The organism is Streptomyces sp. NPDC016469 (genome assembly GCF_040632905.1).
Classification (GTDB): Bacteria; Actinomycetota; Actinomycetes; order Streptomycetales; family Streptomycetaceae; genus Streptomyces.
Genome location: NZ_JBEYCQ010000007.1, coordinates 117025 through 172829 on the forward strand (window position 1 = coordinate 117025; position 55805 = coordinate 172829).

General features: G+C 73.9%; 52 protein-coding genes and 2 pseudogenes (1 of these 54 running past the window's edge). 22 read left to right on the forward strand and 32 right to left on the reverse strand.

Annotated elements, in window-relative coordinates:
• From ABZ565_RS09995 to ABZ565_RS10020, 6 genes and pseudogenes are all read right to left on the reverse strand, one after another.
• Positions 1 to 1233: pseudogene (locus ABZ565_RS09995) on the reverse strand (hypothetical protein); the annotation flags it as partial.
• A 4-nt stretch (positions 1234 to 1237) separates the two neighbouring features.
• The gene (locus tag ABZ565_RS10000; RefSeq protein ID WP_018101391.1) at positions 1238 to 1396 is read right to left on the reverse strand and encodes a DUF6760 family protein; all 159 of its coding nucleotides are present in this window, start codon (positions 1394 to 1396) and stop codon (positions 1238 to 1240) included.
• Complete coding sequence (locus ABZ565_RS10005) at positions 1393 to 1887, reverse strand: hypothetical protein (protein WP_361022937.1); 495 nt, start codon at positions 1885 to 1887, stop codon at positions 1393 to 1395. Before ABZ565_RS10005 ends, ABZ565_RS10000 begins: the two co-directional genes overlap by 4 nt.
• A complete protein-coding gene (locus tag ABZ565_RS10010) occupies positions 1884 to 2324 on the reverse strand; it encodes a phage tail protein (protein ID WP_111337042.1) in 441 nt (146 codons plus the stop codon). Before ABZ565_RS10010 ends, ABZ565_RS10005 begins: the two co-directional genes overlap by 4 nt.
• 63 nt (positions 2325 to 2387) lie before the next feature.
• Positions 2388 to 3914, reverse strand: coding sequence for a phage tail sheath family protein (locus tag ABZ565_RS10015; protein ID WP_361022941.1), 1527 nt, complete (start codon positions 3912 to 3914; stop codon positions 2388 to 2390).
• Between the two features lie 470 nt (positions 3915 to 4384).
• Positions 4385 to 5692, reverse strand: coding sequence for a hydrolytic protein (locus ABZ565_RS10020; RefSeq protein ID WP_361023388.1), 1308 nt, complete (start codon positions 5690 to 5692; stop codon positions 4385 to 4387).
• Positions 5693 to 5907: 215 nt separating this feature from the next.
• Between ABZ565_RS10020 and ABZ565_RS10025 the strand changes: the two genes are divergently transcribed.
• From ABZ565_RS10025 to ABZ565_RS10050, 6 genes are all read left to right on the forward strand, one after another.
• Positions 5908 to 6630, forward strand: coding sequence for a LuxR C-terminal-related transcriptional regulator (locus ABZ565_RS10025; RefSeq protein WP_361022943.1), 723 nt, complete (start codon positions 5908 to 5910; stop codon positions 6628 to 6630).
• Positions 6631 to 6804: 174 nt separating this feature from the next.
• Positions 6805 to 8751 (forward strand): DUF4157 domain-containing protein, encoded by a 1947-nt coding sequence (locus ABZ565_RS10030; protein ID WP_361022946.1) that lies wholly within the window; start codon positions 6805 to 6807, stop codon positions 8749 to 8751.
• 121 nt (positions 8752 to 8872) lie between these two features.
• Entirely contained in the window at positions 8873 to 12061 is a 3189-nt protein-coding gene (locus tag ABZ565_RS10035) for a hypothetical protein (RefSeq protein WP_361022949.1), read from the forward strand.
• Complete coding sequence (locus ABZ565_RS10040) at positions 12058 to 12768, forward strand: DUF4255 domain-containing protein (RefSeq protein ID WP_361022952.1); 711 nt, start codon at positions 12058 to 12060, stop codon at positions 12766 to 12768. The genes ABZ565_RS10035 and ABZ565_RS10040 overlap by 4 nt, the downstream gene beginning before the upstream one ends.
• Positions 12765 to 14867, forward strand: a complete 2103-nt coding sequence (locus ABZ565_RS10045) for an ATP-binding protein (RefSeq protein WP_361022955.1) — start codon at positions 12765 to 12767, stop codon at positions 14865 to 14867. Before ABZ565_RS10040 ends, ABZ565_RS10045 begins: the two co-directional genes overlap by 4 nt.
• Before the next feature lie 29 nt (positions 14868 to 14896).
• Positions 14897 to 15478 carry a DUF1707 domain-containing protein gene (locus ABZ565_RS10050; RefSeq protein WP_361022958.1) on the forward strand — a complete coding sequence of 194 codons (582 nt, stop codon included), beginning with the start codon at positions 14897 to 14899 and terminating at the stop codon, positions 15476 to 15478.
• A gap of 6 nt (positions 15479 to 15484) precedes the next feature.
• Here the strand turns inward: ABZ565_RS10050 and ABZ565_RS10055 are convergent, their stop codons facing one another.
• Positions 15485 to 16267, reverse strand: a complete 783-nt coding sequence (locus tag ABZ565_RS10055; RefSeq protein WP_361022961.1) for a thioesterase family protein — start codon at positions 16265 to 16267, stop codon at positions 15485 to 15487.
• Positions 16268 to 16440: 173 nt separating this feature from the next.
• Here ABZ565_RS10055 and ABZ565_RS10060 point away from each other — a divergent pair, with 173 nt between their 5' ends.
• The 3 genes from ABZ565_RS10060 (at position 16441) to ABZ565_RS10070 (ending at position 19857) form a co-directional block, all read left to right on the forward strand.
• On the forward strand, positions 16441 to 17643 hold the full coding sequence (locus ABZ565_RS10060; protein WP_361022963.1) for an NAD(P)/FAD-dependent oxidoreductase: 1203 nt from the start codon (positions 16441 to 16443) through the stop codon (positions 17641 to 17643).
• A 64-nt stretch (positions 17644 to 17707) separates the two neighbouring features.
• Positions 17708 to 19150: a histidine kinase gene (locus tag ABZ565_RS10065; protein ID WP_361022966.1), complete on the forward strand. Its 1443-nt coding sequence runs from the start codon at positions 17708 to 17710 to the stop codon at positions 19148 to 19150.
• Positions 19151 to 19152: 2 nt separating this feature from the next.
• Positions 19153 to 19857: a response regulator transcription factor gene (locus tag ABZ565_RS10070; RefSeq protein ID WP_361022969.1), complete on the forward strand. Its 705-nt coding sequence runs from the start codon at positions 19153 to 19155 to the stop codon at positions 19855 to 19857.
• A gap of 93 nt (positions 19858 to 19950) precedes the next feature.
• Here the strand turns inward: ABZ565_RS10070 and ABZ565_RS10075 are convergent.
• From ABZ565_RS10075 to ABZ565_RS10085, 3 genes and pseudogenes are all read right to left on the reverse strand, one after another.
• Positions 19951 to 20544 (reverse strand): annotated as a pseudogene (locus ABZ565_RS10075) (phosphatase PAP2 family protein); the annotation flags it as partial.
• Between the two features lie 91 nt (positions 20545 to 20635).
• Entirely contained in the window at positions 20636 to 21613 is a 978-nt protein-coding gene (locus ABZ565_RS10080) for a hypothetical protein (protein ID WP_361022972.1), read from the reverse strand.
• A gap of 29 nt (positions 21614 to 21642) precedes the next feature.
• Entirely contained in the window at positions 21643 to 22962 is a 1320-nt protein-coding gene (locus ABZ565_RS10085) for an MFS transporter (RefSeq protein ID WP_361022974.1), read from the reverse strand.
• Positions 22963 to 23129: 167 nt separating this feature from the next.
• Between ABZ565_RS10085 and ABZ565_RS10090 the strand changes: the two genes are divergently transcribed.
• Positions 23130 to 23462: a hypothetical protein gene (locus ABZ565_RS10090; protein ID WP_361022976.1), complete on the forward strand. Its 333-nt coding sequence runs from the start codon at positions 23130 to 23132 to the stop codon at positions 23460 to 23462.
• A 15-nt stretch (positions 23463 to 23477) separates the two neighbouring features.
• On the opposite strand, the gene ABZ565_RS10095 is transcribed toward ABZ565_RS10090, so the two are convergent.
• A complete protein-coding gene (locus ABZ565_RS10095; RefSeq protein ID WP_361022979.1) occupies positions 23478 to 24755 on the reverse strand; it encodes an MFS transporter in 1278 nt (425 codons plus the stop codon).
• Positions 24756 to 24859: 104 nt separating this feature from the next.
• On the opposite strand from ABZ565_RS10095, the gene ABZ565_RS10100 reads away from it, so the two are divergent.
• Positions 24860 to 25852, forward strand: a complete 993-nt coding sequence (locus ABZ565_RS10100; protein WP_361022982.1) for a helix-turn-helix domain-containing protein — start codon at positions 24860 to 24862, stop codon at positions 25850 to 25852.
• Here ABZ565_RS10100 and ABZ565_RS10105 read toward each other — a convergent pair.
• The 3 genes from ABZ565_RS10105 to ABZ565_RS10115 all read right to left on the reverse strand — a co-directional run bounded on the left by ABZ565_RS10105 (position 25849) and on the right by ABZ565_RS10115 (position 27714).
• The gene (locus tag ABZ565_RS10105; protein WP_361022985.1) at positions 25849 to 26322 is read right to left on the reverse strand and encodes an ATP-binding protein; all 474 of its coding nucleotides are present in this window, start codon (positions 26320 to 26322) and stop codon (positions 25849 to 25851) included. The genes ABZ565_RS10100 and ABZ565_RS10105 overlap by 4 nt on opposite strands.
• Before the next feature lie 402 nt (positions 26323 to 26724).
• Positions 26725 to 27246 carry an EF-hand domain-containing protein gene (locus ABZ565_RS10110; RefSeq protein ID WP_361022988.1) on the reverse strand — a complete coding sequence of 174 codons (522 nt, stop codon included), beginning with the start codon at positions 27244 to 27246 and terminating at the stop codon, positions 26725 to 26727.
• A gap of 93 nt (positions 27247 to 27339) precedes the next feature.
• Positions 27340 to 27714, reverse strand: coding sequence for an STAS domain-containing protein (locus tag ABZ565_RS10115; RefSeq protein WP_361022991.1), 375 nt, complete (start codon positions 27712 to 27714; stop codon positions 27340 to 27342).
• 237 nt (positions 27715 to 27951) lie between these two features.
• Here ABZ565_RS10115 and ABZ565_RS10120 point away from each other — a divergent pair, with 237 nt between their 5' ends.
• Both ABZ565_RS10120 and ABZ565_RS10125 read left to right on the forward strand, forming a co-directional pair.
• Complete coding sequence (locus tag ABZ565_RS10120) at positions 27952 to 28530, forward strand: sigma-70 family RNA polymerase sigma factor (RefSeq protein ID WP_361022994.1); 579 nt, start codon at positions 27952 to 27954, stop codon at positions 28528 to 28530.
• Positions 28527 to 29765, forward strand: a complete 1239-nt coding sequence (locus ABZ565_RS10125) for a zf-HC2 domain-containing protein (protein ID WP_361022997.1) — start codon at positions 28527 to 28529, stop codon at positions 29763 to 29765. The genes ABZ565_RS10120 and ABZ565_RS10125 overlap by 4 nt, the downstream gene beginning before the upstream one ends.
• Before the next feature lie 9 nt (positions 29766 to 29774).
• On the opposite strand, the gene purU is transcribed toward ABZ565_RS10125, so the two are convergent.
• Both purU and ABZ565_RS10135 read right to left on the reverse strand, forming a co-directional pair.
• Positions 29775 to 30644 carry a formyltetrahydrofolate deformylase gene (gene purU, locus ABZ565_RS10130; RefSeq protein WP_361023000.1) on the reverse strand — a complete coding sequence of 290 codons (870 nt, stop codon included), beginning with the start codon at positions 30642 to 30644 and terminating at the stop codon, positions 29775 to 29777.
• A 28-nt stretch (positions 30645 to 30672) separates the two neighbouring features.
• A complete protein-coding gene (locus tag ABZ565_RS10135; protein ID WP_361023003.1) occupies positions 30673 to 31110 on the reverse strand; it encodes a hypothetical protein in 438 nt (145 codons plus the stop codon).
• Positions 31111 to 31293: 183 nt separating this feature from the next.
• Between ABZ565_RS10135 and ABZ565_RS10140 the strand changes: the two genes are divergently transcribed.
• Positions 31294 to 32574, forward strand: a complete 1281-nt coding sequence (locus ABZ565_RS10140; RefSeq protein ID WP_361023006.1) for an ABC transporter substrate-binding protein — start codon at positions 31294 to 31296, stop codon at positions 32572 to 32574.
• A gap of 42 nt (positions 32575 to 32616) precedes the next feature.
• On the opposite strand, the gene ABZ565_RS10145 is transcribed toward ABZ565_RS10140, so the two are convergent.
• On the reverse strand, positions 32617 to 34083 hold the full coding sequence (locus tag ABZ565_RS10145; protein ID WP_361023009.1) for a hypothetical protein: 1467 nt from the start codon (positions 34081 to 34083) through the stop codon (positions 32617 to 32619).
• A gap of 156 nt (positions 34084 to 34239) precedes the next feature.
• On the reverse strand, positions 34240 to 35622 hold the full coding sequence (locus ABZ565_RS10150) for a transcriptional regulator (RefSeq protein WP_361023012.1): 1383 nt from the start codon (positions 35620 to 35622) through the stop codon (positions 34240 to 34242).
• A gap of 312 nt (positions 35623 to 35934) precedes the next feature.
• On the opposite strand from ABZ565_RS10150, the gene ABZ565_RS10155 reads away from it, so the two are divergent.
• Genes ABZ565_RS10155 through ABZ565_RS10165 form a run of 3 tightly spaced genes read left to right on the forward strand, consistent with a single transcriptional unit; the run spans position 35935 to position 39155 of the window.
• The gene (locus ABZ565_RS10155; protein WP_361023392.1) at positions 35935 to 36633 is read left to right on the forward strand and encodes a bifunctional DNA primase/polymerase; all 699 of its coding nucleotides are present in this window, start codon (positions 35935 to 35937) and stop codon (positions 36631 to 36633) included.
• 51 nt (positions 36634 to 36684) lie between these two features.
• Positions 36685 to 37506 (forward strand): ABC transporter ATP-binding protein, encoded by an 822-nt coding sequence (locus tag ABZ565_RS10160; protein ID WP_361023015.1) that lies wholly within the window; start codon positions 36685 to 36687, stop codon positions 37504 to 37506.
• Complete coding sequence (locus tag ABZ565_RS10165; protein WP_361023018.1) at positions 37503 to 39155, forward strand: transporter; 1653 nt, start codon at positions 37503 to 37505, stop codon at positions 39153 to 39155. Before ABZ565_RS10160 ends, ABZ565_RS10165 begins: the two co-directional genes overlap by 4 nt.
• A 12-nt stretch (positions 39156 to 39167) precedes the next feature.
• Here ABZ565_RS10165 and ABZ565_RS10170 read toward each other — a convergent pair whose 3' ends face one another.
• Both ABZ565_RS10170 and ABZ565_RS10175 read right to left on the reverse strand, forming a co-directional pair.
• Positions 39168 to 40061 (reverse strand): alpha/beta hydrolase, encoded by an 894-nt coding sequence (locus ABZ565_RS10170; protein ID WP_361023395.1) that lies wholly within the window; start codon positions 40059 to 40061, stop codon positions 39168 to 39170.
• Between the two features lie 479 nt (positions 40062 to 40540).
• Positions 40541 to 41233 carry a metal-dependent transcriptional regulator gene (locus ABZ565_RS10175; protein WP_164401747.1) on the reverse strand — a complete coding sequence of 231 codons (693 nt, stop codon included), beginning with the start codon at positions 41231 to 41233 and terminating at the stop codon, positions 40541 to 40543.
• 185 nt (positions 41234 to 41418) lie between these two features.
• Between ABZ565_RS10175 and ABZ565_RS10180 the strand changes: the two genes are divergently transcribed.
• Positions 41419 to 42174 carry an SIS domain-containing protein gene (locus ABZ565_RS10180; protein WP_361023022.1) on the forward strand — a complete coding sequence of 252 codons (756 nt, stop codon included), beginning with the start codon at positions 41419 to 41421 and terminating at the stop codon, positions 42172 to 42174.
• Between the two features lie 6 nt (positions 42175 to 42180).
• Here the strand turns inward: ABZ565_RS10180 and ABZ565_RS10185 are convergent, their stop codons facing one another.
• On the reverse strand, positions 42181 to 43503 hold the full coding sequence (locus tag ABZ565_RS10185; protein ID WP_361023025.1) for a PAS domain-containing protein: 1323 nt from the start codon (positions 43501 to 43503) through the stop codon (positions 42181 to 42183).
• A gap of 356 nt (positions 43504 to 43859) precedes the next feature.
• Positions 43860 to 44495, reverse strand: coding sequence for a pyridoxamine 5'-phosphate oxidase (pdxH, locus tag ABZ565_RS10190; RefSeq protein ID WP_361023398.1), 636 nt, complete (start codon positions 44493 to 44495; stop codon positions 43860 to 43862).
• A 123-nt stretch (positions 44496 to 44618) separates the two neighbouring features.
• Between pdxH and ABZ565_RS10195 the strand changes: the two genes are divergently transcribed.
• Positions 44619 to 45710: a citrate synthase 2 gene (locus ABZ565_RS10195; protein WP_361023028.1), complete on the forward strand. Its 1092-nt coding sequence runs from the start codon at positions 44619 to 44621 to the stop codon at positions 45708 to 45710.
• 65 nt (positions 45711 to 45775) lie between these two features.
• Here the strand turns inward: ABZ565_RS10195 and ABZ565_RS10200 are convergent, their stop codons facing one another.
• Positions 45776 to 46321, reverse strand: a complete 546-nt coding sequence (locus ABZ565_RS10200; RefSeq protein ID WP_361023031.1) for a GNAT family N-acetyltransferase — start codon at positions 46319 to 46321, stop codon at positions 45776 to 45778.
• Between the two features lie 110 nt (positions 46322 to 46431).
• Between ABZ565_RS10200 and ABZ565_RS10205 the strand changes: the two genes are divergently transcribed.
• A complete protein-coding gene (locus ABZ565_RS10205; RefSeq protein ID WP_361023034.1) occupies positions 46432 to 46989 on the forward strand; it encodes a hypothetical protein in 558 nt (185 codons plus the stop codon).
• Positions 46990 to 46998: 9 nt separating this feature from the next.
• Here the strand turns inward: ABZ565_RS10205 and ABZ565_RS10210 are convergent, their stop codons facing one another.
• The 7 genes from ABZ565_RS10210 to ABZ565_RS10240 all read right to left on the reverse strand — a co-directional run bounded on the left by ABZ565_RS10210 (position 46999) and on the right by ABZ565_RS10240 (position 53568).
• Entirely contained in the window at positions 46999 to 47595 is a 597-nt protein-coding gene (locus tag ABZ565_RS10210) for a TetR/AcrR family transcriptional regulator (protein WP_361023037.1), read from the reverse strand.
• Entirely contained in the window at positions 47583 to 48320 is a 738-nt protein-coding gene (locus tag ABZ565_RS10215) for an enoyl-CoA hydratase family protein (RefSeq protein WP_361023040.1), read from the reverse strand. Before ABZ565_RS10215 ends, ABZ565_RS10210 begins: the two co-directional genes overlap by 13 nt.
• Before the next feature lie 182 nt (positions 48321 to 48502).
• A complete protein-coding gene (locus ABZ565_RS10220) occupies positions 48503 to 49702 on the reverse strand; it encodes a hypothetical protein (RefSeq protein WP_361023401.1) in 1200 nt (399 codons plus the stop codon).
• Between the two features lie 5 nt (positions 49703 to 49707).
• The gene (locus tag ABZ565_RS10225; RefSeq protein WP_361023043.1) at positions 49708 to 50727 is read right to left on the reverse strand and encodes a protein kinase; all 1020 of its coding nucleotides are present in this window, start codon (positions 50725 to 50727) and stop codon (positions 49708 to 49710) included.
• A 156-nt stretch (positions 50728 to 50883) separates the two neighbouring features.
• On the reverse strand, positions 50884 to 51825 hold the full coding sequence (locus tag ABZ565_RS10230; protein ID WP_361023046.1) for a trypsin-like peptidase domain-containing protein: 942 nt from the start codon (positions 51823 to 51825) through the stop codon (positions 50884 to 50886).
• Between the two features lie 9 nt (positions 51826 to 51834).
• Positions 51835 to 52305, reverse strand: coding sequence for a hypothetical protein (locus ABZ565_RS10235; protein ID WP_361023049.1), 471 nt, complete (start codon positions 52303 to 52305; stop codon positions 51835 to 51837).
• 288 nt (positions 52306 to 52593) lie between these two features.
• On the reverse strand, positions 52594 to 53568 hold the full coding sequence (locus ABZ565_RS10240) for an SDR family NAD(P)-dependent oxidoreductase (protein ID WP_361023052.1): 975 nt from the start codon (positions 53566 to 53568) through the stop codon (positions 52594 to 52596).
• Positions 53569 to 53623: 55 nt separating this feature from the next.
• Here ABZ565_RS10240 and ABZ565_RS10245 point away from each other — a divergent pair, with 55 nt between their 5' ends.
• Positions 53624 to 54037, forward strand: a complete 414-nt coding sequence (locus ABZ565_RS10245; RefSeq protein WP_361023056.1) for a MerR family transcriptional regulator — start codon at positions 53624 to 53626, stop codon at positions 54035 to 54037.
• Between the two features lie 36 nt (positions 54038 to 54073).
• Here ABZ565_RS10245 and ABZ565_RS10250 read toward each other — a convergent pair whose 3' ends face one another.
• Together ABZ565_RS10250 and ABZ565_RS10255 are read right to left on the reverse strand one after the other, a co-directional pair.
• Complete coding sequence (locus ABZ565_RS10250) at positions 54074 to 54814, reverse strand: phosphotransferase (RefSeq protein WP_361023059.1); 741 nt, start codon at positions 54812 to 54814, stop codon at positions 54074 to 54076.
• A 47-nt stretch (positions 54815 to 54861) separates the two neighbouring features.
• Positions 54862 to 55407, reverse strand: coding sequence for a hypothetical protein (locus tag ABZ565_RS10255; protein ID WP_361023062.1), 546 nt, complete (start codon positions 55405 to 55407; stop codon positions 54862 to 54864).
• Positions 55408 to 55446: 39 nt separating this feature from the next.
• Here ABZ565_RS10255 and ABZ565_RS10260 point away from each other — a divergent pair, with 39 nt between their 5' ends.
• Positions 55447 to 55805 carry the 5' portion of a hypothetical protein gene (locus tag ABZ565_RS10260; RefSeq protein WP_361023065.1) on the forward strand. 226 nt of this gene lie beyond the right edge of the window, so only the first 359 of its 585 coding nucleotides appear in the window; it begins with the start codon at positions 55447 to 55449; the stop codon falls past the right edge of the window.

Here is a 55805-nt window from a genome sequence, read left to right on the forward strand (position 1 = left end):
CGCAGGCTGCTCCGAAGCGGCCGACACATCCGCCCGGCGCTGGAGGGCCGGCAGGGCAGGCCCGCCCGGAGCCGCTACGGGCGGCTGCCCGTCCAGGGTCGGGCGCACGGAAGAACCGGCCGCCGGACCGGTGGACGCGGGCGCATCCACCTGCCGCTGAACGACCGGCAGGGCAGGGACGCCCGACGCAGGCTGCTCCGAAGCGGCCGACGCATCCGCCTGCCGCTGAACCACCGGCAGGGCGGGCCCGGCGGGCGGGCCCGAAGGGCCGTCCACGGAGGGCAGTTCACCCAAGGACTCACCCAGTCCAGGGCGTACCGCAGGCACGGCCGGCGCATCCGCCCGGCGCTGGACCACCGGCGACTCCGGCGCGGCCAGGGTCGGCCGGGCTGCCCCGGACGGCAGTTCACCCAAGGACTCGCCCAGCCCTGGGCGTACCGCAGGCGCGGCGGGCGGGTCCGCCCGGCGCTGGACCACCGGCAGCTCCGGCCCGCCGTCGGAGGGCGGCTCGTCCGCCCGCCGCCGCGTCGCCGGGCCCGCCCCGGGCGGCAGCGTGCCCAGGGGGTCGCCGAGCCCACGACGTACCGGAGGCGTCGCACTCGGCGCGGGCACCGCCGTGGAGGCGACGGCGGACAGGGTGCGCGGGGGCGTCGCCGGGCGCCGGGCGACGGTCAGCGGAGGCGCGGTGCGGCGGGCGCGTACCGGTGCGGGGGCCGCCTGCGGGGGCGCGGGCGTCGCGCCGTCCCCGGACGGGCGGGACGCCGATCCGGCCACGGCAGGCACCACGCGCCTGGGCGCAGTCGCGCCCCGGCCCGCCGGGGCCTCCCCGTCAGCCGGTGCCGAAGGGGCCGGAGGCGCATCCGCCGCGCGCAGCACCAGCGGCGCCCCCGAGGGGCCGCTACGGGGCGTGCCGGGCGTCCGGGCCACCCCGTGGATCCGCCCCACCGGGGCGGACGGGAGCACCGCGTGGCCCAGTTCGCCGTCGCTGTAGGCCACGTTCTGCCAGGACGCGAGGCGGGACCGGAAGCGCAGGCCGTCGCTGACGCCGATCGATGACCGGGCGACGGTCACCGTCGGCGGCGCGACCCGGCGCCAGCCGCCGTCCCAGTCCGCGCCGGGACGCGGAGAGGCGGGCCCGGGCGCCGGGGCGTCCCCGGTCCCGGGCTCCGGAGCCCGGTCCGCCTCGGGTACGCCCGCCACCGGACGCTTCCGGAAGAAGCCCCTCAACTCCACGCCCTCACCCGCTCTCGTTCACGCGGGTGTTGATCCGCGCTATCTCCCTCACCCATTCCTGCCGCTCACCATGGGTGAGGTCGAGGATCTCCTCGCGCTGCCAGTGGAAGTGGTAGGCGATGTACGCGATCTCCTCCCGCAGCCGGGAAGGCGCGTACGTCACGATTCCCCCAGGCGCTCACCTGACAGGTCCACCTCGAACGAGCCCTGGCACAGCGGGCAGGTGACCGCGGCGTGGGTGTGGCCCTCGCTGTTGATGCGGCGGTAGAAGTCCTGGAGGAACGCCACGTCGGTCGCGTACATCCGCTCGACCACCCCGGCGTGCACGTCGGTGATCGTGCCGAGGCGGGTGATGACCTGGCTGAGGAGCACCACGCTCAGGTACGCGGGGTTCTCCTTGACCCGGAGGTCGATCTGCGGGCGCAGCTCGTCGCGGGCGGTGGCGAGCCGCATGGTGCCGGTCCGATGGGTCCGGCCCTCGTCGTCCACGTAGCCGCGCGGCAGCTCGAAGTCGAACTCGTCGGGCCGGCGGGCGGCCGGGGGCGGCGCGGGGGCGGGGGCGGGGGCCGGGGCCTCGGGCTGCGCCGGCGCGGCGGCGGCGAGGCTGTCGAGGACCTCCTCCAGACCGCCGCCGGAAACGGTCCTGCGCCTCATTCGACCACGATCTCCTCGAAGGTGATGGTGACCGTCTCGGTCGCCGCGCTGGACTCGCCGGCCTTCAGCGAGGGGCCCTCCCAGCGGCTGGCCCAGCCCTGCATCAGCTGGATGCGGCGGACGGTCTCACCCTTGGAGTCCTTGATCTCGATGGTGAGGTTCTGCCGCGCGGTGTCGACGGCGCCGTTGTTCAGCGTCTCCTTGATCCACTTGGTGAACTCGCTGCTCTTGTCGAGTCCCCGGGTGATCGTCACCTCGCCGGCCTGGCGCGCGCCGGGCTGCTTGCGGATGATCTGCTTGCCGGTGGAGGTCACCTGCCGGACCTCCACCACCTCTTCCTCGACGGTCAGGCCGCTGATCTCCTGGATGGACTCCACGAGATAGCCGCCGAGCTGCACGCCGAAGACGTGGGTGGAAAGAGCATCGCCCTCTGCCATGACTGTGTGTCACCTGTTCCGTTCGTTGTCGCCTGCTGGGTCACCGCGTAAGGGGAGCGGCCGTCACTCGTCCACGAGGCTGGTGCTGTCCGAGAACTGCGAGAGCCGGAAGACGACGAACTCGGCCGGCTTCACCGGCGCGACGCCGATCTCGCAGACGACCTGGCCGAGGTCGATGGACTCCTGCGGGTTGTTGTCCCGGTCGCACTTGACGTAGAACGCCTCCTCCGCCGTACGGCCGAAGAGCGCGCCCCGGCGCCACTCCTCGGAGAGGAACGCGGTGACGTTGCGCCGGATGCTCGACCAGAGGCGGTCGTCGTTCGGCTCGAAGACGACCCACTGGGTGCCCAGGAGGATCGACTCCTCCAGGTAGTTGAAGAGCCGGCGGACGTTGAGGTAGCGCCAGGCCGGGTCGGAGGAGAGGGTGCGGGCGCCCCAGATCCGGATGCCCCGGCCGGGGAACGCGCGCACGCAGTTGACGCCGATCGGGTTCAGCAGGTCCTGCTCGCCCCGGCTCAGGCGGAGTTCGAGGTCGAGCGCGCCCCGGATGACCTCGTTGGCGGGGGCCTTGTGCACACCGCGTTCGCCGTCGCTGCGGGCCCAGACGCCGGCCACGTGGCCGCTCGGCGGCATCAGGGTCTGGCGGCCGGTGGCCGGGTCGAGGACCTTGAGCCAGGGGTAGTAGACGGTCGCGTAGCGCGAGTCGTACCCGGCGTCGTCGTTGCGCCAGGTGCGGACGCGCTGGGCGTTCATGCCGGGCGGGGTGTCCAGGACGGCGACCCGGTCGCCCATCTGCTCGCAGTGCGCGATGAGGGCGAGCTGTACGGCGCGGACGCCCTCGTCGTCGATGTCGCCGCGCTGGTGGGCGCTCATCAGGTCGGGGACCGCGACCATGGTGATCTCGTCGATCGCCTCAAGGGCCGCGATGCCGGTGCGCGCCGACGCGTCGCCCACGTACTCGGTGGGGCCGGTCCGGCCGGTGGTGCTCGCGTCCGGGGTGGCGGGCGCGAGGGTGAGGCTCTGCTTCTCGGGGCGGGACTGCGCCGCGCCGGGCTGCTCGGTGACCTCGATGAGCTTGGACTGCCGGGCCTGGGTGACGAGGTAGCCCTTGACGTTCTTGCGTACGGAGGTGTCGAAGGTCTCGGCCACCTTGCCGCCCTGACGGACCAGCAGGCGGAAGCGGTCCTCCGGCGGGTTCTCGCCCTCGGCGTCGGCGACCTCGATGGAGATCCCGTCGCCGGCGCCCTGGCGGGCCGAGACCAGGAAGCCGCCGATGGCCACGGAGGGGGCCGTCGCGGGCGCGTCGTCCTGCGGCGCGTCGTCGGCGGGGCCGCCGATCCGCACGATGTACGCGGCGCCGCCGCCGTTGCTGAAGAACCCGTGGACGGCGAGCGTCAGATACGTGTCCGGGGTGAAGGTGCCGAACGTCGATACGTACTGGTCCCAGCTCGTCACCAGCGTCGGCCGGTGGAAGGGCCCGGTCTCCGCGAAGCCGACGAAGGCGGCGACCGCGGTGCCGACACCCTCGATGGGCCGTGCTCCGGACTGCACCTCCTCCACGTATACACCTGGGGTGAGGTACGACGGCATGCTCGCTCCTTCGGCTGGTCAGTCGTTCGCCCGCCCAGTCTTGCCGGGGCGTACGCACGGGCAGTAGGTCTCAAAGTCCTGGGCGGGGGGCAGGGCTACTGCCTTTCCGGGCCGGTGCGTCCGGCCACCGGGCACGAGGGTTTAGTTTCAGCCAGAAAGGACCGGGCCGGCCCGGTGAGATCGGCTGGTTTTCCCCGGCCGTTCGGGGAACCGGATGAGGCCCGATCCGCTCCGCCGAGCGCGGGGCTCCGTGGTCCAGTCCATTCACCGCACACGGAAATGCCCGGGAATCACCCGGGAAGCGCCGGAATTCGCTCGCCGCCCGCACTGCGCGCATTTACGCGTCCAGTCGTTGCGGGTGTGTCCGGGTGTGGGAAGGACCACACCCGGATGAACACTCGGTGGCGCATCCCCGCAGGTGGGAAACCCGTCTGTTCACGTAGCCGGAACAGAAGGACAGGAATCCGGCGCTATCGTTCCTCTCGCGAAACATCGCTCAGCACGCCGCTCACATTGAGCACTTGGTGACACCCGGAAGCCTGCTTACCGGTGGCCGGAGTCCCAGGCTTCGCGCAGGTCACGGAAACGGTGACCGCCGCCTTCTCCGGTATCTGAATGGGGGTGACCCAGTGATAGTCCTGGTTCCTGAACGTCTCCAGGGCAATGGTGGTGATCTTCCGCTGCCCGAAGGAGATGGTCAGCAGCCCCTCGTCGCCCTGGAAATTCGCCACGACGATGTCCGTGACACCGAAAGTCTTGCCTTCCGGGACCACATAGGTGCCGGTCTTCCGGCCCCCGGCGCCCGTCTGCACGTCGATGGTCTGGGAGCTCTGCTGGCCGTTGCCCCCGCCGGAGCCGCCCGCACCGCCCGTGGAACCGGCCGAGCCGGAGCCGCCCGTGGCGCCACCGGACCCGTCGGCGCCTCCCGAGCCCTGCCCCTTGCCCTGGGGTTCCTGCTGCCCGCCCCCGGAAGCCGAACCGCCCTTCCGGGGCTGCCGGTTCTCCTCCTGAGCGGCCTTGGCCCCCGCCTCCTTGGCGGTGCTGCGGACGGCCGGGCGCACCAGAGCGAACCAGGCGAGCAGCAGCGCGAGCACCGCCGCGAGCAGGATCAGCAACCACTTCGGGAACAGCGGGAGTTGGGCGAACTCGCCCTGGAGCGGCTCCGGCCGGCCCGCCCGGGCGTCCTCGGCCCCGGCGTCCTCCGGCTCGCCGGCCACGACCTCGAAGGGCCAGGCCGCCGGGGCGCCGAACCAGATCAGCTTCCGGGCCCGGACCCTGAGGGCCGCCTCGGCGGACTCGCCCGGCTCCAGCGTCCGGCGCTCCGGCGTGAACGCGAGGCGCAGTTCCTCGCCGGGCTGCCGGGCGGCCAGCGACACCTCCGTGGGAGCGTTCCCACGGTTCTGTACGACGGTACGGAAGCGGGCCTTCAGCCAGCCCCGGCGGCGTCCCGGTTCCAGGCGTGCGCGCAGCTCGTGGAACGGCTCGACCACCACCGTCATCTCGGGGACGGCCACCGACTCGGGGTGCTCGGTGGGCAGCACCCGTATCCCCAGGGGCTTCTCACCGGCCCGGACCTCGTGGGACCGGGGCGGGGCGAAGCGCACCGTGACGGTCTCGGAGGTGCCGGGGTAGAGGGAGACCCGGGCCGGTTCCACCGTGGTCCACGCCGCACAGTCGCCGACCACGTCGAGGGTGTACGCCTCGACGATGTCACCGTCGTTGCGCACGGTCAGCGTGGTCGTCGCTTCGGCGCCGGGCGACACCGTCACCGTGGGCATTGCGAGTTCGGCAGATGTGGTCACCCTGCGACGCTAGGCCGCGCGGTGCCCCCGGCAGCAGGGGCGCGAGGGCAATGTGCGGGCAGCCGCGGTGCCCCGGGGGCACACCCGCGCCGGGTGCCGGCACCGCACCCGCGCGCCAGGTCGCCCTGCGCGAGCGCGTACCCGACCCCACGCACCGGAAACCGGCGGAAGCGGCCCAGAAGGACGAGCACATGACCACGATCACGACAGACATGACGACGACGGGGGCGGCGGGCCCGCGCGGCCTGGCCCCGCCCGAGCAGCCCGCGCCCGGCATACCCGGCCCGGCGTCCGGCCGGGTCTCGGTGGCGGTGTACGCGGAGGACCTGATCCTCCGGACCGGGGTGGTGCAACAGCTGCGCCGGCGCCCGGAGATCGAGCTGATCCCGGACGAGGAGGCGGACCGGGCCCAGGTCTCCCTGGTGGTGGTGGACGTGGTGAACGAGCCCGCCGTCCAGCTCCTGCACCGCCTCCAGCGCAACACCGCCACCCGGACCGGCCTGGTCGTCGGCTACTTCGAGGCGGGCGCCCTCCAGACCCTGATCGAGTACGGGGTGGCCGCCGTGCTGCGGCGCGGGGAGGCCGACCAGGACCGGCTGGTCCACCTCGTGACGGCCATCGCGAAGGGCGAGGGGGTCCTTCCCGGGGACCTCCTCGGCAAGCTCATCGACCACGTCAGCAGCCTGCACCGCTCGGTCCTGGACCCGAGGGGCCTCTCGCTGTCCACGCTCACGACGCGGGAGGCGGAGATGATCCGGCTGGTGTCGGAGGGCTACGGCACGGCGGAGATCGCGCAGAAGACCTCGTACTCCGAACGCACCGTCAAGAACGTGCTGCACGAGGTGGCTACCCGGCTCAATCTGCGCAACCGGGCGCACGCGGTGGGGTACGCGATGCGGCACGGGCTCATCTGACGCGCACCGGTCCTGGGCACCCGGGCACCGGGAGGGCAGCCGTCGTTGCCCCCTCGGTGCCCCCGCGCGGCCGCCCGGCCGGGGCCCTCGTCCCGGGGCCTGCCCCGGCGCCTCTTGCCCCGGACCACGGCGGACCGGTCTGGTGGCATCGACCGCTCGTGGAAAGGCAGACCGTTGTCCCAGCGTGAGCACCGCACCGACCGGACCGTCGAGACCAGGTCCGCCCCCGCGCGCGGCCCGGCCCCCGCGGAACGGGCCGAACTCCTCGAAGTGCAGCGCACCTTGGGCAACGCGGCCGCCCTGCACCTGCTGCGGCGGGCGCGTGAGGAGCCCCCGGAGCAGCCCGCCGTGCAGCGCTCGGCCGTCCACGACGTGCTGAACGGCAGCGGCAGGCCGCTGGAGGCCTCGCTGCGCGCGGAGATGGAGTCGCGGCTCGGCGCGGACTTCTCCGACGTACGCGTCCACGACGACGCGGCGGCCCGCGCGTCCGCCACCGGGGTCGGGGCCCGCGCCTACACCAGCGGCCACCACGTCGTCATCGGCGAGGGCGGCGCCGACAAGCACACGCTGGCCCATGAACTGACCCACGTCATCCAGCAGCGGCAGGGCGCGGTCTCCGGGACGGACCGGGGCGACGGGCTGCGGATCTCCGACCCGTCGGACCGCTTCGAGCGGGCGGCCGAGGCGAACGCGCACCGGGTGATGCGGGGTGCGGCCCCGGCCGCGCACGAGTCCGGGGAGCCGGTCGCGGGTCCGGGACGCACGGGGGCGGACTCCGTGCAGCGGTTCATGGCGCCGACCGCGAGCGGCGACGCCGCCACCTGGCGGCAGAAGGCCCTGCTGTACTTCCAGTCCACCGAGGCGAGAAGCATCCTGAGGGATTACGCGGAGCTGGTGCTGGGGGAGCCGTTGCAGAACAAGCTTCTGGCGAAGCTGGTCGCGGACCTGGGCATCAAGGCCGAGTGGCGGACGGTGGTCCAGGCGACCGGCGGGGCAGCCGGCTCGGCGGGAGCGAACCTGGACGCGTCGCTGACCGCCGTCATGCGGAACCTGAACGTCATGGAGCAGGAGGTCCTGACCGCGCGCAGGGTCGGGGAGCCGTCCGACTACGACAAGCCGCTGCCGCGGGCCGTCGTGGGCACCGAGTTCACCTTCACGGACAACACCCTCAACGGGGTCGCCGGGGGCAATCCGCTGCGCGTGGACATCAGCGGACTGACCGGGCAGGCGGACGCCCGCGCCCGGTCCGCGATCACCTACGCCCGGAACAAGATGAACGACTGGGCCGGGCGGGTCCGGTCCGCCGATCTGCCGGGCGGCTTCGAGCTGGCCGTGAGCGACACCACCGTGAAGGGCCAGGAGGCGCGGAAGTTCACGTACACCAAGGGCGATACGAAGTGGTGGTGGGAGATCACCATGGACGACGCCTGCCTGGAGACCCGGTCCGACCCGACCCCGATCGCCGACCTGCACGCCGCCCATGTGCGCTACATCGTGGAACGCCACATCTTCCAGCTCGCCGAGAACTGCGGTCTGCGCGCGGACCAGAGCATCTTCGGGGGCGGCGGGCACATCTCCTTGGACAGCGGCTCCACGTTCGGCGGAAGCGTCGAACTCTTCGTCGAGTCCATGCGGCAGTGGGAGGATGAATGGAACAACTGGGTCGCACGGTTCGGCACCGCACCGCGTGCGAAGGACACGGTGAACGCCCCGTGGACCGGAGACCTCCCTCAGGGGCAGGCCCACCTGGACCAGGTGAAGACCCTGCTCGACGAGATCCTGGCGGACGCGCGCCGGGGCGATGTGGACCTGCCCGGCGCGGTCCAGCGCCTCCAGGCGCACATGATGACGCTGCCCCTGCACCAGGACGCGACGCCGCACCTGCGGGAGAAGGTGGACGACCATCCGGAGGACCGGCTGCACTACCAGGCGGTCAACCTTGAGCACATGAACGACCCGACCCCGGAGCACCGGCGGGTCGAGTTCCGCGACGTCCAGGCGCAGGCGAGTTACGAGGAGCTGCTGGACGACCTCCGGCACATCGGCTTCCTGCTCCAGGGCGTCCGGGACAACGTCGGGCCCGAGCAGACCGGCCGCCTCGCGGCCCGCCATCGGAGGTAGGCGCCCGCCCCCAAAGGGCACCCGGTCTTCCCCGTTCCGGGGTACTCCGGGCCCTGTCCGGAGGCCCCCTTCGGCGGGATGCTCGTCGTGGAGAACCATCGACCAGACTGTGAGGTGGACCGTGGGCGGTCCTGCTGGCCCGGCGAGGGGTGCCCGGTTGCGCCGGCTGTGCGGTGCGGTGGTGCTGCTGACGCCGCTGCTGGTGGCGGGTTCCATGTCCGCCCCGCAAGGCGTTCAGCCGGCCGCCGCCGCGTCGAAGACGGTCACCGACACCGGGCGGATCGCCTTCGCCGGTACGGGGCACCGCAGCCTCGGCCGGGTCACGTCGGGGACCGCCACCGAGGACCTGTTCGGGGATGACGTCCCGGCCCACTACGACCAGGACGCCTACGGGCGCGGCGACGCGCTCGTCTTCACCAGCCTCCGGGACGAGGTGCGCCCCCAGGTCTACCTGCGCCGCGCGGACGGCAGCGTGCTGCGGCTCACCAACGGCATGGACGCCGCGCATCCCGAACTCTCCCGCGACGGCAAGACCGTGGTCTTCGACTCGCCCGGGAAGGGCGGCCGCCGGGACCTGTGGTCCGTGGCCGTCGACAAGCCCGGGAAGGTGCGGCAGCTGACGGCCACCACGGACGAGGAGACGTCCCCGACGCTCTCCCCGGACGGCACCCGCATCGCGTACGCGAGCGACGGCGGCCCCGAGCCCGGCACGCAGATCTACGCACGCAACCTGAACGGCGGCACGGTGACGTGCCTGAGCAACAGCGCGGAGGGGGACGCGGACGAGCCCGAGTGGAATCCGGTGGGCGACCGCACCCACAGCTCCCGGGTCGCCTACACGCTGCACGTCGAGCCGGCCTCCGACACGGACACCGGGCACCGGCTGCGGGTCACCGACGGGCCCGGGACCGCCCGGCCCGTGCTCACCGGTCTCGGCAAGGACTGGGGCACCCGCTCCTCGGCCTGGCTGCCCGACGGCGAGGGCCTGCTCTTCCTCAGCCCCAACACGGACTGCGGCTGCTCCGTCTACGACCACGTCTACGAGGTCACCTCCATCGGTGGGCCGGCCCCGACGAAGGTGCTCGACGAGGACCGCGAGATCGGGCCCCCGGCGGTGCTCGTGATCGCCGGGGACCCGACCCCGGTCGTCACCCGCAGGACCACCAAGGACGCCGCCCTCGTCACGCTCCAGGACATGCGGCAGGACGGCTCCGACCCCCGCGACCTCCGGCTCGACGTCCTGCGCGAGGACCCCAGGGCCCGGACCAACACCAGCGACGACCCCGCCGCCGACCCGCTGTTCCACCCGGCCGAGGGCTACGACCCCTGGACCGAGCGGCAGACGTACACACCCGACGGCCTGCACATCGCCGTGACCCGCTTCGAGACGCTCGACGGGCAGCGGGTCCAGCGGATCTGGCGCACCGACACCAACGGGACGCATCCGGAGGTGATGAAGCTGGACGGGCGCGGCCCCCGGGACCGCGACACCGACCCCTCGTTCTCGCCGGACGGCACCCGGCTCGCCTTCACCCGGTCCACGCCCGGTACGGACGGCGCCTGGACCAGCCGGGTGCTCATCGCGGACGTGGCCTCCGGACACATCGACGGCGAGGTCGTGCCGCCCAAGGGCGAGGTCACCGGCGCCGACGCGCAGCCCGCCTGGTCGGCGGACGGCACCCTGCTCGCGTTCACCCGCGCCGAGGTCATCCGGGGCCTCGGCGGCATCAAGCACGTGTGGACCGCCCCGGTGAAGGCGCTGAAGCAGCAGCGGGACCTCAGCCGCACCGGGGGCTGCCCCGGCGAGTGCAAGGTCATCGACGACAGCCCCGCGTTCTCGCCCGACGGCAGGTCCGTCGCCTTCAACCGCAAGGACCGCGCGGACCGGATCAACCAGCGCGCCAGCGTCGTCGTCGTCTCGCCGGAAGGGAAGAACTGCCGGGTCGTCCTGCCGTCCGGCCGGAGCGGCGACGCCACCGCGTGCGCCGCCGAGATCCCGGACGTCGAGACGACCGGCCCGTACCAGCCGCGTGACGTGGCCTGGTCGCCGGACGCCTCCCGGCTGGTGCTCAGCCACCGCCGCGACCGGGCGCCCAACTCCCCGGAGCAGCTGTCCGAACTCAACCTGGCCACCGGCACCTTGACCCCGCTCACCGCGCAGCTGCCCGGCCGCCAGAAGGAGCCCGCGTTCCAGCAGAAGGTGGACCTGGCCGTCACCGCGCCGCCCACCACGCCCACTGTGGAGTCCGGCTCCTCGGTGTCCGTCACGGTCACCGTCACCAACAACGGCCCGGCCGCCTCCCCCGGCACCACGCTGATCGCCGACCTCCCCCCGGGCGTACGCCTGGACGGTATGACCACCCCCACCGGCCCGTGCGCCACCGATGAGCCGAGCTGCGCCCTCGGACTGCTGAAGCCCGGCGCCGAGGTGCCGGTCACCGTGCGGCTCATCGGCGTGACGAACGGACCCTGGCAGCTGGGCTGGTCGGTGACCGGTGCGGTCGTGGACCCGAACCCCACGGACAACGCCACCAACACCTCCGTACGCGTCCGCACCACGCCCGCCCCGCCCAGCCCGCCGCCCTCCGGACCGGCCACACCGCCCAAGCTGCCGACCCCGGCGGCGCAGCCGCCCGCACAGCCGCCCGCCCTGCCGCCCGCGCCGGAGGCCGGTCCCGGTGTCGTCGTCCGGGCGCAGCCCAGCCCCGGCTATGTCGGCGGCCGGGTCGTGGTGACGTACACCGTCCGCAACGGCGAGAACGCCCTGGCCACCGGCCTGCGGCTGCGGCTCGGGCTGCCCGCCCGCATCCCCGTGGCCACGCTCCCGGCGGGCTGCACCGGCGGGGTGTGCGCCCTGCCCGACCTGGAGCCGGGTGCCTCCTCGGTCCTGCGGGTGGTGCTCGCCCCGGACCACGCCCTGCGGACCCGGATCACCGGCACGCTGACGACCACCGGCACCGACGCGGACCGGGGCGACAACGTCTCGCGCATCCCGCTGCGCATCCTCCAGCCCCGGATCGTCTCGGTGCCGGAGATCGGCAAGCCCGGGTTCGTCACCTCGGTGCGCGGCAAGGACTTCCCGCCGGGCGTGCCCGTGAAACTGGCCTGGAAGCCCGGGATCACGGTCGCCGCCGCGCCCACCCGGCCCGGCCGGGACGGCACGTTCATCGCCCAGCTCCTGATCGTGGTCAAGGACCGGACCGGGCCGCGCACGATCACCGCGTCCGGCCCCGGCTTCTCCCCGGTGAAGACGGACTTCCTCGTGGTGACGGGCAACCTGGTGCCGCCGGACGAGATGGGGCGCCGGTGATCCACGAGGTGGACGAGGCGCTGCGGCTGTTGCTGGTGGACGCGGGCCTTGAGGACAGCGGCGTCGACCTGGTCTTCGACGCCCCGACGAAGGACTGGTCCGCCCGGCGCAACGCGCCCACGGTGAGCGTCTTCCTGTACGGCATCCGTGAGGACGCGACGCGCCGCCGCAGCGGCACGTCCGAGGAGTACGACGCCGAGGGCCTGGTCACCGGCCGCCGCACTCCCCCGCGCTGGTTCGAGCTGACCTACCTGGTCACGGCCTGGACCAACCGCCCCCAGGACGAACACCGCCTGCTCTCCGAGGTCCTGCGCTGCCTGATCCGCACCCGCGCGCTGCCCGCCCGCATGCTCACGGGCAGCCTCGCCGGCCTCGCCCTCACGGTCGAGCTGGAGGCCGCCTCGGCCGGCTCCGGCGACCGCCCGTCCACGGTGGACGTGTGGTCCGCGCTGGGCGGCGAGCTGAAGGCGGCGATCGACGTACGCGTATGGGCCCCGCTGTCCGGCGAGGTGGAGCCGGCCGGGCCGCCGGTCACGGAGGGGCTGCTCGTACGGACGGCCGCCGCCGTGGACGGCGGGGCGACGGAACCGGGCCGCCGGCTGCGGTACGAGGACGGCGGCACGGACCCGGCGGGCCAGGGCTTCGCGGCAGAGCGCGAACGCCGGCTGCCGCCGGGGCGGCGGAGGCGCGGGGGCGGGGCCCGGTGACCACGGCTCAGCGGCTCTCCGCCGCCGATACCGCCCTCGCCGAGCTCTGGGAACGGCTCGGGCACGTCGAGCGGCGCGTGCGGGCCGCCGTCGCGCTGCGGCACGAGGGCGATCCCGCGCCGGACGATCCGCTGCGGGGGCAGTACCTCACGCCCGCCGGCGTCGAGCGCGTCCTGGACTCGCGCGACGCGTTCCTCCCCGTACCGGACCTCGGCCCCGACGCGCCGCCCGAGCGCGGGCGGATCGCCGAGCTGGCCGAGCGGTTCGGGCTGACCGGGCCGGACGTCGACCTCCTGCTCGTCGCCATGGCGCCGGACATCGACGCACGGTTCGAGCCGCTGTACGGGTATCTCAACGACGACCTGACCCGGCGCCGCGCCACGATCGGCCTGGCGCTCGAACTGTGCGGGCTGCCCGGAGCGGGCCCCGGCCGGTTCAGGTTCGCGCCGTCCGCGCCGCTCGTCGCGGCCGGCCTGGTGGAGGTGCTGGAACCCGAACGCCCCCTGCTCTCCCGGGTGCTGCGGGTCCCCGACCGGATCACCGCGCACCTGCTCGGCGACGACGAGGTGGACGCCCGGGTGCACGGCCTGGTCCGGGTGGCGGTCCCGGACGAGGAGCCGGACGGCGGCCCGGTCACCCGGCGCGTCGCGGCGGCGGCCGGCGCCGGGAGCGGGTTCGTGCATCTGCTGGACCGGGGCGGCGACCCGGCCCGCCTCGCCGTCGGCGCGCTCGCCGCGTCCGGGCTGCGCCCGCTCGTCGTGGACCCGGCGGCCCTGGCGGCGGCGCCCGAACCGGAGCGGGCCGCCCGGACGTTGGCGACCGAGGCCCGGCTGAGCGGCGGCGGGCTCGTCCTCGGCCCGCTGGAGGCGCTGGCGCCGGAGCAGCCCAAGGGCGCCGCGCTCCTCGGGGCGCTGTGCGCGGCGGTCGGCGGCGGCTCCCCGTTGCTGGTGTACGGGCGGAAGCACTGGGACCCGTTGTGGGCCGGGGAGAGCCCGGTGACGGTCCCGGTCCCGCCGCCGGACCCGGCGGACGCGGTACGGCGGTGGCGCGGCGCGCTCACCCGGGCCGGTGCCGCCGCCGGGCTCGCCGCCGGGACGGAGGAGGCCGACGCCCGCCTCGCGGACGCCACCCGGGCCTACCGGCTGGACTCCGGCCAGATCCGCCGGGCCGCCGATGTGGCCGCCCGGCTGGCCGCGCAGGAGGGCCGCCCGGTGGAGGCCGCCGACCTGCGGACCGCCGTCCGGGCGCAGAACGGCGCGGGGCTCGCCCGGCTGGCCCGGCGCATCGAGCCGACCGTCGGCTGGGACGACCTCGTCCTCCCGCCGGCGACCCGCCGCCAGCTCTCCGACCTGGCCCTGCGCGCCCGCCACCGCGACCAGGTGCTCGGGCGGTGGCGGATGCGGCCGGGCGGGGGCCGGGGGCGGGGCATCGTCGCGCTGTTCGCCGGGGAGTCCGGAACGGGCAAGACCATGTCGGCCGAGGTCGTCGCGGCGGACCTGGGCATGGAGCTGTACGTGGTCGACCTGTCGTCCGTGGTCGACAAGTACGTCGGGGAGACCGAGAAGAACCTGGAACGGATCTTCGTGGAGGCGTCCGAGGTCAACGCGGTGCTGCTGTTCGACGAGGCGGACGCCGTCTTCGGGAAGCGCTCGCAGGTCAAGGACGCCCAGGACCGGCACGCGAACGTGGAGTCGGCGTACCTTCTCCAGCGCGTCGAGTCCTTCGACGGCATCGCCGTGCTCACGACCAATCTGCGGGCCAACCTGGACGAGGCGTTCACCCGCCGCCTGGACGTGGTCGCCGACTTCCCCGTACCGGACGCGCAGCAGCGCCTCGCGCTGTGGGAACGCTGCCTGGGTACGGAGATCCCCCGCGCCCCGGACCTCGACCTGCCGACGTGCGCGGAGCGGTTCGAGCTGACGGGCGGCTCGATCCGGGCGTGTGCGGTGACCGCCGCGTACCAGGCGGCCGAGTCGGGCCGTCCGCTGGACACCGAGCAGCTGGTCGGGGCCGTGCTCGCGGAGTACCGGAAGCTCGGACGGCTGGTCCTGGAGAGCGAGTTCGGCCCGTGGCTGGAGCGTACGAGGCGGCGCGGATAGCCGGTGTCCGCCTTCGTATCATCAGGTGCATGACTGCCGAGCCCGCCCGTTCCAGCGCCCGTATGCGCGCGTCCGACGCCGACCGCGAGGCGGTGGTGGAGCAGCTGCGTGAGGCGGCGGCGGAGGGGCGGATCGACATGGAGGAGCTGGACGAACGGCTCAACCTGGCCCTCACGGCCAAGACCTACGGCGAACTCGCGCCGATCACCGAGGACCTGGGCGGCGGCCCGGCGGCGCGGGACACGGGCGAGCCGCTGACGGTGCGGGGCGGCATGCACAAGGTGCGGCGGACCGGCGGCTGGAAGGTCCCCGCGCGCATCGTCGTGTCGGGCGGCCTCGGTGGGGCCCTCCTCGACTTCAGCGGCGCCGAGTGCCGGCTGTCCGTGGTCGAGCTGGAAGTGGACGCGCAGATGGGCGGGGTCCGGATCGTGGTGCCGGACGGCTGGGGGGTGGACACGGACGGGCTGGACCTGGCGTTCGGCGGCCTTAAGTCGAAGGTCAGGGGCGAGCGGGCGCCGGGCGCGCCGCTGCTGAGGATCACCGGCTCCTGCGGCGCGGGCGGCGTCCGCATCCGCCGCCCGGGCCTGCGCGAGCGCCGCCGGAAGCGGTGAACTTCCTCAGAGCGGGCGGACGGTGAGGATCTGTTCCGCCCGGCCGACCGGCCCGTTGACGTCGTGCAGGACCGTGCTGGTGAGGCCCTGGCCGGTGGGGCCGAAGACGACCGTGGTGTCGAGGCCGGTCCAGCGGCCCTCGGGCTGGCGGTGCAGATGGACCGTCAGGTCCACGTTGGGGAACATCCACTCTGTGGGCTGCTCGCGTACGGCGATGCCGTTGGCGGTGTCCACGAGCGCCACGTACGAGGCCAGCGGGCCGGCGGTCTCGCCCGCGACCAGGTCGAGCGGGGTGGAGATCCAGGCGGTGGTGCGGCCGGGCAGGGGCGGGGCCAGCGGGCGGACGTCGAGCGACGCGATGTAGCCGCCGGGCCAGAGATCGGCCATCGGCCACGGGGCGAGCGCTTCGGGCGGGGTGAGGCGGGCGTCCTCGCCGTCGGCGACCCCGGCCGTCTCCACGGGGGCGAGCGACCAGGCCCTGGCCCGTACGACCGGACGGCCCGCGATGAGGGCGACGGCCTCGACCAGTTCGATGGTGCGGCCGGGGCGGACGGTCTCCACCCGGATCTCGCACTCGTCCAGGGCGAGCCGCCCGAGGATGTCGAAGCTGATCCGGGACAGCAGCAGCCGCTCGCCGGGCCGTTCCGCGAGGTGGCGCTCGACGGCGTGGACGAGGAGCCCGCCGAACGGGCTGAAGTGCACCTCGTCCATGCTCCACGCACCGCTCGCGTGGGCGGTCGGCTTGTAGCGGTGGGCGTCGATTCGCTCGTAGTAGCTGCCGGTGTTCAACGGATGCTTCCCTCACGGCCGTACGGATCGGGCACCCCCAGCGTGCCACCGGGGGCGTTCCGGCCGACGCGCGGGTACCGCGCCCCGCACCCGCGTTCGAGCGTGATCAATTCGCAATCGATTCCGGTCTTGACCGAGACCCATCAAGGAGTCGCGCGATTACGCTCCGAAGCATGTCCGACAGCGCACCCACCGCCGGTAGCACCTCCCCGGCCCCCACCGACCTCACCGAGGACCGCCCCGTCTACGTCATCGGCGGCGGACCGGGCGGACTGGCCGCCGCGGCCGCCCTGCGCGCGCGGGGCGTCCGGGCGGTCGTGCTGGAGAAGTCCGGGGCCGTCGGCGCGTCCTGGCGGGGCCACTACGACCGGCTGCACCTGCACACCACCCGCCGCTGGTCCGCGCTGCCCGGGCTGCCGATGCCGAGGAAGTTCGGACGCTGGGTCGCCCGGGACAACGTGGTGCGGTACCTGGAGAAGTACGCCGAGCACCACGAGCTGGAAGTGATCACCGGCGTCGAGGTCTCCCGGATCGACCGGGCGGCGGACGGCACCGGCTGGCGGCTGAGCGCGAGCGGGGGCCGCGAGCTGACCGGGCGCGCCGTCGTCGTCGCCACCGGCTTCAACCACACCCCGCGCCTGCCCGACTGGCCCGGCCGCGAGACGTTCACCGGGGACCTGCTGCACGCGTCGGACTACCGCTCCCCGGCCCCGTACGCGGGCAAGGACGTCCTGGTCGTCGGCGTCGGCAACACGGGCGCGGAGATCGCCGTGGACCTCGTGGAGGGCGGCGCCTCCCGCGTACGGCTCGCGGTGCGCACCGTCCCGCACATCGTGCGCCGCTCCACGGCGGGCTGGCCCGCGCAGGCGACCGGCATCCTGGTCCGCCGGCTGCCGGTGGCCCTGGTGGACCGGGCCGGCCGCCTGATGGCGCGCGCGGCCGTGCCGGACCTGTCGGCGCACGGGCTGCCCCGGCCGGACACGGGCCTGTACTCCCGCGTCGAGGAGGGCGCGATCCCGGTCCAGGACGTCGGCCTGATCGACGCGGTGAAGCGCGGCCGGGTCGTCCCGGTGGCGGCCGTCGAGTCGTTCGACAAGGACGCGGTGGTCCTCGCGGACGGCACCCGGGCCACCCCGGAGGCCGTGATCGCCGCGACCGGCTACCGCCGCGCCCTCGAACCGCTGGTCGGCCACCTCGGGGTGCTGGACGAGCGGGGCCGCCCGGTGGTCCACGGTCCGCGCACCCCCAAGCAGGCCCCCGGCCTCTACTTCACCGGCTTCACCAACCCCATCAGCGGCATGCTCCGCGAACTGGCCCGCGACGCGGAGAGGATCGCGAAGCGGATCGCCCGGAGGGCGGCGCGGACGGGCCGTTGACGGCCTGACCGGACATGACTTTCGGCAGTGCCGCCGCAGCTCCGGGGTGCGTACGGTCGACGGGGTGAAGAGAGCGATGACCAGCGGCGCGGTCCGGCGGGCGGCCGCGCCGGGGAACCTGCTGACCGTGGCGGCGGCGGCCTGCGTCGCGCTGAGCACGGCCAGTCCGTGGTGGGCGCTGCCCGCCGCCGTGACCGCGTTCCTGGCCGGGCGGGAGCCGGGCAGGACCGGGCCGACCCTGCTCGCGCTCGTCGCGGTCGTCGCCGGCGGGGTCGTGGCGGTCGCCCTCGTGCCGTCCTGGGTGCTGATGGCGGGGCGGTTCGTCGCGGTCGTCGCGGTGGCCGCGATGCTGCCGTGGTGCGCGGGGCGGTTCTGGTGGCAGTACCAGGAGCTCGTACGGGCGGGCTGGGAGCGGGCGGAACGGCTGGAGCGGGAGCAGCGGCTCGTCGCGGAGCAGGCCCGGGCGCGCGAACGGGCCCGGATCGCCCAGGACATGCACGACCTCATCGGCCACGACCTGAGCCTCATCGCCCTGTCGGCGGGCGCCCTCAAGCTGGCCCCCGGCCTCGACGCGGCGCACCGGGAGGCGGCCGGGGAGATCAGGGCCCGGGCGGCGGCCTCGGTCGAACGGCTCGGCGAGGTCATCGGGCTGCTCCGCGAGGATGGCGGCGGCCGGGCGGACGAGGAGCCGCCGGGCCCGCCCGGCACCGGCATCCGCCGGCTGGTCGCGGAGGCCGCCGCCACCGGTCTCCCGGTCGCCCTGCACACCACGGGCGACGCGGCCACGATGCCGCCGCACGCCGCGCGGGCCGCCCACCGCGTCGTCCAGGAGGCCCTGACCAACGCCGCCAAACACGCACCGGGCGCCCCGGTGGACGTCCGGCTGACCCACGCGGCCGGGACGACGACGGTCCGGGTCGAGAACGGCCCCGCACCGGCGGGACGGCAGGGCGGGCCCGGCACCGGACGGGGCCTGCCCGGCCTGGACGAGCGGGTGCGCCTGGCGGGCGGCACCTTCACCCACGGCCCGTACGAGGACGGCTTCGCGGTGACCGCGCGCCTCCCGCACGCCCCGCTCCCCCGGCTGCCGGCCGCCGCAGCGCCCCGGACCGCACCCGGGGCGCTGCCCCCGGAGCACCGGCACGCGCGCGGGCGCGCCCGGCGGGCCCTGGCCCTGACCGTCGTCCTGCCCCTGGCGGCGTGGGCCGGGCTGAGCGCGGCGCTCCTGGGCTGGGACATCCACTCGGCCCGGCAGTCCGTCCTGGACCCCGGCGACTTCGCCCGGCTCCGGGTGGGCCAGGACCGGGCGTCGGTCGAGCGCCTGCTGCCCGCGCGCGAGACCACCCAGCGGCCGGTGGCCGGTGAGCCGCGCGGTCCGGGCGTCCGCTGCGCGTACTACGCGATGACGGCCGACCGTTTCGACGACCGCTCCGGGGACGCCTACCGGCTGTGCTTCCGGGACGGCAGGCTGATGTCCAAGGAAGCGCTCACCCCGGGCGCGGGGTGAGCATGACGGAGGAAGAACCCATGATCCGCGTCCTCGTCGCCGACGACGAACCGATGATCCGGGCGGGCGTGCGGGCCGTCCTCGCCACCGACCCGGGCATCGAGGTCGTCGCGGAGGCGCCCGACGGGCACGAGGCGGTGGAGCGGGTGCGGCTCCACCGCCCGGACGTGGCCGTGCTCGACATCCGGATGCCCGGCACCGACGGCATCGAGGCGGCGGCCGAGATCCGGCGGGCCGTGCCGGGGACGGGCGTCGTGATGCTGACGACGTTCGGCGAGGACGACTACATCCTGCGGGCGCTCGGGGGCGGCGCCGCCGGCTTCCTGATCAAGTCGGGCGAACCCGAGGAGCTGATCGCCGGGGTCCGCGCGGTCGCGGACGGCGCCGCCTACCTCTCACCGAAGGTCGCGGCCCGGGTCGTCGCCCACCTCTCGGCGACCGGTGCCGGCGCCCTGGCCGGCCGCCGCACCGCCGCCCGCGAACGGGCCGGCGCGCTCACTCCCCGGGAACGCGACGTACTGGCCCTCCTCGGCGCCGGGCTGTCCAACGCCCGGATCGCCCGCCGGCTCCACCTGGTCGAGGGCACGGTGAAGGCGCACGTCAGCTCGGTCCTGGCCCGGCTCGGGGTGGAGAACCGGGCCGCGGCGGCGGTCGTCGCCCACGAGGCCGGCCTCGTCCCGCCCCCGGAACCGGGCGGCCGACGCTGACACCGCAGCCCCGGCCAGGGGCAGGAGGGCGAGCAGCAGGGCCGCGACGACCGCCGCGCCGAGGCCCGCACCGGCCAGCACGTCGTGCGGGTAGTGCGCGCCGACCAGCACCCGTGACACCGCCGCCGCACCGGCCACGGGCAGCGCGAGAGCGGCGAGCCCCGGCCGGAGCAGCGCCACGCCCACCGCGAGGCCGGCGGCGAGGGTGGCGTGGTTGCTGGGGAAGGACCAGTCGCCGGCCGCCGGGCACTCGGCGACCGCCGCGCCGTGGAGCAGGACCCGGCAGGGGCGCTCCTCGTCCACGACGAGCTTCAGGGCCTCGCTGGCCGCGTACGCGAGAACGGTGCCCGCGCCGGTGAGCACCGCTCCGGCGACGGTGCGGTGATCCGCCCTGCGCACGGCGCTCCAGCAGACCCACGCCAGCAGCAGCCCGAGCGCCACCAGCGTCCCGTCGCACACGGCCTCCAGCAACGACCCGGCCCAGGAGGGCGCGCCGTCCAGCGCGTCTGCCACGGACCGGTAGGCGTCCGCCGAGACCCCGTCCGTCACCTCCACGGCCCGGTCCGTCCCCAGCCCACCGGGCGCGAGGCCCGTGACGGCGGCCCCTCCGGCCACCAGAACGGCGCAGGCGAGCCAGGGCCGTGCGCCAGGGGTGCTCTTCGCGGTTCCTCGTCCGTTGCGTCTCATGGGAGCCGAACCTACGAGCGCGGCCGGCCCGGCACCCGGGGCCAACGGCAGGCGGGACCCCTGACGAAGGTAAGGGCCGGATGCGATGGGTTCAGCGGGTGAGGAGGTAGAAGCCCGGGGTGTCGAGGTCGCCGTACTCGCGGACCAGTTCCGGGCGCTCCGGCGTACCGCTGATCCGCCAGCCGGAGTCGGCGTACTCGTCGAAGTCGTCGAAGCCGCAGCGCTCGATGCTCACCTTCAGACGCTGGTTCCAGGTAGTCGATGCGCCGGGTTCGTACCCCCAGGTGCCCGTGCCCGTGCAGCGGTACTTCGCGCGGCGGGCATCCGCCTGGTCCTCGTACGCGGATTCATGGTCCGTCAGGCCCTCGGCGCGGGCCGTGCCGTCGGCGTTCAGCCGCAGCGTGCCGCCGTGGCCGTCGGCCCAGGCGCCCGCCAGCCCGGCCGCGTCGACCTTCGGAGGCCGGTACTCGGTGAGCAGCCCTGTCCCGAACGCCGTGGCGCCGATACCGAACACGACCGCCGCCGCCAGCGCCCCGCAGCCGAGCACGGGCAGCAGCAGCCGGCGCCCGTGCAGGACGGCGTACCGCGCCAGGAGGGCGGGCCCGGCGAGCAGCACTTCGCCGGACAGGCAGGTCAGGACCAGGGGTCCGGGCCGGGGGTGCAGAGCGACCGCGACGACAGCCGTGATCAGGACCGCCGGAGCCGCGGCCACCGTCGGCACCCACCACCAGGCGTCCCTCCCGGTCAGCCGGGCGCCGGCCCGGCGAGCCGCCCACACCAGGGGCAGCACGATCGCCAGGCTCCCCCACAGGGCGGCCGGGCCCCCGAAGCACAGGGAGAACGGCAGCATGAGCAGGCCGCCCCCGGGCCCGTCCGGCGGCCTGTACGTCTCGCTGGTGAGCTCCGCGAAGGTGTACACCTCGAAGGCGAGCATCGAGCCCACGTACAGCGCCGCCGCCCCCGCCACGATGGACCGCCCCGTCCACACGGACGGCGACCCGTCCGGCGCGTGGTCCGGCCGCCACGTCCCCCACGGTTTACGCGTGTCCCACGCGGTGTTCCTCGGCATAAGAGCCCCCTCGCACACGCATTCTGGCCCTACGCCACCAGCGGCGCCTCCGGCACCCCCCGCACGCGCCGGATCACCAGAACCATCAGCGTCGCCACCGCGCACAGCGCCCCCGCCGCGATCCAGACGACGTCGTACGAACCGAAGTAGTCGCGCGCCACGCCGCCGAGAAAGGCGACCAGCGCGGCGCCCACCTGGTGCGAGGCGAGGACCCAGCCGAAGACGATCGCGCTGTCCTCGCCGTACTGCTCCCGGCACAGGGCCAGGGTCGGCGGGACGGTGGCGACCCAGTCCAGGCCGTAGAACACGATGAACAGGACCATCGGCGGCTCGACGGTGGCCTGCATCAGGAGGGGCAGGAACAGCAGCGAGATCCCGCGCAGCGCGTAGTACACCGCGAGCAGCCGGCGGGCGTCGAAGCGGTCGGTGAGCCAGCCGGAGAAGATCGTGCCGATGATGTCGAAGATCCCGATGACCGCGAGGAGCGAGGCCGCGGCGGTGATCGGCATGTGGTGGTCGTGCGCCGACGGCACGAAGTGCGTGCGGATCAGACCGTTGGTGGAGGCGCCGCAGATCGCGAAGGACCCGGCCAGCAGCCAGAACGGGCCCGTGCGGGCCGCGTCGAACAGCACCCGGACGGCCCGGCCCGCCGCCCCGCGCGCGGGCGCCGGCTTCTCGGCGTACTCCCCGCCGTACGGGGCGAGCCCCACGTCGGCCGGGTGGTCGCGCATCAGGAGCCACACGAACGGGACGACGACCAGGGCGGCCAGCGCCACCGTCACCGACGCCGGGCGCCAGCCGTGCCGGTCCACGATCCACGCGCAGAGCGGGAGGAAGACCAGCTGTCCCGAGGCGCCGGCGGCGGTGAGGACACCGGTCACCAGACCGCGCCGGGCGGTGAACCAGCGGTTGGTGACCGTCGCGGAGAACGCGAGCGCCATAGAGCCCGTGCCGAGGCCCACGAGGACGCCCCAGTAGAGCATCAGCTGCCAGGCGGCCGTCATCCACACGCTCGCCAGCGCCCCGGCCGCGACCGCGCTCAGCGCCACGGCCACCACCCGGCGGATGCCGAACCGGTCCATCAGCGCGGCGGCGAACGGCGCGGTGATCCCGTACAGCGCCATGTCGAGGGAGACGGCGAGCCCGATCTCCCCGCGCGACCAGCCGAACTCGTCCTGGAGCGGGTCGAAGAGCAGACCGGGCAGGGAATTGAAGGCGGCCCCGCCGATGATCGTCACGAAGGTGACGGCGGCGACGATCCAGGCGCGGTGGACGCGCCACCGGCCGGGCGTGCGGGGGGCGTTCGGCAGCGGGGCGACGGGGACGGCGCTCTCGGTTGTCGGATTCACCCGCCCAGCATCCGGTCGCGGCCCCGCTCCCTACGAGTGGCCCGAGGGACACGGTTCGCAAGAATCGGGCCACCGTCCCGGCGCCGTCCGTATGCGCGTACGATCTGCGACGCCCGGCGGCCGCACCCGCGCGCACGCCGCTCCGTCCAGCTCCCCGGGGGAACTTCATGCAGTGGGCCGAACGCCAGCGCTTCAACCACGGGTCCTCGCTGATGCAGGGCTGGGGTGCCCTGCTGCTGCTCGTCGCCTGCGCACTGTGGGTCCGCGTCGGCTTCCTGATCTGGGACACGGAGGACAGGATGTACTGCTTCCGCGCCTCGTCCATCTGCAAGATGGACACCACCATGCCCGAGCAACTGACCCTGCTCGGCATTTCGGCCCCGCTCGCGGTAGCCGGTACGGGGCTGCTCGTCGCCGGAAGTGTGCGCCGGCAGACCAGCGCACACGTCCTCCGCGTCATCGAGATGCAGCAGTCCGAGGAGCGGGCGCGCACCAAGTAGCGGCCCCGGACCGGCTCAGCCGATGCGTTCCAGGCGGCGGACCGGGCGGGCCGCGAGGAGTACGGCCACCGCGAGGATGTTGACCACCGCCCCGGCGAACAGCACCTCCGGCGCGCCCAGTTGATCCGCGAGCGGACCCGCCAGCGCGCGGCCCGCCGCCACCATCAGGAGCGAGCCGGCGACGTCGTACGCGTGCAGCCGGTTCAGGGACTCGGGCGGTACGTGGGTCTGGACCGTGGTCGACCACATCACCAGCCAGAACGCGGAGGCCGCGCCCGCCACGAACTGCCCCGCGCCCAGAGCCGGTACGGAGAGACCGAGACCCAGCACGACGAGGTTGGCGCACACCCCGGTGAGCGCGACGGCGCCCGCCGCGAGGGGGCGACGGGGGCGCAGGCGCAGGGCGAGCAGGCCGCCGACGACGCTGCCCGCGCCGTTCACCGCCATCATCGCGCCGTACGTGCCCGAGCCGTGCGCCTCGGTGACGCGGACTGCGGTGAGCGGGAGCATCGGGCCGAGCACGGCGAAGCCGTACACCGTCCAGACGGCGATCACGCCCCAGAGCCAGCTGCGCGCGGTGAACTCGCGCCAGCCGTCCACCAGCTCGGCGAGGAACGAGCCGCGCGGTGTCTCGTCCGAGGGGGCCGGGGCCAGGCGGAGCAGGAAGAGGCACGCCCCGGAGACCAGGAAGGTGGAGGCGTTGGCCGCGTAGACCGCGCCGGCGCTCGCCAGGCCGACGAGGAGGCCCGCGAAGGCGGGGCCCGCCATGGTCATCAGCGCCTCGGAGACGCGCAGCACGGCGTTGGCGCGCTGCACGTCCGGGGCGACGCGCGGCACGGTGGAGGCGACGCCCGGCTGGAACAGGGCCGCGCCGACACCGGCCACCGAGCTGAGCGCGTACACCGCCCACAGCGGCGGGTTGCCGGTCGCGAAGGTCACGGCGAGCACGGAGGCGCCGACGAGGCGCAGCGCGTCGGCGATGATCATCATGCGGCGCGGTGTGAACCGGTCCGCGAGGACACCGCCGAAGAGGACGAACACGGCGAGCGGGCCCATCCAGCAGGCCAGCGCGTAACCGACCGAGGAGGCCGGGCGGCCGGCGCCGAGGAGCCCTGCGGTGAGGGCGACGGGGATCATGCCGTCGCCGAAGACGGCGGCGGTGCGGGCGACGAAGAACAGCCTGAAGTGACGGTTCCAGAGCTGCCTGCCGGGCGCCTCGAACAGGGGCGGCGGGGGCGGGAGAGGGGACGGGCCGCCGAGGGCGGCCTGGGGGTCCGTGGCGGGAATGCGCACGGAGTCTGCTGACTTTTCCTTCACACCGGAGACATGTATCAGCTTATGGTCTATACCAGCTAGGGCCTTTTCGCAGGGCCTCGCCGGGCCGAAGGGAGTCCGCTGTGCCGCACCGGGTCGTCGTTCTCGCCCTCGACGGGCTGCTTCCCTTCGAACTGGGCATCCCCCAGAGGATTTTCGGGCGCTCGCTCGGTTCCGAGCCGCTGAACCGGGGGCGGAAACTGTACGACGTCGTGACCTGCTCGGCCCGGCCGCCCGGACCCGTCCGCACGGACGCGGACTTCTCGATCGTCGTGGAGCACGGCCCCGAGGCCCTGGCCACGGCGGACACGGTCGTCATCCCGGCCAGTTACGAGCTGGGCCCCGTCTACACCGAAGGCCGGCTGACCGATGAACTGGCCGCCGCGTTCGCGTACATCCGGCCGGGCACCCGCATGGTGTCCATCTGCACCGGCAGCTACGTCCTGGCCGCCGCCGGGTATCTCGACGGGCGCCCCGCCACCACGCACTGGGCCTCCGCCGACCACTTCCAGCGGCTCTTCCCCCACGTCCGGGTCGACCCGGACGTCCTGTTCATCGACGACGGGGACGTGCTGACCTCCGCCGGGGTCGCCGCCGGAATCGACCTCTGCCTGCACATCGTGCGGCGCGACCACGGGACCGCCGTCGCCAACGACGTCGCCCGGCGCACGGTCGTGCCCCCGCACCGGGACGGGGGCCAGGCGCAGTACATCCAGCGGCCCGTGCCGGACACCCAGTACGCCACGACGACGACCGCGCGGGCCTGGGCACTGGCCCGCCTCGAACGGCCGATCCTGCTGCGGGACATGGCCCAGCAGGAGTCGATGAGCGTACGGACGTTCACCCGGCGGTTCCGCGAGGAGGTCGGCGTCAGCCCCGTGCAGTGGCTCACCCAGCAGCGCGTGGAGCTGGCGCGCCGGCTCCTGGAGTCCACGGACCTGTCCATCGACCAGGTCGCCCGGGACGCCGGCTTCGGCACCTCCACGTCGCTGCGGCAGCACCTCCAGGCGGCGCTGGGCGTCTCGCCGACGGTGTACCGCCGCACGTTCCGCTCGACGGCGGGCGACCGGGTCTAGCCGCCCTGGGGTACCGCGTGCGTGGGCTCGGCGCCCGGCTGGAGCTGGACCTGGATCAGCGGGACGCTGCGGTCCACCTCGCACCAGATCCGCTTGCCCGCGCCCTCCGGCTGCCAGCCCCAGCGGTCGGCGAGGCCGTCGACCAGCTCCAGGCCCCGGCCGCCGGTGTCCTCACCCCGCGCGTGCCGCTGCTGCGGCGGGCGGCAGCTGGCGTCGGCCACCTCGACGCGCACGGTCCCGGCGCCGCCCGGGGCGCCCGCCGGGCCGAAGAGCATGCGCAGCACGGCCGGACAGCCGGTGTGCACGACCGCGTTGGTGACCAGCTCCGAGATGAGCAGGATGAGCGTCTCGGCCAGCGGCTCGTCGTCTCTCACGCCGGAACCGGCGAGCCGTGAGCGCGCCCATCTGCGGGCCCGTCCGACCTCCGCGGGGTCGGGCCCGACCTCCAACTGAACCTGAAGCACCTGCACCGCTCACACCATCCGAACCGGCGGACACATCGCCTCGCGCCTCCAAAGGGTCACGGAACGTGATTCCCTTGCACGACAGCATGGTTGACGTACAGTCACCGCAACAAGCGCTTCGGGCATATTCCAGCGCGAAGGAGTACGCGTGGTGCATACTGTGCGACGCACATTGCGGAGAGTCGAACAGCACCTCACCCGGACCCGACGCGCCGCACAGGCCGCGTCCGGACCGCCAGGTTCCAGAACCACTCGCATCCCACGGAGGGTACCCGAGGCGGGCGCCGACTCCACGCCGTGACGAATCACGCAAAGGACACAAGCCGGTACCGGTGACCGGCGGTCGCGCTGCGTCACGCCCAGGGGCGGAGTGCCCATGGCACAGCCGCCACCGGGCCCTGACCGGCGCTAGTCCGGTTCGATCACCGTGACGTAGGCCGCCAGCGCCGCCACCGCGTCCTCCTCGACGACGCCGCCGTCCCGGTCCGTGTCCAGGCTCTGCGCGGCGAACGCCGCCGCGTCCGGGCTCGCCCCGAGGACCTTCAGGGCCCGCTCCACGGCCTGCACCGGTGCTCTGCCGTCGCCGGACGGCCCCGCCGCCACCGCGAGCGCCGCGCGCAGGAACGGGCGGGCGATCTCCGCGAACCGCTCCGGGTTGTCGCGCAGGCGCTTCACCGCCCCGCCCACGAACTCCTCACGGGTGACGCGCTGGTCCCCGTCCACGTCGGCGATGCCCGCCATGCCCTGCCAGAACGCCTCGGCGCCGCTGTAGAGCGCCTGGCCCTTGTCGCAGCGGGCCGTCGTACCGAACTCGGTCAGCAGACGGGCCGCGGCGGCGTTGAAATCCGCGCGATCGATGTATCCGTTGCCGTCCTGGTCGAAGGCGGCGAAGCGGAAGGCGATCTTGCGCTCATACTCTGCGCTGTCCATGCGGGGAGCGTACGACGCCCGCGGCCGTCACGTGTCACTTACCCGGCTCAGCCCTGTGACAGCTCCGCACGAGCCGGTGCGGCGACGGCGGATTCAGGCCGTCAGCGGCTCGGCCTCCTCGTCCACGGCCGCGTCCCGGTCCGGGTAGACCTCGAACAAGCGGCGCACGCCGAGGGCGGCGAGCACGCGGTTGACGTGGGAGCCCTCCTCCGCGCCCCGGGCGGGCAGGATCAGGCGCAGACGGCCGCCGCAGGACCGCATCAGGCGGCGCAGGGCGATGAGCACCCCGACACCGCTGGAATCGCAGAACTGGACACCGGACAGGTCCAGCACGACGTCGTGGCGGCCCACGGCCACCACCTCGTGGACGGACTGGCGGACGGTGGCCGAAGTCAGCAGGTCCAGTTCGCCGCCTATGTGCAGCACGGTCCATCCGCCCCGCTCGGTCTCCGAGACTTTCAGGGTCACGCGACTGGGCCTCTCGTTCCGGGGATTCCGGGGCAGCCCGGGGATCCGGAAGTTAGCGTTCCTCCCCTGGCGGCTGCCCCCGTACGTCCCTCGCGAAACACCCGTCTCGCAAAGACGGCGTGTTCCCAGGACGTACTTGTCGTAAAGGGGCGTGCTCCGGGGAGGCGGCGGACTACATTCGGACAGGACGAGTGGTACAGGGACGCACAGGTCCGACGGCGGAGGGCTGGGGGGCAGATGGCCGAAAACGCACCACCCCGCTGGGACCGCAGGATGCAGCAGCGGCTGTCGCGCGGCGAGGCCGCCGCTCTCGGCGAGATGTACGACCGGTTCGCCGCCCTCGTCCACAGCCAGGCCAACCGGATGCTGGACGACGAGGACGCGGCCGGCGCGGTCACGCGCGAGGTCTTCGGCTACGTCTGGGAGAACCCGGACATGTACGACGCGAAGCAGGGCTCCATGCGGGCCTGGCTGGCCTTCCTCACGCACCGCGAGTCCGTGCGGCGGCTGCGCCGCGCGGCGGACGACGAGGACCCCGACGATCCCGGCGGTCCGGACGCCCTGGACGAGCGGGTGCGCCGGGCCACCGCCGCGGCCCGGGCCGACTACATCGTCGCCTCCATGCCCGCACCGCTGCGGGCCGCCCTGGAGCTGGCGTACGTGCAGCGCCGCGACTACCGGCAGGCCGCGGCGGACCTCGGCGTCACCGAGGACGAGGCGCGGCGCCGGCTGCGCCTGGGGCTCCAGCTGCTGGCCACCGCGCGGACCCGGCCGGTGGAGGGCGCCCCGCCGCCCGGTTACGGGAGAGCGCTGTGAGCGGCGGCGCGGGCGGCGAACGGGACGAGGAGGACCGCGACGAGGTGCGCGGTGCCCGGCGCATACCGGGGCCCAGGCCCGCCGCGGACGACTTCGGCCGCCTGGGGCGCGTGGCGCCGCCGGACGCGGCCCCCGCCCCTGTCCTCCCCCACCGCGTGCTGCAGGCCCTCCTGGGCGCCTGGGCGCTCGCCGCGTGCTCCGCCGAGGAGACCGAGGCCGTCGAGGCGCACCTCACCGGGTGCGCGCCCTGTGCCGACGAGGCGCTGCGGTTGCGGGACGCGGTCGGGCTGCTGCACACCGACCGGAGCCTGGATCTCGATCCGCTGCTGCGGGCCCGGGTGCTGGAGAGCTGCCTGAGCCGGCGCCCCGCGAAGATCCCGGTGCCCGACTGGGCCGCCCCGTACGACGCCGAGACGGCGCGGCTCGACGCGCTGCTGCGGGACATCGACGCCGCCGAGTGGCACGCCCCGGTGCGGCTGAAGTGGTTCGAGGACGAGCGGCAGGCGGGCCGCCGGACCACGGTCGCCGGGGTGATCGGGCACCTGATGAGCGTGGACGGCCTGGTGGGCACCGCGCTCGGGCTCGACGACCCGCTGCCGGGCGCTCCGCTCACGCCGACCGCGCGCACCGAGGCCTACTGGTCGTCCGTCCGGCGCCCGCCCACCCGCGCGGTCCGTGAGCCGTGGCGCGAGCAGAGCCACACGCTGATCCGGACCGTGTCGTTCGCGCGGCGCGGGGCGTCGGAGCTGTCGGTGCCGTACGGGGACTCCGCGCTGCCGTTGCAGGACGCGATGCTCGACCGGGCCTTCGAGTGCTGGGTGCACGCGCGGGATATCGCGAAGGCGGTGGACTACCCGTACGAGCCGCCGTCCGCCGGACATCTGCACCGCATGATCGACCTGGCGGTCCGGTTGCTGCCGGGGGCGCTGGCGGTACGGCGCCGGGCGGGGCTCGCCGGCCCGGCGAGGCGGCTGGTGTCGGCCGGGGCCCCGGGGCGCTCGCTGCACCTGGAGATCGAGGGCTCGGGCGGCGGCGACTGGTACATCGCGCTGGACTCCCCCGCCGCCCTCGGGTCCGCCGAGCACGCGGTGGCGCAGGTCGCGCTGGACGGGGTGGAGTTCTGCCGGCTGGTGGCGGGGCACGTGCCGCCCGTGGAGGCGGCGGCCGGGCAGCGCGGGGACCGCGAGGCGATCCGCGACGTACTGTTCGCGGCCGCCTCGCTCAGCCGGCTCTGAGCGCCCGGCTCAGTCGAAGACGACCGTGCGGCGGCCGTTGAGCAGGATGCGGCGTTCCGCGTGCCACTTCACCGCGCGGGCCAGGGCCTGGCACTCCACGTCCCGGCCGATGGCGACCAGCTGGTCGGGGGTGACGCCGTGGCCGACGCGCTCGACCTCCTGCTCGATGATCGGGCCCTCGTCCAGGTCGGCGGTGACGTAGTGGGCGGTGGCGCCGATGAGCTTCACGCCGCGGGCGTGCGCCTGGTGGTAGGGCTTGGCGCCCTTGAAGCTCGGCAGGAAGGAGTGGTGGATGTTGATGATCCGGCCGCTGAGCTGCTTGCACAGGTCGTCCGAGAGGACCTGCATGTAGCGGGCCAGAACGACCAGCTCGACGTTCTCCTCACGGACCAGGTCCAGCAGCTCCGCCTCGGCCTGCGCCTTGTTGTCGCGGGTCACCGGGATGTGCCGGAAGGGCACGTCGTACGAGGCGACGAGCTCGGCGAAGTCCGGGTGGTTGGAGACGACGGCGGCGATCTCGACCGGCAGGGCGCCGATCCGGGACCGGAAGAGCAGGTCGTTGAGGCAGTGGCCGAACTTGCTGACCATGAGCACGATTCGCATGCGCTCGGATGCGCGGTGGATCTGCCAGTCCATGGCGAAGGAGTCGCCGATCGCGGCGAAGCTGGCCCGCAGCTTGTCCACGGTGACCGGGGTGCCCGCCGAGAAGTGGACGCGCATGAAGAACAGGCCGGTGTCGTGGTCCCCGAACTGCTGGCTGTCCTCGATGTTGCAGCCGGTCATGAAGAGGTAGCTCGACACGGCGTGCACGATGCCCTGTTTGTCGGGGCAGGACAGCGTGAGGACGTACTGGTCGGGGGCAGGCTGCGGCGCGGTCATCCCCGTAGCGTGCCACACCCTCGCGAGGTCAGGCGGACCTGGTCAGAATGCGGAGAACGTCCAGGGAGCGCGGCGGGGCGTCGGGGTCCTCGCCGTCGTTGGCGGAGAGCAGCACATGCGCCTCGCGGGCGGCTGCGACGGCCTCCGGCCAGCCCGGGTGCTCCAGGTAGACGGAGACGGGCGCGTCCGCTCCGACCTGGTGCAGGATGCGCAGCACCCGGAGTACGGCGGCGTCCACGAGGGCGGCCTCGGTGGCGTCCCGGAAGATCGTTCCGACGTACTTCTCGGCGGACCAGTTGTCGAGCCAGGTGTCCTCGACCAGGCGGTACACGGCGTCGGTGACGTCGCCGTACCCCTCCCGGCCGGCCAGCCAGCAGTCGCGGTGGAAGACGGGGTCGGAGAGCATGTGCAGCGCCGAGCGCACGTTGCTGCGCCAGCGCCACCACGGAAGGTCGTTGAGCGGCATGCCGCCCATGGTGGAGGAGCGACGGCCGCGACGGGAAGAGTTCTCGGAACCTTGCTGCACGGTTGTCGATCGTACGTTCCCTTTTCGGTGCCCATGACCGGCCCCTGGCGTTCACGGTGACGTCACCGGCCGTTGACGGCACCACACCACGGCGTTACCCGGGGCGGGGAAGGGTCTCGGTCCATGACCGGACGGCGACGCCCCTTCCCCTCCCGCCCCTTCGGATTGCTCACCGGTGCGGTGGCGGCCGGGGCCCTGCTGCTGTCCGGCTGCGGCGCGCTCCCTGGGGGATCGGGGGACTCCAGGGAGCCCGTCACCGTCGTGACCTGGGCGCCGGGCGGCGCGGCGGGGCCGGAGGCCGAGAACATGGCGGGAATGACCGCCATGGCGCAGGCGTACGGACGCTGGATCAACGCGCGGGGCGGGATCGACGGGCACGAGCTGCGCGTCGTCACCTGTGACGAACAGGACGCCTGGACCGGGGCGGGGGACTGCGCCCGCAAGGCCGTCGAGGAGAAGGCGGTCGCGGTCGTCGGCTCGTACAGCCGGCACGGGCGGGCGTTCATGGCCCCGCTGGAGGTCGCCGGCATCCCGTACATCGGCGGCTACGGCGCCTCCGAGGAGGAGTTCCGCAGCTACGCGTCCTACCCGGTGACCGGGGGCCAGTCCGCGCTGCTCGCCGGCACCGCCGAGCAGCTGTCCCACGACTGCGACCGGGTCTCGCTGGTCCGCCCGGACACGCTGGCCGGCGACAGCCAGGCGTGGCTGCTGCGCACCGGCCTCAAGGGCGCCGGACGGCCCGTGCCGCTCGACATACCGGCCGCCGAGGGCGCCACCTCGTACGACGCGGAAGCGGAACGCGCGCTGTCCGGCGCGGGCGGGGCGGGCGGGTGCGTGACGTCCGTGCTGGGCGACCGCACGGAGACCTTCTTCGACTCGTTCCGGCGGCTGGAACCGGAGGGCGCCACCGTGCGCGTGGCCTCCGTGCTCGGCAGTGTGGGGCAGCCGCTCATCGACCGCACCGGCGGCCGGAACAGCCCGTTCGAAGGGGCGTACGTCACCGGCTGGTACCCGCCCCCGCGCGACGCCAGGTGGGACCCGATGCGGAAGGTGATCCGCGAGTACGCCTTCGGCGACAACCGGATCGATCCGGACGACACGGGCGTGCAGACCACGTGGATCGCGTACACCGCGCTGAAGTCGGTCATCGAGTCGATGCACGAGTCCGGGATCACCGCGTCGAAGCTCACCCGGGCGCTCGGCCAGGGCGTCCGCGCCGACACCGGGGGCCTCACGCCCGTCCTGCGCTGGCGCTACGAGGACATGATCGGCTCGCGGTCGTACCCGCGCGTCGTCAACAGCAAGGTGACGTTCCAGGTGGTGCGGGACGGGCGGCTCGTCGCCGCGCGGAAGGACTTCGTGGACGTCACGGAGACCCTGGCCGAGGCCAGCGCCACCCGCTGAACCGGCGCGGGCGCGCCGGGCCGGTCCAGCGGGCCCGCCCGCTCAGAGGGCGGTCGACTGGCGCTTCGTCAGGCCGTACTTCTCCGCGATCCTGTTCCACAGCCCGGACGCCTCCTGCTTCGCCTTGCTGGCCTCGCCGCTCTTCACGGTGGCCTGCTGGGTGTGCGAGGTGGTCTTGGCGTGCCCGTGCTTGCAGACCTTCTTGCTCTTGGCCTGCGCCGCCCAGGCGGCGTAGTGGTCGTCGGCGGACGCGGACGCCTGCCACGCCGTGGTGAGCGCGGCCGTCAGCCGGTCATGGTCCGGGAGCTTGTCCACGGAGAGCGCCTGGAGCCGGGTGACCAGTTCGCGGCGCTGCTTGGCGGCGCCCTTGAGGTCGGAGACGGCCGTGTCCAGGTCGGTGCAGGACTTGGTCTTCTCGACCGCCCCGATCACCGCGGCACGGCTGTTGTTGCTGTCCGCGAGGAGCTTGTCCAACTCCTCGGCCTGCGGCTTCGCCGGGTCGGCGGCGGGCTGCTCCTTCTTTTCGGACGGTTCACCGGCGGCCGGTGAACTCGCGGACGCCACCGGCTGCTTGCCGTCCTTGTCGTCGTCGCCGCCGCTCATCAGCGCGCCGGCGCCCAGTCCGATCACCGCGCAGCCGACGACGACGGCCGCGATCAGCGGCACCGCGCCGGACTTCTTGCGCCGCCCGCCGTCGCCCTCGTCCTGCGGCAGCCCGCCCTGGGGGCCGCTGTACGGGGGCGGCTGCTGGAAGCCCTGCTGCGGCGGCGGGCCCGCCTGGTACGGCTGCTGCGGCGGGGGCCCCTGGTACGGGGGCTGCTGCCTCGGGTCGAACCGGGGCATCTGCTGCGTCGCGCCCTCGGGCTCGTCGCTGCGGAAGAGGTTGTCGAACTCGGCGGGCGGCTGCCGCTCGCCGGGCGCCCCGGGCCGGATGCCGTACGGGGCACCGCCGGGGACCGGGGGGATGTACTGGGTCGCCTCGGCGTCCCCGCCGCCACCCTGCGGGGCCTGCGCGGCGCGGCCCAGGAACTGCGTGGACTCCGCGGGGTTCTCCGGCGGCAGCCCGCCGCGCGCGGGGCCGCCGGGGACCGGCGCGATGTACTGCGTGGCGTCGGCGTCCCCGCCCGGGACCGCGCCGGCCTCGGGCGGCAGCGGCTGCGCGTACGGGTGGGGCTGCTGCTGGGCGGGCGGCAGGGGCGCGGCCCCGTGGTTCCCGCCGTACGCGGCGCCCTGGTCCTGTCCGTACCCGCCGGGCTGCTGCCCGTACGGGCCCTGCTGCTGCGGCGGGCCCGCCTGGTACGGCTGCTGCGGCTGCTGTCCGTACGCGCCCTGCCCGCCGTCCTGCGGGCCCCATGCCTGTCCCCACGGCCGGCCGCCGGCCGGGGGCGCCTGGTCCGCCGCTCTTCCGGGCGTCCAGGGCTCGCCGCCGTCCGAGGGCAGCACGACACCCTCGTGCGCGGGTCGTACAGCAGGGGGCTGCTGCTCGTCGCCCTGTCCGCTCTGTGTCACCGGGACTCCTACGTGCGTGTCAACTAGGTAATCGTCGACTCACGCTATCGGGTGGCGGCCGCGGTGCGCCAAGTGCCCGCCGTCCGCTGCCCACCTGTGACACAGGGTGTAACGCCGCGGCCCCGTGAGACGCAGTTGAGGGACCACCCGGCCGGTTCAGGCCGCCTGGAGTTCGAGGCGCGCCCCGAACTCCCGGACCGCGGGCTCGTCCCCGTACGGCAGGAGTCGCTGCTGGAGGTCCTCCAGGTACTCCGCGCCCCGGGTCGAACGCACCGTGCCCAGGAGCTCCATCGCCCGGGTCCCCGTGTGGCACGCCTGCTCGACCTCCCGCAGCTGCACCTGGGCCGTGGCCAGCAGCGCGAGGCCGATGCCCCGGCGCCGGGCCCGGGACTCCGGGTGGCCGTCCAGGGACTCCTTCGCCCGGCGGGCGGCGGCCTCCGCCTGCCCCAGGTCCCGGTGGCAGTGCGCGAGTTCGTCCGCGAGGTAGGCGTGGTCGAAGTGGGCGATCCAGTCCGGATCGTCCCCGCTGTCCGGCTCGGCCCGCTCCAGGGCGGCCTCGGCCCGGCCCGCGGTCTCCAGGCAGGTGCGGGCGTCGCCGAGCAGCGCGTGGCCGCGCGCCTCCGCCGCGTAGAACATCGCCTCCGCGCGCGGGGTGACCCGGCCGCGCGCCCCCTCCTGCGCCGCCCGCGCCAGCTGGGCGATCTCGCGCGGGTTGCCGAGCTGGGCGGCGAGGTGGCTCATCGAGGCGGCCAGCACATAGCCGCCGTAGGCGCGGTCGCCGGCCGCCTGCGCGAGGCGCAGGGCCTGGATGTAGTAACGCTGGGCGAGGCCCGGCTGGCCCGTGTCGATGGCCATGTAGCCGGCGAGTTCGGTGAGCCGGGAGACCGCCGCGAACAGCTGACGGCCCGTCGATTCGCGGTACGCCCCCGAAAGCAGCCCGGAGACCACGCTGTTGAGGTAGTGCACGAGGACCGGGCGCACATGGCCGCTGCCGAAGCGGTGGTCGAGGTCGACCAGCGCGGCCGTCGTCGCCCGCACCGCCTCCACGTCCGGCATCCCGACCCGGGACCCGGCGGTCCGGGCGACCTGCGGGTCCGCGCCGGTGATCAGCCAGTCCCTGCTGGGCTCCACGAGCGCGGACGAGGCGACCGCCGAGCCGGTGAGGAAGTCGCGCCGGCCGACGTCGCTGCGCCAGAGCTCGCAGACCTGCTCGATCGCCCCGATCACCGTCGGCGCGAACTGGAGGCCGACGCCCGAGGCGAGGTTCTTGCCGTTGGCCATGCCGATCTCGTCGATCGTGACCGTGCGGCCGAGCTTGCGGCCCAGCGCCTCGGCGATGGTGCCCGGCGCCCGGCCGCGGGGCTGCTGGCCGCGCAGCCAGCGGGCCACGGAGGTCTTGTCGTAGCGGAGGTCGAGGCCGCGTTCGGCCCCGACCATGTTGATCCGGCGGGCCAGGCCCGCGTTGGAGCATCCGGCTTCCTGGATGAGCGCCTGGAGCCGTTCGTTCGGCTGACGTGCGACGAGTGGCCTGGCTGCCATGTGTATCCCCCTGAGGCCGCAGTGATAGGTGGCGGGATCACTGCCCGACATATGCCTGAGAAATGCGCCGATTCATCGTGTTGGTCACTTTCCGCGCGACTTACCTCATTCGTCACGGCCGGTCACTAAAATGCCGCGCCGGACCGCACCGGCCGGACGTCCCGTAACCAGCTACCCGCCCAGGGCCCGTGCCTCTCCCACGCGCCCCCGCCCGTGCATCCGTGCGCCCCGTATGCGGAACCGCGCACCGGGCGGCCGTAACTCTTCGTGAAGCCCGTAGTTGAGCTGGACGTGGAAGAGCCGATCGGAGTCATGGAAGCCGCGCAGGTCCCCCGGCAGCGCGTGGAGCAGCTGCTCGACGCCGCCGTGCGGTACACGGAGGAGAGGCGCTGGGACGTGTGCCCGGGCACCTGGCTGGAGCCGTCCGGCGGCGGCCGGCGGTGCTCGTGCGGCGAGGAGGCGTGCGCCGCGCCCGGCGCCCACCCCGCCCGGGACGACTGGGCGGACGGGGCCACCGGCAGCGGCGCGGCGGCCCGCCGGATGTGGAGCCGGCAGCCGGGCGCCGCGGTGCTGCTGCCCACCGGGCGCGCGTTCGACGCCGTCGACGTGCCGGAGTCGGCGGGCTTCCTGGCGCTCGCCCGGATGGAGCGGATGAGCCTGCCGCTCGGGCCGGTCACCCGCACCCCGGACCGCCGCATGCAGTTCTTCGTGCACCCCGGCGCGGCCGCGAAGGCGGCGGACCTGGTCCGCCGGGCCGGGTGGAACGCCGCGTCGATCGGCCTGCGCGGCGTCGGCGAGGGCGGTTACGTCATCGCGCCCCCGACCCGGGTCGGCGGGGTCGGAGCGGTGCAGTGGGCCCGCTCCCCCACGACCGCCAACCGCTGGCTGCCCGAGGTCGAGGAGCTGATCGGCCCGCTCGCGTACGCCTGCGGCCGGGCGGCGGCCGACGCGCGCCAGGCGTCGCGGGCCGGACGGGACCTTCCGCACACGGCCCAGGAGCGTCTTTCGTAGGGTGGTCCCCGGGTACGACACGTACGTACGGGGACTTCGAAAGGCGTGCACATGCCGGACCGGGCGGAACGCGACGGAACGGACCGGGCGGAGGCATCGCGGGCGGCGCCGCCCGCGGTGCGGGTCCAGGGGCTGTGGAAACGGTTCGGCGAGCAGACCGCGGTCGCCGGCATCGATCTGGACCTGCCCGCGGGCAAGTTCATCGGCCTGGTGGGGCCCAACGGGGCGGGGAAGACCACCACGCTCTCCATGGTCACCGGGCTGCTCCGGCCCGACCAGGGGCGGATCGAGATCGGCGGGCGCGACGTCTGGGGCGACCCGGTCGAGGTGAAGTCCCGGATCGGCGTCCTGCCCGAGGGCCTGCGCCTCTTCGAGCGGCTGTCCGGCCGTGAACTCCTCGCGTACACCGGCCGGTTGCGCGGGCTGCCCGGCCAGGAGGTGGACAGCCGGGCGACCCAGCTGCTCGACGTGCTGGACCTGGCGGGCTCCCAGCACAAGCTGGTCATCGACTACTCGACCGGGATGCGGAAGAAGATCGGGCTCGCCGCCGCCCTGCTGCACAACCCCGAAGTGCTCTTCCTGGACGAGCCGTTCGAGGGCGTCGACCCGGTCTCGGCGCAGACCATCCGCAAGGTCCTGGAGCGCTACACACGGTCCGGGGCGACCGTCGTCTTCTCCAGCCATGTGATGGAGCTGGTCGAGTCGCTGTGCGACTGGGTGGCCGTGATGGCGGCCGGTGCCATCCGCGCCCAGGGCCCGCTGGCCGAGGTGCGCGGCGAGGCATCCTCCCTCCAGAACGCGTTCCTGGAGCTGGTCGGCGCGGGCGACCGCGACACCGGCGCGACCCTGGACTGGCTGGGCGGCGACCGATGAGCGTGCTCGACGCCCCCGCCGGCACCGGCCCCCGGACCGGGGCCGCGACCGGTGCGAGGGCACTGATCCCCGTATTCGCCCGGCTCAAGCTGGCCCTGCTCCGCAACGGGCTGCGCCAGTCGTCCGGGCGCCGGGCCGCCTACATCGCCTCGGTCGCCGGCGCGCTGCTCATCGCCGCCGGGCAGCTGGTCGGGCTGATCCTGCTGCGCGGCCACGCCCACGCGGACTCGGTGGTGGTGCTGCTCACCGCCGTACTGGCGCTCGGCTGGGCCGTGATGCCGCTGTTCTTCTCGGCCGGCGACGAGACCCTGGACCCGACCCGGCTGGTGATGCTGCCGCTGCGGCCCCGGCCGCTGATCGTCGCGCTGCTGGTCTCCTCGCTGATCGGGCTGGGCCCGCTGTTCACGCTGTGCCTGGCGGCCGGCTCGGTGGCCGCGCTGGCCGAGGGGGCGGGCGCGGTGGTCTTCGCGGTGCTCGCCGTCCCGCTGACCCTGCTGGTCTGCGTGGCCCTGGCCCGTGCGGTCGCCGCCGCCAACACCCGGCTGCTGACCTCCCGCAAGGGCCGGGACCTGGCGGTCCTCAGCGGCCTGCTGATCGCGGTGGGCATCCAGGTCGTCAACTTCGGCGCCCAGCGCCTCGGCCGAGCCGGCGGGCTCTCCTCGCTCGACCCGGCGGCAGACGTGGTGCGCTGGCTGCCGCCCGCCTCGGCGATCGGGTCCGTGGGCTCCGCCGCCGAGGGGGCGTACGGGCGGGCCGTCGTCCAGCTGCTCATCGCGGCGGCCGCGCTGGTGGTGCTGCTGTGGCTGTGGCAGCGCAGCCTGACGAAGCTGATGACCGCGCCGGACGGTTCCACGACCGCCGCCGCCGGGCCGGACCGCGAGAGGTCCGGCCGGGCCGGCGCGGGCCTGTGGGCCCTGCTCCCCGAGGGCCGCACCGGCACGGTGATGCAGCGGGCCCTGCGGTACGTGGCTCGGGACCCGAAGACGAAGGCCGCCTGGGTGACCGCGCTGGCGATCGGGCTGATCGTCCCGCTGATCAACGCCATCCAGGGCCAGGGCACGGTGTACTTCGCCTGCTTCGCCTCCGGGATGCTCGGCATGCAGATGTACAACCAGTTCGGGCAGGACACCTCCGCGTTCTGGATGGTCGCCCAGACGGTCTCCTCGCCCCGGGACGCGTACCTCGAACTGCGCGCCCGGGCCCTGGCGCTGCTCCTGATCACGCTTCCGTACACGGTGCTCGTGGCGGTCGTGACGGCGGCGCTGCTCGGCGACTGGGAGCTGCTGGCGGGGGTGATCGGCCTGTCGTTCGCGCTGCTGGGCGCGATGCTGGCGACGGGCGCGGTGGCCTCGGTGAGCTTCCCGTACTCGGTGCCGCAGGAGGGTGCGTTCAAGAACGTGGCGCCGGGGCAGGCCGGACTCGCCTGGATCTCCATCCTCGGCGGCATGGTCTCGGCGGCCGTGCTGAGCGCCCCGGTGATCGCGCTGACGATCACCCTGCACGTCACGGACCGGACGGACCTGCTGTGGCTGCTGCTGCCGGCCGGGGCGGTGTACGGGGCACTGATCGCCTGGGGCGGTCTGCGCCTGGCGGCCCCGCGCATGGCCATGCGGCTGCCGGAGATCCTGACGGCGGTCAGCAAAGGCTGAGCGCACCAGGGCTTACGGGGATACGGGCTCGCGGTCGTCCCGCGCGTCCTCGGACAGCTGCTCCAGGAAGGGTTCGACCGCGGCGCGCCAGCCCTCCGGCTGGTCGAAGTGCACGAGGTGGCCGGCGTCGGCCACCTCGGCGTACTGACCGCGCGGCAGGACCCGGACCATCTCCTGGGCCTCCGCCCGGCCGAGCTCGCCGTCCAGCCCGCGCAGCACCAGCGTCGGGCATCTGACCTGGGCCAGCTCCTCCCAGTGGGCGTCGAACACCCACGTGGCGCGGGATTCCAGCATCTGCCGGCGGGAGAAGACGGGCCACCAGCCGCCGTCCCGCTCGGTCATCACCTCGGCGTAGAAGGCACCCCGGGACGGGCTGGGGCGCTCCACCCACGGGTCCTCCTCGGCGAACCACCGCCGCACGGCGTCGGGCGAGGCGAAGGGGAGCGGCCAGCTCCCGAACCAGTCCTCCCACTCGCGCTGCGAGGCCGCGCCGAGCGCGGAGGCGCGCATGTCGCAGACGACGAGCGCGCGGACCAGGTCGGGGCGCTTGGCGGCGAGCTGCCAGGCGGTGAGCGCTCCCATGGAGTGGCCGACGAGGGTGACGGGGGCGAGCCCCAGCTGTTCGATCACCGCCTCGGCGTCCGCCACGTAGGCGTCGCGGGTGTAGGGGCCGTCGGCCGGTTTCCCGCTGTCGCCGTGGCCGCGCTGGTCGAGGCCGACCGGCCGGTGCCGCTCGGCGAGCCAGCCGGCGGTGGACGCCCAGTGCGAGGCCCGGCCCATCAGGCCGTGCAGCAGTAAGACGGCGGGGGCCGGGGCGCCGTCCGCGCCCGCCCCGGGCGGGTCGGCGAACTCCCAGGCCGCGAGGCGTACGCCGTCCGATCCGGTCACTTCGATGCGCCGCGCCATAGCTTCTGGCACCCCCTTCTCTCCCTGGGTCACCGGGTGGTCGTATCGGCCAGACTATCGAACCTCTATTCGAAAATCGGGATCTGCCAGCCAACACCGCTCGTTCGAGTGACTGCTTCCCAGGATTGACGACGACAGCTGCGGGGAGATGTTCTGCAGGAGGCGGGCCACTCGGGGATGAGGGCTCGCGGGACCGACCTCGAGAGCTCGGGGCTCCAGGTCGGGCACAGGGAGGGACAGGCCCCGGCGCCTTGCGGCGCCGGGGCCATCCGCTTGTCTGCGTACGACGGGTGCATCGCAGCTCCCCTCCCCGGCGGCACGGGCGGCGGCCGGCACGCTCAGCCACCCCTCCGCCACAGCCTGGCACGGTCCGCGCCGGAGCGCTGCGGTTCGGTACGGAAAAAGAGAAACCGGGCACCGGCGGCTGCCGGTGCCCGGTCTCCCGGAACGGTCTCGAACGGTCTCCCCGGAACGGGTGGCTACCGCTTGGCCACGAAGACGTGCGAGGCGACCTCGGAGTCCAGCTCCGCCGCCTCGCCGCTGCTGCCGACCAGCACCCCGCCGGGCGACTGCGTCACGCTGACCACGGAGCCGGGCTGCACGCCCGCCCGCCGCAGCGTGTACATCAGCTGGGCGTCCGTCTGGATCGGCTCCCCGATCCGGCGGACCACCACGGTCTTGCCGTCGCTGCCCGGGTCGAGGTCGGACAGGCTGACCATGCCCTCGTCGAGGAACGGGTCGGCCTCGGCCTTCTCACCCAGCTCCTCCAGGCCCGGGATCGGGTTCCCGTACGGCGACTCCGTCGGGTGGCGGAGCAGCTCCAGCACCCGGCGCTCGACCGCCTCGCTCATCACGTGCTCCCACCGGCACGCCTCGGCGTGGACCTGCTCCCACTCCAGGCCGATCACGTCGACCAGCAGGCACTCGGCCAGCCGGTGCTTGCGCATGACGCGGGTGGCGAGGCGGCGGCCCTCCTCCGTCAGCTCCAGGTGCCGGTCGCCCGCGACCTGGACCAGGCCGTCGCGCTCCATCCGCGCCACGGTCTGGCTGACGGTCGGACCGCTCTGGTCCAGCCGTTCCGCGATCCGGGCGCGCATGGGGACCACGCCTTCCTCTTCGAGTTCGAGGATGGTGCGGAGATACATCTCCGTGGTGTCGATCAGTCCGGACATTCGTGCCCCTCGATGCAGTCGTGCGCTGGCCCTGACGTCAATTCTGACGCATCGGGCGGGGAACCGTGCCTCGCCGTCGCCACCGGGGCCGTGCGGTATTGACAGGTCACTGGTCCAGACCGCAACGTGATCGGCGTTACGGACGCCCCCATGGACATCCCACCCCGCCGGAAAGGTCCTCCTCGATGAGCGAAAGCAAGCTGGCCGGTCAGTTCTTCGATGCGGCGATCGGCCTGCTGGGGAGGGTGCGGGACGAGGAGGCCGGGAACATCGCGGCCGCCGGTGCCGCGATCGCCGACACCGTCGAGGCGGGCGGCCGTCTCTTCGCCTTCGGTGCCGGCCACTCCTCGCTCGCCGCGCAGGACGTCGTCTACCGGGCGGGCGGGCTCGCCCTGATGAACCTCATGGCCGTCCCCGGGGCCCTCGGCGTGGACGTCATGCCCGCGACCCTGGGCTCGGCCCTGGAACGCGTGGACGGCCTCGCGGGCGCGGTGCTCGACTCCAGCCCCGCGAAGTCCGGCGACGTGCTCGTGATCATCTCGCTCTCCGGGCGCAACGCCCTGCCCGTCGAGATGGCGCTCAACGCCCGCGCGCTGGGGCTGAAGGTCATCGGCGTCACCTCGGTCGCGTACGCGGAGGAGACCCGGTCCCGGCACAGCTCGGGCGGCTTCCTGCGGGACCACTGCGACATCGTCCTCGACAGCAAGATCGCGATCGGCGACGCGGAGCTGGAGGTGGACGGCATCGAGGCGCCGTTCGCGCCGGCGTCCACGGTGGTCACCAGCGCGATCATGCAGAGCATGATGGCCGCGGCGGCGGAGCGGCTGCTGGAACGGGGCATCGAGCCGCCGTTGCTGCGGTCCGGGAACGTCGACGGCGGGCACGAGTGGAACGGGCGCGTGATGGCCCGGTACGCGGACCGGATCTTCTACCGGCACTGAGGCGGGTCACAGGGCGGCCGGGCCGCCCAGCTGGTGCAGGTCCACCGACGCCGCCACCCGGGCCGCCACGCTCTCCGCGTACATCGCGTCCGGGCGCTCGAACGCGGCGCGGTGGGCCGAGCGCAGGAACGTCACCACGCCCAGGGTCCGCCCCCGGCTCCGCAGCACCGTGCACAGCGCGTGCACCGCGTCCGGCGGCCACTGCCGCTGCCGCGCCCACTCGCCGTCCGTACGCCCCGCTCCCGCCGATGTGCGCACCGGGCCCGTGCGGTCCACCGCCTGGAGGGCCGGGTGGCCCGGCGCGTACCGCAACGGGATGCCACCGCCCGCCACCGGGAGGCAGGGGCCCGGCGCGTCGGCCGGGGTGGCCGCCGCCCGGACCAGCCGCTCCCCCGCCACCAGGTCCACCAGCGCGTGGTCGGCGAACCCGGCCAGCGCGAAGTCGAGCGACGCCATCGCGGCCTCCATCGGGTCCTCGCACTCCGCGGCGGACCGCGAGGCGCGGTGCAGCTGGTTGGAGCGGAAGCGCAGCCGGTCCGCCTCCTGGGCGGCGAGCCGGGCCTCCGTGACGTCCTGGAAGACCCAGCCGGCGCCCAGCGGCACGGGCTCCTCGGTGAGCGGGGACGCCAGCCGCAGGAAGCCGCTGCGCCAGCAGCGACGGCGGGTGCCCTCACCGCCGCGCAGGGTCACCCACAGCTCGGCGGGCGCGTCCGGCGCCCCCTCGGCCAGGACGTGCTGAAGGGCGCCCTCCAGTTCCTCGACCCCCTGGACGATCAGCTCGCCGAGGGGCCGCCCGAGCAGCGTCGTACGGCCGCCGCCCAGCGCGCGGGCCGCGTGGGCGTTGACGACGGTCGGGCGCAGGTCCACGTCGACCAGGACGACGCCCCAGGAGGCGTCCTCGAACAGGGCCTCGCTGAGCGCGATGGCCCGTTCCAGGTCGATCTGGGCGTGGACCTCGCTGAACGCGCAGTACACCCCGGCCGGCTTCCCGTCCGCGCCCCGGACCCCGGCGGACTGGGTGCGCACGAGGACCCGGCCGCCGTCCTTGCGCAGCAGCGCGAACTCGTGGACCTGGCGCCCCGGCGCGTCCATGACCGCCATCAGCCGCCGCCGCACCTCGTCCGCGTCGGCCCGGCGCACCGCCCAGCCGGCCAGACCGGGCCGGCCCACGGCCTCGTCGGCGGACCAGCCGAGGACGCGCTCGGCCTCGCGGTTCCAGTGGGTGACGGTGCCGTCCGCGTCGAAGGCGCAGAGCGCCGCGTCCATGCCGTCGAGGAGGGCCGCCAGCAGTTCCGCCCCGGCCGTCCCCCTGCTCGTGGAAGCACTCATCCCGGTCCCCCTGCGAGAGGTGTCCGCCATAGCCGCACGTCAGACCATTGAACTCGAACGTGACCCGGGGCACAGGGACTTTCCCCGAAATCGGTCCGCCGTTAATTCGGTTGTGCGGGCCCGGAGGGGTTCCTAAGCTGTCCGTACACGTTGAAAGGAGGTGATCCGAAAAGTGCAGTCTTATCGGATTCGTGAGGTGGCTGCGGGCTGACAGCCCGTCGTCGCACATCGTGCACCTCGGCGGACTGTCTGCCGAAACCCAAGCAGTCACCGACCCGCAGGCTCGCCGGTAGATCCGGCCGGCTCCTCCGCAAGGAGGGACCAGAGCCTGCGGGTTTCCGCATGTCGGGGGCGGTTTACGGGCAGAGCCGCTCGACCCGCCACGTGCCCTCGCCGCCGCCCTCGCGGACGTAGCGCAGCCGGTCGTGGAGCCGGTTCTCGTGGCCCTGCCAGAATTCGATCGTCTCGGGGACCACGCGGAAGCCGCCCCAGTGCGGGGGCGCCGGGACCTTCTCGCCCTCCGGGTAACGGGCCGACAACTCCTCGTAGCGGGCGGTCAGCTCCTCGCGGCTGCCGATCACCGCCGACTGGTCGCTCGCCCAGGCACCGAGCTGGGAGCCGTGCGGGCGGGTGCGGAAGTAGGCGACGGTCTCCTCGCGGGAGACGCGGGCCGCGGTGCCGGTGACGATGACCTGGCGGGCCAGCGGGTGCCAGGGGAAGAGCAGCGAGACGTACGGGTTGGCCGTCAGCTCGCGGCCCTTGCGCGAGCCGTAGTTGGTGAAGAAGACGAAGCCGCGCGCGTCGTACATCTTCAGCAGCACCGTGCGGGAGGAGGGGCGGCCCTCGGGGGTCGCCGTGGAGACCACCATGGCGTTCGGCTCGTGGAGCATGCCGCCGGCGGCGACTTGGCGGAACCAGCGCGCGAACTGGTCCATCGGGTCGGGCGCGAGGGAGTCCTCGGTGAAGGTCTCGGATCGGTATTGCTCGCGCATCGCGGCCGGATCGGTGGTGGAATCGAAGGAGGAGTCTGGGGTGGGCACGGTGCCATCCTGCCGCAGCGGCCGGACGAGCCGAAGGTCCGCCCGGCGCAACCGTCGAACCGAGGGAGCCGCCTGATGTCCGACTTCGTACCCGGACTCGAAGGAGTCGTCGCGTTCGAGACGGAAATCGCCGAACCCGACAAGGAAGGCGGTTCGCTCCGGTACCGGGGCGTCGACATCGAGGATCTCGTCGGCCACGTCCCCTTCGGCCAGGTGTGGGGGCTGCTGGTGGACGGGGCGTTCGAGCCCGGCCTGCCGCCCGCCGAGCCGTTCCCGATCCCCGTGCACTCCGGTGACATCCGGGTCGACGTGCAGGCCGCGCTGGCGATGCTCGCCCCGGTCTGGGGGCTGAAGCCGCTGCTGGACATCGACGCGGAGACCGCCCGCGACAACCTGGCGCGGGCCGCCGTGATGGCGCTCTCGTACGTGGCGCAGTCGGCGCGCGGACAGGGCGTGCCGATGGTCCCGCAGCGGGAGATCGACAAGGCCGAGTCCGTCGTGGAGCGGTTCATGATCCGCTGGCGGGGCGAGCCGGACCCCCGGCATGTGAAGGCCGTCGACGCGTACTGGACGTCCGCCGCCGAGCACGGCATGAACGCCTCGACGTTCACCGCCCGGGTCATCGCCTCGACCGGGGCGGACGTGGCGGCCGCGCTGTCCGGTGCGGTGGGCGCCATGTCGGGCCCGCTGCACGGCGGCGCCCCGTCCCGCGTGCTCGGCATGATCGAGGAGATCGAGCGGACCGGCGACGCCACGGCGTACGTGAAGAAGGCGCTGGACAAGGGCGAGCGGCTGATGGGCTTCGGCCACCGCGTCTACCGGGCCGAGGACCCGCGCGCCCGGGTGCTGCGGCGCACCGCCGAGGAGCTGGGGGCGCCCCGCTACGAGGTGGCGCGGGCGCTGGAGAAGGCGGCCCTGGAGGAGCTGCACGCGCGGCGCCCGGACCGGGTGCTCGCGACGAACGTGGAGTTCTGGGCGGCGATCATGCTGGACTTCGCCGAGGTCCCGGCGCCCATGTTCACGTCGATGTTCACGTGCGCCCGTACGGCGGGCTGGTCGGCCCACATCCTGGAGCAGAAGCGCACGGGCCGCCTGGTGCGCCCGTCGGCGCGTTACGTGGGCCCGGGAGCGCGGAGCCCGCGGGAGGTCGCGGGGTACGCGGACTGAACAGGCCCTGGGGTGCCGGGGCAGCACGAGCCTCCGCTGGCCGTCATGGGACGTCGACCGGGGGCTCAGCCCCGGTCGAGTGCCCAGGTCTGGAGGGCGTACGGACGCCCCTTCTCCTCGCCCTCGATGAGCGGTACGCCGAGCAGCCGGAAGCCGTTCGCGGTGGCGACGGCGACGCTGGCCGCGTTCTCCGCCTCCAGTTCCAGGATGACCCGGTCGACGCCCAGCTCCTCGAAGGCGTACGCGGCCATCACCCGCACCGCCCGCCCGGCGAGCCCCTGCCCGCGGTGGGCGGGGCCGACCGCGTAACCCAGCTCGGTGCCCTCGGGGGCGCGCCGCAGCATGACCTCGCCGAGCGGGGCGCCGCCGTCGAGGGTGATGGCGAGCAGGACGGCCGTGCCGTCCGCACGCAGCTGCCGGGCCTTCACCAGCCGCGTGCGGGCGGCCTCCGCGTCGAACGGCGAGACGATCGGCGTCCAGTACGCGATGTCCGGGTGGTCGAACAGCTCCGGCATGGCGTCGAGGTCGTCCTCGGTCCAGTCGCGCAGGACGAGGCCCTCACCCGTGAGTTCGAGGCGCTGGGGGAAGGGGGGCGTGGAGCTGCTGGTCATGGTCCGGACGATATACGGGCGTTCGGCTGACACCAAGGTGTTTCCTGCGCCACACTCTGGCTCCCGGACCGTGACAGACCGGCCCGAATCAGGGGAAGACGGGGGTGCGCATGCGCGACGAGATGCGGCAGTTGAGGAAGATCGTCCGAAGACGGGACGCGCTGCGGTACGGGGGCATCGGGCTCGTTACGGTCGCCCTGGCGGCCTGCGGCAGGGACAAGGGCTCCGGCGGCTCACCGGGCCGCCCCGCCCCCAGGCCGACGGTGACCGGCGCGGCGCTCGAAGCGTTCGTGAGCGGCGCGTGGAACCTCTCGTACGAGCCTCGGGGCCAGGCCCACGACGAGTGGCGGCGGATCGAGATCAAGGGCCGCCGCTGGAGCCTGGACGGGGGCGACGAGACGGGCTCGTTCGAGCTGGCCGGGAGCGGGCTGGTGGTCCGCTTCGACGGCCGGGACATGGACGACGTCTGGGCCGCGTCCGGCCTGCCCGCGACGGTCGGCGACAAGGCGGCGGTCACCCTGCGATGGGGCCTGAGCGCGGAGTCGGGCGAGGTGGACCCCGGCTCACCGGTGGACACGCGGCAGGCCCCGCTGCCGGTGGTGTGGGACGGCAGGACGCTGAGCATCCGGACCGATCACGGCCTGCGGATCACGGCCGTACGGGCCTGAGCGGCGCTCTCAGCCCAGCGCACCGTCCAGCAGCGCCGCCCACTGCGCGACCACCTTGCGGCGGCGGGCGGTGTCGTCGGTGAGGACGTTGGCGAGGCCGAGCCCCCGGGCCATGTCGAGCAGCCCCTGCACGGTCTCCCGCACGCCGGGCCTCGCCTCGTCGGCGCGCAGGAGGTGGACGGCGATGCGATGGGTCTCGCGGCCCACCCGGGCCTCCAGTTCCGTCACGCGGGGGCGCAGCTGCTCCTCGTTGGACGCGGCGACCCAGAGCTGGAGGGCGGCGCGGAAGAGGGGCCCGGTGTAGAGGTCGACCAGGGCGGCGACGACGGCGGCGCGGTCCTGGTCGGGGACGGCGCGCAGGGCGGCGGAGCGTTCCTCGGCGACGTATTCGACGGCGGCGGTGAACAGGTCCTCGCGGGTGGGGAAGTGGTGCTGGGCCGCGCCCCGCGAGACCCCGGCCCGTTCCGCGACGACGGCGACGGTGGACCCGGCCCAGCCGTGCTCGGCGAGGCAGGCCACCGCGGCCTCCAGGAGGCGCCGGCGGGTGGCGCGGCTGCGGTCCTGTTTGGGGCCCGGGCCGGTGCCGCCCGGAGTCACAACGCCCATGCGGGGTCCCGTCGTTCGAGGAAGGCCGTCATCCCCTCCCGGGCCTCGTCGGAGGCGAAGAGCCGGGCGGAGCGGGCGATGAGGTCTTCGGCGTGCTGGTCGAAACTCTGGAGCACACTAGCCGTGACCAGCGCCTTGGAGGCCGCCAGCCCCTGCGGCGAGGCCCGCCGCAGATCGTCCAATACGCCGTCGACCGAGCCGTCCACGTCATCGGCGGCCATCGTGACGAGACCGATGCGCTCGGCCTCGTCCGCGTGGAACTTCTCGCCGGTCAGGTAGTAGCGGGCGGCGGCACGCGGGTCGATGCGCGGGAGCAGCGGCATCGAGATCACGGCGGGCGCGAGCCCGAGCCGCGCCTCGGTGAGCGCGAAGGTCGCCCCGGTCCCGGCGACGGAGATGTCGCAGGCAGCGAGCAGCCCGAGCCCCCCGGCCCGGACGTGCCCGGTGACCCGCGCCACCACGGGCTTCGGCAGCGCGACGATCCGCCGCATCAGGGCCACGAAGTCGTGCGGATCGGCCGGGGCGCGCAGATCGGCGCCCGCGCAGAAGGTGGTGCCGGTGTGGGTGAGCACGACGGCCCGCACGTCCGCGTCGTCCGCGCAGCGGTCCAGCGCGTCCGCCAGCGCGGCGACGAGGCCCGCGCTGAGGGCGTTGCGGTGGGCGGGCGAGTCGAGCGTGAGGGTGGTGACGCCGCGCACGTGGGCGGGCGGTGCGAGCGGGCTCATCCTCGTGATCTCCTTCTCTGCCGGCCGTCGCGTCGAGCGTGGCAGCAGGGACGAGAACAATCAAGCGCGCTTGCATGATTCGGCTCGGCGGGGCCCGAGAGGCGAACACCGCCTCGGGCGAGCGCGGGTCGTCAGCGGCGGGTGGTCGTCCCACGGGCGGTGCGCCGCCTCCGCCTGGCCCGTCACGGCCCCTCGGAGTACGGCGAAAGGGATGCACTGCCCTCCGTGACGATGCCGTACACGTCGTCCGTGGTGAGGTTCTGATGCTGTGTGCGGTCGCCCTCGAAGAACATGACGCGGCGCGACCGCCCCATGCGCGCGAAGCGTTCGATGATCTCCTGGGCGACGCCGGGCAGCGATCCGGCCGGTGCCGAGAGGGCGCCGAATGTGCCCTCGTGGAAGTCTCCGGTACGTGGGTCGCGCAACGTCGCCCAGCCTCCTCGCAGTGGCAGGATCTGCAAGAGGTAGGTGTACGTACCCGGGCGGGAGGCGTCGTGCGGTGCGGCCGGTGATACGCCCCCGTGGCTCCTCCGGACCGGGACGATCAGGTAGTCGGCGTCCCCTCCGGGCCCCGCCAGGACGTGCATGCGCCTGGACCGTCCCCAGGCGGCGGGGGCCAGCACGCCTTCGCGTTCCAGGTCGAGCAGCAGGGCCCGGGCGAGTCCGTCGCGGGCCGAGTCGTCGCCCATCGTGCCGGGGCGGGCCCTGCGGATGTGGAGGAGGGGCGCGTCATCGGGGATGAGGGGGAGGAACCTGGTCACCACGGCGAGGGCCTCGTCCGTCGTCGGGCGGATGGGGCCGTCCCGTACCACGAGCACGCCCTCGATGGCGTCCGGATCCATGGGGGTCACGTCGGGGCGGCCGGTGGGGAGAACCGGTGCGGACAGTCCCCGGCCGCCGCAGCCGGTGTTCGCGCAGGAGCCCGCGACCACTTCCGGCGCGTCGACGGTGGCCGTGTGCGAGACCGGCCTCTGCGCCTTCAGACAGTCCCTGCACAGCGTGTACCGGCACTTCTGGCACTGCAGGCCGATGGGGTTCGTCGGGTGGATCTGCACATCGTTGTCGGCGAACAGGACCGCGTGCGTCGAGTACCAGCGGCTGTCGCAGGCCGAGCACGTCGTCGTGATCGGCGCCAGCAGCGCGTTCCACTGCTGCGTTTCTGTCAGGGGTTCGGGGGACGCGAGCCGCGTCGTGCGGCTCTGGGCCAGCACCGAGAGCGCCACGAACAGCCCGTCGGGGTGCTCCGGATCACGCCGCAGGCCGCGCAGGGCCTCGTCCAGCGCGGTACGGTGCCGCCCTTCCGCGAGCAGCCCCACCACCGTGTTCCGCAGGTCCGTGAGGCGTGGGCTCCGTTTCCATTCCGCCAGTTCGAACCGACGCATGGAGGTCACCGCCAATCTGCTAGTTCGGTCGCTTCGGCATGCCGCCCGGCTGCGTTCAGCGCCTGCACCGCCGTCTGCCGTGCGGCCTCGAAGAGGGCCGGGGGCAAGGGCGTCGACAGCAAGCGGTTGAGCTCGTTGATGGCCTCGTCGAGCCGGTCGAGCCGGATCAGCACCTGGGCCAGCGAGAGCGATCTGCGCTGCTGGTCGATCGGGGGGAGAGGAGTCGCCAGGGCTTCGACCGGCGGTCTCCGGACGGCTCGGGCCAGCATCTCGGCGAGCATGGTGAACGACTGCGGGCGCTCCGACAGGTGTTGCTGCAGACAACTCGACAAGAGGATGCTGATGCCCTCACCGGGCGGGGTGACGGGCACCTGGGTCAGCACGGACTGCCCCCAGTAGTAGAGCTCTGTCTGCCGATGCTTCGGGCCTGGGGACGCGTAGTAATCCAGCAGTTGCGCCCGCTGGGTGACCGGGTCGGGTGCCAGGGCGAAGGGGTAGGGGAGCTTGCCCGTGCACGCCTCGTACAGGAGCACGCCGAAGGAGAAGATGTCGGCGCGGGTGTCGCAGGGCTCCCGCCGCAGCACCTCGGGCGCGGCGTACGCCCAGGTGCCACCCCGCGCGCCCGCGAAGCGTCCGTCCTGAATACGCACCCGCTGGGCCAGGCCGAAGTCGGCGACCTTGGCGTGACCGGCCTCGTCCACGAGGACGTTCGACGGCTTGAGATCGAGGTGGGCCACCTCGAATACGTGGGACAGATGCGCCATTCCGGCACACACCTGCTGGAGGAGTCCGGTCAGCGCGAGCCCGTGCCCCATCCGGATCAGGTCGGTCAGGGTGGAGGGCGCGTAGTCGAAGACGATGCCCGGCCGCCCGCGCACATCAATCACGCCCAGCGTGGTGACGGTGTGCCGGTGCGGTTCGAGCCTGAGGAGCATCTCGAGTTCGTCGTCGCCGACGAGCGCGCCGGACAGCGGGACCTTGATCGCGCGGCGGCCGGCGCGCTCCAGGTCGTCGACAGGACCCATGCCTGCCCGCCGCGCCGGATCTCCGCCACCGACCAGCGGTCGGACAGCACCTCGCCGATGGCAGCGGGCGCGCCGGAGAGCGGCGGAGGTGGCTCGTACGGTCCGGCGGCCGTCAGGTCGGTGCGGGAATCGGCGTCCAACTGACTGATCACCCCTTCACTCAGGCGCCTCCGGCGTCACGTGCGCGTTCGGGTCGAACAGGTCGGGCGCGGAGAACTCCACCAGCATCGTTCCGCTCCCGACGCTCAGCCGGTCCTTGTCCCCGACCGGGCAGGAGTCCCCCTTGGCGAGCTTCAACTGACGTGTGGCGCCCGCCAGGAACGCAGGGTGCGAGCCCAGATGCTGGTAGGTCAAGGCGGCACCGACCAGGGAGAGATGACCGTGGAAACGACTGTCACGGTGGTCCGGCAGATACACCCGGTTGTGTACGTTGCGGCCCAGCGAGACGGTGAAGTCATCGGATTCCAGAATGAGTTCCCTCGAAGCGCCGCGCAACCACGACAGCCGAAGTGTGCCGTCGGTGTATCGGTGGACGGGTGCGGCCAGTCGCAGCCGCTCGGGGGCGAGCGCGACGAGTTGCCCGGCCGGGGCGAGCAGCACGGTGTCGCGGTTCCAGTTCGCCGAGTTGAGACGGGCCGACACGATGCCGATGACGCTGCCCGTGCCGGTGAGCAGCACCGGTGCACCGCTCATGCCCGGCTGCGCGTGCCGGCAGCTCACCTTCACCCAGGCCCGGCCGTTCTGCGCCGTGGTGCCGACGTAGTGGCCGACGCCGGAGTCGTGGTCGCGGGACGCGGCGAATCCGCGCAGGTGGACCGGGTCGCCGGGGGTGGCGCTCGTATGCGGGGTGAGCGTCATCGGGTCCCAGTCATCGCCTTCGCGTACCTGGATCAGCGCCACGTCGGCCGCGCTGTCCGAGGGCGGCGAGCAGTCGACGGGGAACGAGAATCCCGGCGCGGCGATCGGCTCGAACGTCCACCGCGCGGCCCGGTGCGACGTCAGGACATGGGCGGCTGTCGCGGCGAGTCCGTCGGCGGTGAGCACGACCGCCGTCGCGACGGGCTCACCGTCGCGCACCAGCCTTCCGATGGGGTCCACGGCGGCGCCTCAGTCCGGGAACAGCCGGTTGGCCAGTTCGAGCAGGGGATCCTGGCCGGACCGGCCGTCGGCCGACAGCTGTTCCGTGTCCGGCCCGCTGCCGGGAGCTCGGGTCGCCTGGACCGCCGCCGCCAGTCTGTGACCGTTGAGGGCCGCTGTCTCGTTGGCACTCGCACGGGACTCGGCGGCCTCGGTGCGGGCCGCCAGATCGGCCACCCGCTGCCTCTGCACCGTCGTGCCGAACAGGGCGCCGATGGCCGCGAACGCCACGGCTTCCACCGAGCCGAGGACGATGAGCAGACGGGACCAGGAGACTTCGGTCGCGTCGGTGTGGAACGCCAGCCAGGCGAGAAGCCCGAGCCACAGCGCGATGACCGTGACCGCGACGACGAGCGCGGCCCCGACGAGCGGCGTGCCCGCCGCTGCCGCGTCCGTCGTCCCGGCGGCCGCGTCGGCGGCCGGATTCTCGGTTTCGGACACATTCCCCCCTGCACACTGATGCCCGGACATCACCATGGTGCGCGAAGTGGAGCCGGGGCGCCCGCTGTTCCGGCGACTTGCAGCACACCGTCCCTGCTCGCCGCGAGCATGGGCCGCCAGTCGACGACGCGGGGCACGGCGGCCTCCAGTCCGGCCACCTGGTCGGTCCGGTACGTGCGCGCAGCCCGGACTCCCCCGAGGCGACCAGGTACCAGCGGCCCGCCTTCAGCACCAGCCCGTACGGCCCGACCCACCGCCCGGTCTCCTCCGGCGCCCGCCACCGCCGGGTCACCCACCGATCGGCGCGGCCCCCGTCGCCGCGACCGACAGCTCCCACAGCCGCGCCGCGCCACCCGGATCGACCGCGTACGCGCGCACGCCCTCGCCCTCGGGCGACTCGGGGTCGTAGAGGCCGGCGACCTCGCAGTCCTCCAGGAAGAGGCCGCCCCGGCCGGCCAGGAGCGGCGAGGTGGCGGCCCACAGGCCGGTGGCGGCGCCCTGGGACGGGGTCTTGAAGCCGGGGCCGATCACCGTGCCCTGCTCGTCCACCCAGCCGTTGTCGATCTGCTCCTGGAACGTCATCTCCCGCTGCAACCCGGTCATGATCGACCCGGGGTGGAGCGCGAAGGCCCGTACACCGTCGCCCCGCCCGAGGGCGTCGAGGTGTACGGCGAAGAGCGCGTTGGCGGTCTTCGCCTGGCCGTACGCGTGCCACTTGTCGTATCCGGTACGGAAGTGCGGGTCGTGCCAGCGGATGTCCGTGATGCCGTGGGCACCGGAGCTGTAGACCACGACGCGCGCCCCGTCACCGGCGGCGGCGAGGAGCGGGTACAGCTCGCAGGCGAGGGCGAAGTGCCCGAGGTGGTTCGCCGCGAACTGGCTCTCCCACCCGGGCCCGACGCGCCGCTCCGGCGTGGCCATGACCCCGGCGGTCGCGAAGAGCAGGTCGATCGCGGTCAGCGTCTCGCGGAGGTGCGCGGCCGCGGCCCGTACGGTCCCGAGGTCGCACAGGTCCATGGCGACGACCTCGGTCTCGCCGGGCACCCCGGCGAGCGCGGCACGGGCGACGTCGGGCCGCCGTGCGGGAACGACGACCCGCGCCCCGGCGGCGGCGAGCGCGCGGGTCGTTTCGAGCCCGAGCCCGGAGTAACCCCCGGTCACGACGGCGGTCCGGCCGGAGAGGTCGAGCCCGGCGGTGACGTCCTGGGCGGTGCTGGCGGCGGAGAAGGGCGAGCCGAGCGGCTGCTGTTCAGTGCTGGTCATGGAGACGAAGCTACGATCTAGACCTCGCTCTAGATCAAGTCCTACGCTCCACCGCATGACGACCACCACCGACACCCTGAGCATCGGCGAGGTGTCCGACCGCACCGGCCTCAGCGTCCACGCCCTCCGCTACTACGAACGCGAGGGCCTGCTCGTGGGCCCGGTGCACCGCACCTCCGGCGGCCGGCGCCGCTACAGCACACTGGACGTCGACTGGCTCCTGATCTGCGTGAAGCTGCGCGAATCCGGAATGCCCCTGGCCGACCTGAAGCGGTTCGCCGAACTCGTACGCCGGGGCCCGGGCAACGAGGCCGAACGCCTCCAGCTGCTCGACACCCACCGCCGACGCGTCGACGCCCAGATCGCGGCCCTGGAGGAGTGCCGCTCGGTCATCGCCTGGAAGGTCGGCATCTACGCGGACCACCTGGCCCGGGGCGAGGCGAACGGCCTCTGGGACCCCACGGCCTGACGGCGACCGCGCCGCACCGAGAAGGCCCGGGTCCCGTCACATCGCGGCCCTCAGCACATCCAGCTCGCACCCCGGCGCCGCCGGGTCGAAGCCGTGCTGGACCAGCCAGCGGTACGCGGTCAGGCTGCGCAGCGACCACCATGCGCGGACGAGGTCCGCATCCACGTCGGCGCCGTACCCGGCGACGAGGTCCCCCAGGCGCTCCTCGTGCCCCAGCGTCAGCGTGGCGAGGTCGAACAGCGCGTCCCCCCGCGCCGCCTCGGACCAGTCGATGATGCCGGTGACCTCGTCGTCGCCGCCGGTGAACACGTGGGTGATCTGGAGATCCCCGTGCACGAACACCGGCTCCCACGGCCGGAGTGCCGCCTCGGCGATCCGGCGGTTGCGGGTGACCAGGTCGACGGGCAGGACCTCGTGCGCCAGCAGCCAGTCGCACTCCCGCTCCAGCTCGGCCGCCAGGCCGTCCACGCTCCGGCCGGCCCACGGCGGCAGCGGCGCCTCGTGCAGCGTCCGGATCGCGGCCCCCGCCCGGGCCCACGCCTCCGGTGACGCGGGCGACGGCTCCCCGAGGCGGCCGAGCGCGGTGCCCCGGACGGCGGCGAGCGCCAGCACGGACGGCTTCTGCCACAACACCTCCGGCGTCGGGACCGGCGCCAGCGCCAACGCCTCGGCCTCCACGGCGATCCGCGCCCGATCGGCGTCCACCTTCAGGAACATGTCCCCGACGCGCAGGGTCGTACGCTCGGAGTGGGCTACGACGACCTCGACCTCATCCATGCCGCCCAGTCTCCCGGCGTCGGCGGCTGCCGGCACCGGGTTTACGGCTACCGCCCGTCCAGCTGCAACGGCGGGTTCGGGTCGGTCTCGTCGCTCATGAAGTCCTTCATGCCCTGCCACAGCGACCGGGCCCGGTGGACCGTGGTGCCCCGGGCGTCGGCCAGGATCTCGGCGCGCTCGCCGAAGCCGACCGGGAGCGGTGGGAGGCCGAGCGCGGTCAGGGTGCGGATCAGGAGCTCCGACGGGTCGCCCGGGTCGCGCAGCAGCCGCGCGATCTCGCGGGCGTCGCCCTGGCCGGCCGCCGCGACGAGCAACGCGGCGTGCTGGTGCGCGGTCTCCTGGGACGGCGTCGCGGCGGGCCCCGCCCACCGGTGCCGGGCGGCCGTCCGGCCCTTGGCGACGACGGACAGCACGCACGCGTCGCTCCCCTCGCAGCGGGCGACCAGCGTGGTCATCCCGGCGGAGTCGAACGCGGTCTCCGCCACCGCCGCCAGCCCGTCGAGCCGCAGCACCGTCGCCCGGCGCCCGCGCTTGCCCGGCGCCTCCTGCCCACGACGGCCGGGCCCCCCGAGTCGTCTCCGTACCGCCGCCACGACGTGACCGGTGTCAGTGACGGCCCGTAGCGTGCGCCCATGGGTTTCTCAGGTCATCTGGTCTTCGCGCGCAGCCCGCGCCCCCTGCTGGAGGCGCCCCTGTTCGCAGACGCCGCCCCTGAGCCGGGCATCGAGGCACACGAGTGGCAGCCCCGTCCGGGCGGCTGGCAGACCCTGCAACTGAAGGACGGCGTCTGGGAGTACGAGATGCTGTCCGGCCTGGTCGAATGGACCGGCGCACCGGCCTGCGTCGCCCATGTCAGCGACAGCAGCGCTGCCCTCGTCACCGGCCTGGACCCCGACGGCCGGCACTGGCAGGCGTGGCTCAACATGGACAACGCCGCGAGCATAGTCCTCAAGACACCCGAGGACGTGGAAGACGAGAGCCTGTGGTGCAA

What these genes read in the sequence shown, in the direction of transcription:
- ABZ565_RS10005 (WP_361022937.1), bottom strand. Translation starts at nt 1,887, where the DNA reads ATGAGGCGCAGGACCGTTTCCGGCGGCGGTCTGGAGGAGGTCCTCGAC.
- ABZ565_RS10010 (WP_111337042.1), bottom strand. Translation starts at nt 2,324, where the DNA reads ATGGCAGAGGGCGATGCTCTTTCCACCCACGTCTTCGGCGTGCAGCTC.
- ABZ565_RS10015 (WP_361022941.1), bottom strand. Translation starts at nt 3,914, where the DNA reads ATGCCGTCGTACCTCACCCCAGGTGTATACGTGGAGGAGGTGCAGTCC.
- ABZ565_RS10020 (WP_361023388.1), bottom strand. Translation starts at nt 5,692, where the DNA reads ATGCCCACGGTGACGGTGTCGCCCGGCGCCGAAGCGACGACCACGCTG.
- ABZ565_RS10025 (WP_361022943.1), top strand. Translation starts at nt 5,908, where the DNA reads ATGACCACGATCACGACAGACATGACGACGACGGGGGCGGCGGGCCCG.
- ABZ565_RS10050 (WP_361022958.1), top strand. Translation starts at nt 14,897, where the DNA reads ATGACTGCCGAGCCCGCCCGTTCCAGCGCCCGTATGCGCGCGTCCGAC.
- ABZ565_RS10060 (WP_361022963.1), top strand. Translation starts at nt 16,441, where the DNA reads ATGTCCGACAGCGCACCCACCGCCGGTAGCACCTCCCCGGCCCCCACC.
- ABZ565_RS10070 (WP_361022969.1), top strand. Translation starts at nt 19,153, where the DNA reads ATGACGGAGGAAGAACCCATGATCCGCGTCCTCGTCGCCGACGACGAA.
- ABZ565_RS10080 (WP_361022972.1), bottom strand. Translation starts at nt 21,613, where the DNA reads ATGCCGAGGAACACCGCGTGGGACACGCGTAAACCGTGGGGGACGTGG.
- ABZ565_RS10090 (WP_361022976.1), top strand. Translation starts at nt 23,130, where the DNA reads ATGCAGTGGGCCGAACGCCAGCGCTTCAACCACGGGTCCTCGCTGATG.
- ABZ565_RS10110 (WP_361022988.1), bottom strand. Translation starts at nt 27,246, where the DNA reads ATGGACAGCGCAGAGTATGAGCGCAAGATCGCCTTCCGCTTCGCCGCC.
- ABZ565_RS10120 (WP_361022994.1), top strand. Translation starts at nt 27,952, where the DNA reads ATGGCCGAAAACGCACCACCCCGCTGGGACCGCAGGATGCAGCAGCGG.
- purU (WP_361023000.1), bottom strand. Translation starts at nt 30,644, where the DNA reads ATGACCGCGCCGCAGCCTGCCCCCGACCAGTACGTCCTCACGCTGTCC.
- ABZ565_RS10135 (WP_361023003.1), bottom strand. Translation starts at nt 31,110, where the DNA reads ATGCCGCTCAACGACCTTCCGTGGTGGCGCTGGCGCAGCAACGTGCGC.
- ABZ565_RS10140 (WP_361023006.1), top strand. Translation starts at nt 31,294, where the DNA reads ATGACCGGACGGCGACGCCCCTTCCCCTCCCGCCCCTTCGGATTGCTC.
- ABZ565_RS10150 (WP_361023012.1), bottom strand. Translation starts at nt 35,622, where the DNA reads ATGGCAGCCAGGCCACTCGTCGCACGTCAGCCGAACGAACGGCTCCAG.
- ABZ565_RS10155 (WP_361023392.1), top strand. Translation starts at nt 35,935, where the DNA reads ATGGAAGCCGCGCAGGTCCCCCGGCAGCGCGTGGAGCAGCTGCTCGAC.
- ABZ565_RS10160 (WP_361023015.1), top strand. Translation starts at nt 36,685, where the DNA reads ATGCCGGACCGGGCGGAACGCGACGGAACGGACCGGGCGGAGGCATCG.
- ABZ565_RS10165 (WP_361023018.1), top strand. Translation starts at nt 37,503, where the DNA reads ATGAGCGTGCTCGACGCCCCCGCCGGCACCGGCCCCCGGACCGGGGCC.
- ABZ565_RS10170 (WP_361023395.1), bottom strand. Translation starts at nt 40,061, where the DNA reads ATGGCGCGGCGCATCGAAGTGACCGGATCGGACGGCGTACGCCTCGCG.
- ABZ565_RS10175 (WP_164401747.1), bottom strand. Translation starts at nt 41,233, where the DNA reads ATGTCCGGACTGATCGACACCACGGAGATGTATCTCCGCACCATCCTC.
- ABZ565_RS10180 (WP_361023022.1), top strand. Translation starts at nt 41,419, where the DNA reads ATGAGCGAAAGCAAGCTGGCCGGTCAGTTCTTCGATGCGGCGATCGGC.
- ABZ565_RS10185 (WP_361023025.1), bottom strand. Translation starts at nt 43,503, where the DNA reads ATGAGTGCTTCCACGAGCAGGGGGACGGCCGGGGCGGAACTGCTGGCG.
- pdxH (WP_361023398.1), bottom strand. Translation starts at nt 44,495, where the DNA reads ATGCGCGAGCAATACCGATCCGAGACCTTCACCGAGGACTCCCTCGCG.
- ABZ565_RS10195 (WP_361023028.1), top strand. Translation starts at nt 44,619, where the DNA reads ATGTCCGACTTCGTACCCGGACTCGAAGGAGTCGTCGCGTTCGAGACG.
- ABZ565_RS10200 (WP_361023031.1), bottom strand. Translation starts at nt 46,321, where the DNA reads ATGACCAGCAGCTCCACGCCCCCCTTCCCCCAGCGCCTCGAACTCACG.
- ABZ565_RS10205 (WP_361023034.1), top strand. Translation starts at nt 46,432, where the DNA reads ATGCGCGACGAGATGCGGCAGTTGAGGAAGATCGTCCGAAGACGGGAC.
- ABZ565_RS10210 (WP_361023037.1), bottom strand. Translation starts at nt 47,595, where the DNA reads ATGGGCGTTGTGACTCCGGGCGGCACCGGCCCGGGCCCCAAACAGGAC.
- ABZ565_RS10215 (WP_361023040.1), bottom strand. Translation starts at nt 48,320, where the DNA reads ATGAGCCCGCTCGCACCGCCCGCCCACGTGCGCGGCGTCACCACCCTC.
- ABZ565_RS10220 (WP_361023401.1), bottom strand. Translation starts at nt 49,702, where the DNA reads ATGCGTCGGTTCGAACTGGCGGAATGGAAACGGAGCCCACGCCTCACG.
- ABZ565_RS10225 (WP_361023043.1), bottom strand. Translation starts at nt 50,727, where the DNA reads ATGGGTCCTGTCGACGACCTGGAGCGCGCCGGCCGCCGCGCGATCAAG.
- ABZ565_RS10240 (WP_361023052.1), bottom strand. Translation starts at nt 53,568, where the DNA reads ATGACCAGCACTGAACAGCAGCCGCTCGGCTCGCCCTTCTCCGCCGCC.
- ABZ565_RS10245 (WP_361023056.1), top strand. Translation starts at nt 53,624, where the DNA reads ATGACGACCACCACCGACACCCTGAGCATCGGCGAGGTGTCCGACCGC.
- ABZ565_RS10250 (WP_361023059.1), bottom strand. Translation starts at nt 54,814, where the DNA reads ATGGATGAGGTCGAGGTCGTCGTAGCCCACTCCGAGCGTACGACCCTG.